Here is a 57671-nt window from a genome sequence, read left to right as displayed (position 1 = left end):
ACTACCTCCAAAACTCTGAATATGAGGCGCTTTATCTAATAAAATAGTTGGGCTATATCCTTTAATAATACTATAACCTTGATTTCCTTGTGTTTGTTCAAAACTCACTTCGGTAATGATACCTATAAAATCTCGTTCTGGTTTTTTCTTGGTATGCTTAAAATTAAACCGCACCAAAATGCGCTTGCCTAATAATTCTTGCGTATGCATCATTTGATAGGTTTCTATCTCTCCTAACGCATCGTTATTTAAAGTTAAAACAAACGTATGATGCCCTTTTATACTTTGGTTTAATTGAAAATCTTTGAAATTTTTTAATGCTGTACCTTCTACTACTATTTTCAAATCAACTAAATGATTTATTCCAAAAATAGAATGATTAGTGATTGCCTTTGCATTGCTTATAACAAGCGGATTATCCGTTTTTATTTGCTCTAAATCTTCTCTAGGCAAAAATATTTGGCCTAGTTCTTTATCTTTGAATGAAGTTTTATGTGTCATATACTAAAGGGTTTTATAAAACGCTGAAGTGTTATTGTTTTTGGTGAAGAAAATGCTTCTTTATCGATTTTGAAGAAGCTTGGGATTGATTAGTTAAGATCTCAACGTTAGGGATTGAGTTGTCTTTTATATTTTCTTTCATACTCATTTAGTTTAGTATGAATTAGAATCGTTCGATGTTGAGAATTCCTTGCTATAACTACATCGTAAATAACCTAAAGCGTATCTCGGATGTTGAATAAAAAAACCCAGAATAAATAATCGACTAGCATACTAAGCGACAATCGGAAGTAAACCTTACCGTTACGCGACAATTTGTAAAATTAGATTCATTCTTATTCTGGGTCATTAGGAAATAGCATTTTAGTGCTCTTACACTTTACTTAAGCGCTTGGCCATGTACCTTGGTAGGCTGAATTTCCATAATCAATTTGCTCAGCACTAACTACAAAAGTTATATACATTGCATTTGAATTAATAGCATCAAAATCTACATGATGCTGGATAACATAGCCATTCGTCCATTTTAAAGAAATTAACGTGCCCTCTTCATGTGATTTATTGAAGATAATCTCTCCTGTCGTTGGTTTATACTTGCCGTTGAGCAAACTTTCTAAAACATCCGATTTATCCGTTGCTTCTACTGTAACTGTGATAAGTGCATTCGAAGGATCAGATGCTACACGTCCTGAGACGTCTACTGTACGAGATACCCCATACTTAAGATTTAATACTTTTTGAGCTTCACTCCCATTGAATTTTAACACAGCTCTTGAATTGTTTTCTGCCATACTTATTATTTTAAAAAATTATTACTGACTCAAACTTAACTACAATTTTTAGTGAATTCAATTCCTTTAAATCATTTTGAAAACAATAGGGGACTTATACTGTAAAAATTAAGTTAAAATGAATATTTTCATATATTTTTACTTTAAAATGACTATATATATTGCGTTTTTCATAATTGAACTCTTGCGCTAAATAACAAGAAAAACGCCCATGGAATCTTGACCCAGCTCGTTCGTATGCTATACCTCATCCACAGAGAACTGATAAGAGGCATTAAAGACATATAGTTCTTCTGTTACACCCTTTAATTTTCTTGGTTTATCCCGTTATGAACTAGCGATTGCAACTGACAAACAAAAAAAGCCCGCAGTTTAAGTAAAAACTGCGGGCTTTAAGAAATCTAAACTATTCTTGCACATATTCTGCTTCCCACTCATTGCCATCCTCGCCTTTGTGTCCATCCAACTTAATTACGAAGCTCTTTGTTGGAAAGTAAGGGGTTAAACGAATATCCAACCACACGCGATCTTTTTGGTTTTTATCTTGTTCAAAACGAACAATTTTAAATTTTTCAATTAATTTATCTGCACCTTTAATACCATCTAAAAACACAACAATTTGCCTGCGTAAATCATCTTCATTTTTGGCATTCCAGTTTTCGAATGCTCTTCGATTTAAAAAATCCAACAATACCTTGGTAACATAATCAAATACGCGTACAACAGAATATGTTTGAAGACCTATATTCTCTCCATCAAATAGTGTTTTTGCAGAGAATGCCATAATTTTCCCATATTCATTAACCATAGGGACAAGTCCCATCTTTTCTAATTGAGAAATTTCACTTTTTTTAAGTTCAAACTTAACCGCATTCACCTCGTTAATTCCGCCGTGTTTTTTACCTGCGGCTACTTGTGACATTAGCGTTTTGTAAATCTTTCCTGTTAAAGAAGTTGAAGGGGCAATAAACACATCTTCTTCCTCTCCCACCTCTTCAGCTTTACCTCTTGCGACCAACCAGTTGCAAGTCATTATAACGTTACTTTTATGGACATCCCCACTCGTTAGATTAGCCGAATGAAATAAATCGACCACATCATCGGGCTTATCTAGATTGGCAAAGTCTGTTACCAACATTATTTTATTTTCATTACAAATTTTCGCCCATTTGTCTATAACACTATTGGATCCCAGGTATCCAGGAATAGACAACAAAGAGTAGTTATCTCTTAAATCCAAACGATCGTAATTCAATTTAAATTCTTCTGCTATATAATCAATAAATACAGGGTTATCTAAATCCGTCATTTGATCCATTGAAGCATTGATAATATTGACATTATCAACTTTATCCAATTCCGTATTTTTATAAAATTGAGCAATCGTACGATACGAAACTTCTAAATCTCTACATTGGTGTAAAACTTGCTTCAAATTGTGCTTTAAACTTAGTACAGCGTGACTTGATTTTTGCTTACATCGATCCACAAGTTCATCTGCCGATTGATTTAATGTTAGCAATTCTAACCAGAGCTTAATGTTTTTAAGTAAATCCGCCCGTTCTTCTCTTTTACTGGAATCAGTTAAGAAAATTTGTTTACGGGCTTTTCGTTCGGGGTTCATATTTGCCATTCCCTCCACCACGGTTTCTACAAATCCAAATCCTCCTAATTTTTCTAGAGCAATTCCAATATTCTCTTGACTGCCACTCGCGTATTTTTCTTGTGTTGCAATTCCTTGCACCTTTTGATCTAACTTTGCCATAGCTTTTATTTTTCCTCTTCTAATTCTTTTGCAATCCTTTGTATGGTATCAATAAAGGCCTGTTTGGCCTGTTCATCTTCTAGTAGTTTTCGAAGTACTTTATTTATTCTTAATTGTTTAACAACCTTATTAAACTGTTCTTCATCTACTTTTAAACCTTTTAGAAACGAAGAATTTTCCACTATTTTTTTTGGTGTAAAATCTCCTACATTCGCAAATCTGAATGCTTCCTTGATTGTCTGTCCTTCAAGAGTTTCGTGTTCAACCTCAACGGTAGGAGCATAATACTTGAATACATCGTCTACTGTTTTTAAGCCCGTTACAATTTCGGGAGCCATCACTTCCTCTGTAGTAAGCTTAGCTACTAATAGGCTCTTATTACCTTGAATTTCTTGAATTGCTTCGTTAGCGTCAACTTTAATTTCGTTACCGCCAACACCATAATTAAACATTGCCATAGTCTTGTTTTTATCTAAATTAGTACTTCGTTTTTCTTTTTTTTGGGTCACTTGTTTGTCAATCGCATTGACCGTTTGTTCGTTATTTTGCTTACTTTGAATTGAGTTGAATTCAGGTTGAGTTTTATCTTCTTTTACACTAACAGCTCCTCCTACTGAGAGAGCAACCTTAACTCCTTTCATAAATTGATTCAATAAACGCATCCCTCCTTATTTTAATCTAACACACTCCATCCGCGATTTGCTTTAGAAATAGGAGTTACTTCTTGTTCATTTACAATGATATTTTCCTGGCGTTGTCCGATATAATCTAATTCGCTTAGTTTTAAAAAAATCTTTTCTAAACTGCCCATCAAAACCTGAATTTCATCTAAATGTGCGCCACAAGTTGTGTGTTGATATTTTAGTTCTGCAACCGCAGACAACTGATTTAAAAACACATAAGGAGCTATTTCACTCCATTCACCAATATAATTAAGCATTTCCTCTAAATCTGCGGGAGACATAGTTTGAGTAACTAGGTATACCTGAATAGCTAATTGAGAAAAACACGCTACAAAATAGATTGGAGCTATATAGGGAATACTATTTCTAAAATGAAAATAAATAGTCCCTATATGATGAATCAAAGCTTGACACAGTAACTTTATATTGGATGCGAGTTTTGCATTTTGACTGTAATTAATATTCTTTTGAACAATTTTTATGGCATATTTTTGAAGAATATCCATCGTTTTCGCCATACTATGATAGCAATTTTGAAGCCTTGGGTGACTAAATAAACTTGTACAAGGTGGTATAAAATTTACATCCAACAGAATATTACCTCCTTGCATTTGCACCTTGCCAAGTAGGATAAAATTCCCTCCACTCGTTGACATTCCAGCGTCTAAGGACAATACGGGCATAAGCTCTATATGGTAGCTTGGTTTCGTATAAGGTTGACGAGGAGGAGTTTCTTCGAAATCAATAGCTCCATGGGGTACTTTATCAAAGGGATTGACTGAAATAATCAAATAATACGTCAGAGCTGGCTCTTCTAATTCTCCTTTTACTGGAGGAATTAAAGCTTTTAAATTCGTTGTAAAATCAGAAAGATCAATTCTAAAACCAGCTAAAGTTATCGCACTACAGTTTTTGATTGTCAATTGCACATCTCCTGTTAAGGTAGTAGATACATCAAAAATAACTTGCTCTTGATTCTTATCTCCTAGGGGCAATAAACCATAATTAAAAGGATTGATAAACAAGGAACTTACATCTCTTAACTGATCAAGCGTAAAATTGGTATACGCATCTAAATGCATCTGGGAAATTTTCATCCCATCCACCCAGTTAACGGCCTTATATTTTATTGATTTTATCATAAAAATTAGTTTAAATCTTATTTGTATTCACTGACTCGTTTGCAAATGATTATGTCATTTTCTTTAATCTTGTTTTGGGAAATATCTAAATCAAAATCAATGTATTTCTTAAAGTGAAAAAGAGATCGTTTGAGATAAAATACCCAATCATAATACTCGCCGTTGTCCCTGCTTAATTCAATCGTAGTTGTCCCATTCTTATAATTATAATCCTCTAAAACTTTGTGAAACCAGTCTCCAAAAGTTACACCTGAAGACAAGGTTTTCGCCTTAATTCTAAACTGATTTCCATCCTTAACATTTTTTGCTAATTCAACCGTAACTACCAGTAGTTTATTAAAATCTATTCCCTCAAAATCGGTCGTTTGTTTGTTTTTTTCATACCTCCAGGTTTTATAAATACTAAAAGGAATTTTTAAAAATTGAAGGTAACTGTAATAGAAAAACAAAGGAATTAAATACGATATACTACAAGTTGCCGAAATAAAGGCATAGCCTTTAAAAGGGCTTACCCAATCGAAAATATAGGTAAACAAATACATCCCAAAGAGCAAGTTTAGCGCAGTAAGAATCCCCTCAAATGACAGGGATTGCCACTCTGGTATATCTTTGCCTTGAAATCGCTTAAAAACTTGATTTACGTGTACCATACCAAATAAAAAGTAAAAACTACTTGCTATTAAATACCCATAGGGATTAAACGCATTGCCATAAAAACCCAGAAAACCAGGTAGCGCTAGGATCAATACACTAACTAAGACGTAGACAATCAATTCTTTCGTTTTAATAAATTGTATTTTCTTTTTCAAAAAACCCAGTAATATAACAAGTCCTAGCAATAGGATTGGCAGTATTAAATAGTTTAAAAAATAGGCTTTTATGAATTCTATATACATAACTATTTTATTTTAAAAATTATAAATAGGTTGAATACCCTAATACACTATTGTTCTTATTGCCTACTCGAAATGAATGTTCGTTTTTAAGCGTTACAAGCTCTTCTATTGCTGTAGTGGTGATAGGTAAACAGTACTCATAGATTGTGCTTAATAAAGTCATTAAAGGGCTCCCTTTTGCGTATAGATGAAGTTCTTCATAGGCGATAGGTCCTAATGCAAACTTCCAATTTCTTTCCCCATCAAAATGAGTTTCTGCTAAAACACAGGTTAGTCCTAGTCGCATTTCACCAACTACAAATGCAGTTGATAAATGGTCAAATTCAATTATTTTATTGGGAGTAAAGCTTATATTCACTGGTATTTTCAAAAATGCACTTAAACATTTTTCTAACCAGTGTTTCTTTCCTCTTGATGCGTGAAAATAAGGCAGTAAACAAGCAAATATTCTAGCATTTTTATCATCCAGAAGTTTTAAAAGAGGCCAGAGTTCTTCAAGCATATTTAGAAACTGATCTCGCTTATCAATTCTGTCAAAGCTATCTGCTAGGTCTAACGCTTTTAGATGACTGAAATACACTTCCAACTCAAAAGGTTGAAAAAACATTCTCCCTTTTTGTTCTACCCTCTTTTCATATCTGATTTGCTCAACAACTTCTGTAATATTCTGTCTTGCTTTTTTTAAGGAGGGTGGATGAAAAATTCCCTCTGGGAGATAATCGTAAATTCCCTCTCTATAACTCTCTACACTGACTATTTTTTCTTTAACATCAATATATTCAGGTCTGATTCTCTTTACGTCTTTATGAAAACTTCTAGGGTGACTTCCTAATCTTTTTAAAAAAACACCATTTATTCCTTTGTAGTTCTTCCAGATATTATAAGCTATTATCTCTGCTTTGTAATCTGTATTTAGGTCATTATAACCCGCTTCATATATTTGATTAAAATCGTCCATTCTTTAAGCATCTTCACTAAAAATTTCTCTTTTAAACTGTACCACATATTCAATTCCATCGATAGCTCTATGGGCAATCTGATTTTTTAAACTCTGAGCATAGTCTATCCAATATTGATTGCTGAATTCTTCCTTATTGTCAATATGTATTTCAATATTTACTGTGCGAATAAATCCTTCTTTTGGTTTATTGCTAATCTTAAGGCCTTTCGAAACGCGAATTTCCTTACATTGTTCTTGTAGAATCATTTTACAATAACTCTTAATATCTTCTTTCGAAATAATCTTATCTCTAGTCGTTAAAGCGTATTTATAAGCCTGAATCGCATCCGTACCTGTCTTTTCTCTTTCTCCTCCCTGAGTGGTATTCAGCAGCACTATATATTTATTAACATTGGTAAACGCTTTGTTTTGTTGTGTAAGCTGCACCCCTTTTCGTATATTATTTGCCAAAGCACACTGGGTAATCCAATAAGAGGCTTTTACATATTCTGTATCAGCTACGGGTTCTACAATAACATAATTTACATCACTAGGGACCGTACTAGTAACTGTTTTTACTTTTTGATCTAAAGCACGCATCTGAAAGACCATATTTCGAAGGGTTTCAATCACTTTATCTCTATCAATACTGCCGAAAGCAGAAACTTCATCCCGGGTTAATTCAATTACTTGATTAATCAAATCAAGGGCATTGCGTTCACTAAAACGCTCCATTCCGCCTTTGCGAACGGTATAGCGTCCTTGAATCACAGTACTGTTTTCTGAAAAAGGAATTTCATTGTATTCTCGGTCGTAACTATCTACTACTTTACTTGTGTACAGAAATTCTTCTCCAACCTGGGTAACAAGAGGAATCGTATTTCCCATAATATCTAAACTAGACTCATTCTCTCTCCATCCTCTGTTATAAATAGGAAAAGCATTTAAATAAAAGGTAAAACCTTCAATAATTTCCTTTGAATATTGTGGAGGAAAATCGATTTGAATCCAAAGTAATTTCTTGTTTTTAAACCTCTTTTCAGTTTCATTATTCTTAGCTAAAAATTCGATTCCCTTGGATAAATCCGCTTGCTTTAAATCCGTGGTTTTACACTTAAATCCGCTCAATTCTATAAATTTTTCGGCATAAATAGCCTTTATATGTTCTTGTATCCGACTTTCAATAGAATAACCTTCAAAAGTAGCTTCATGTCCTCGTTTACTTGTTTTATCGGGATAGGACAATCCCGCTGTTACGTTTACTTGTTTATCTTTTATATATACAGAGACAAAAGGCAATAATTGGTAGATAAATTCCTGGTTTTCACAGGTTGGATTATCACAATATAGACTAAGATGGTCGGGGGTATGTTCCATTTCATATGCACTAAAATCAACGGCCAGAAACAGTTGATTGTGCTTCATAGGTTGTGCTAGTTTTTCGATAGGGATTCTATTATAAAATGCATCATATTCCCATAACATATCTCCCATTATCTGATAGCTCAATTGTGCTTTGACTAGATCGACAGTATCAACTGATGTAAAGGGAATATTAAGCTTAAGATCAGAGGCATTTTTTACATTTGAGGTAAATACTTTTTTAGTAAAAAATTCCTGATAAGGCCATAAAACTTCTTTCGATTCTTCTGGATTACCAATCGCTATAGCATGTGCTGGCCTTGGATACGTATAAATACTTGGGGTCAACAAACGAGCTATTTTTTCTAAAATACTTCCTTTAATATGTTCTATATCATTATTTACTTTAAAAATTTCCGTACTAAACGCATCAATTAATAAGGTTATGAAAGGGTCAAGTGCATTTGGATTATTCACGCCCCAAAGTTTAGTTGCGTTTTGAAGCATTCTTGCTTTAATGACCTCTTTCGTATAGTTATTCAGTATTTGTTTCATCCCTATTATTTAAATTAATCTATAGCCATTGGACTCAAATAGATATGTGTACTAAAAGTGAAAAGCTCACCTATGTCCGTTAAAACTGCATTAATTCCAATTTTAGCTTTCTTTCTAATATCCACAAGCTCCTTTGTTCCATAAGTATGTTCTACATATTCAATGTGAACCTGAATTTGTGGATTGCTTATTCGGGGCTCGTATTTTTTAATTTGCTCCAATAAGTTCGCTTCAAAAACCCGTTCCCACTCTACAGCGGAAACTGCATTATCGAATTCTAAGTCCCATACAGCATTGCCATAATCTGGACTAGATCTATGTTCTCCTTTACGAGTCAAAACCAATAACATCAAATGTTGAGCAATACTTTCGGCTAAACTGCACGTAGGAATAGCCTCCCCTTCGGTCATTGCCTGTTCTGGATTAAAAGGAAGCTTAAAAAATGTGTTTTGCATTTTCTCTATTCAATAACCTGAAAAACAACGGATTCACTTTGCCAATCCACTCGAATTTTTTGTCCTGAAACCAATTGTTCGCTTACAATCATCTTTGAAATAGGTCTAGTAATCTCTTGACGAATTACCCCTCCTATTTGTCTTGCCCCATACTGTATATTAAATCCTAAAGTGGCCAATTTTGCCTTTGCTAAATCTGTAATTTCAAAGGCTATATTTAATCGATTACAAGCTGTTATCAAGTCCTTTAATTGAATTAAAAATATCTGTTGAGCCATTTCTTCCGTGAGGGGAGCAAAAGGTACAATCTCAGTAATTCGCGCTAAAAATTCAGGTCTAAAATTTCCTTTCATCACTTCCAATAACTCTTTGGATGTTGGTGTTTTATTATCTTCAAATGCGGTAATTATATACTCACTACCAATATTTGAAGTAAACAAAATAAGCGCATTGCTGAAGTCTCCTTCTTTTCCAAGTTTATCGTGAATTTTACCCTCATCCATCATTTGCAGAAACACATCAAAAACAGAGGGATGTGCCTTTTCTATTTCGTCAAATAAAACAACAGCATAAGGTTGATTTCTAATTTTATTGACCAACATTCCACCTTCTTCATAGCCAACATATCCTGGAGGTGCACCATATAACAAAGCCGCTGCGTGTTCCTCTTTAAACTCTGCCATGTCAAAGCGAATCATTGCTTTTTCATCGTTGAATAACAAATTTGCAATGGCTTTGGCGAGTTCTGTTTTACCCGTTCCTGTAGGGCCTAAAAAGAAAAATGACCCCATCGGTTGTCCTGCTTTTTTCAGTCCACTTCTACTTTCAACAATTGCATCTGCCACTACTTTCAACGCGTGACTTTGTCCAACGACTCGTTGCCCTAACAGCTCTTCCAGAGCTAGCAATTTTTCTTTCTCATTGACTTGTATTTTTCCCAAGGGAATTCCTGTTTTTACAGCCATTACAGCCGCAATCTCTAAACTGGAAACCACATTGACTTTGTCCTTGGAAATTGCTGCTAATTCACTGTATATCGATGTAATTATTACATGCAATTCTTCACTTGTTCTACTGGAATCCAATACGGGTTGTTCTTTTAATCGTCCCCATAAAATGGGACTTACCTTTTTCTGTAATTGTTTAAAAAGCCAAAGCATTTCACAAGCTTTAGCTTGATCATCAATACAAGCACTTCCAAAACGAAAATCGTAATATGCTTTCCATGTTTCTAGTTCTGATTCCGATCGCTCATCTAACATGCGAATCGCAGCCATAGTGCGATCCAATAAATCCAGCGCTGTATCTGGTAATTTTTTATCCTTGCCATAGCGTTTTGCTAAGGATACACAAGTAACTAAAGCCTCTGCTTCTACTTGAATATGATGGTGATTCTCATACGTTTGTAAACTATTTTCGAGCATTTTCACGCAAGTTTGTTCATCTGGCTCTACTACTTCTAGTTTTTCAAACCTTCTGCTAAAGGCCTGTTCTGGTTCAATAATCTTGCGATAATCTTCCAAAGTAGTCGTTGCAATGACGGTCAAATCTCCACTTGCTAAATCTGGTTTCAACACATTAGCAACCCCACCTAAACAGCCTCTTTGATCCAGCAATACATGAATTTCATCTATAAATAAAATCGTTCGACCTAGCTGTTTTATTTCCATTACTATTTTTTTCAACCGCTCTTCTACCTCTCCTTTATAACTGGTTCCGGCAACTAGTAAACTAAGATCGACTTGAAATAAATGACAATTCTGTAAGAGCTTAGGTACCTCGCCTTGGTTCAATTGTTTGGCAAAACCCTCTACTAAGGTCGTTTTTCCCACACCTGGCTCACCAATCAAAAGTACATTTGGCTTTGTTTTTCTCCCTAATATTTCTACAAGTGTTCGGGTTTCCATTTCGCGACCTACAATTGTATCATATGCACCCATACTCGCTTTTTCAAGTAAGTCTATACTATATTTTTCCAACGTTGTTGACTTGACAAACTCATCATCATAATTAACTAAAATAGATTGCATTGGATTGATACTCGGATAGAGATGAAAATTTTCTTTGGATTGTAACGCACTAAATAATTCAGATTCTCTTATAGGCAATGATTTAAGTTGTTCAGGTGTAAAAACAGAATTTGGTTTAATCACACTAGCCAAAAGACATGCAGGCGTTAACTTAACAAAACCTAATTTGCTCCTTATATCCTCTGCATTTTCCCACATTCGTTTTAATTGGTCTGCTTCTTTCACCTCCTCTACCCCTTGTGTGGTTTTTGGATAATCCTCAATTCGCACCTCTGCCCACTCATAAAAATAAGCTGGGTCTTTACCCATGTCAAGTAAGAAATCCGTTAAATCAATTGACTTATGCATCAAAGCTTGCAAAATATGAGCTCCTGAATAGGTTGAATTATAGTTTTTTCTAGCGATTGATTTAGCAATATGAATCACTTCTTCTAAGGATTCATTCAATAATAGTACATGCATATTTTTATATTTTTTTTATGGCATTCCTTGTTTTACGCGTTTCATATATTCCTCTGCATTGTTTCCCTTCCTCTTTTTATTCTGTTGATCAATCTTTATTTGTTCTAACTCTATAGGTAGAATATCAAATGAATTATCTTGATTTTTAATAGTATCTATTTTTAAAACAGGGATATACGCTTGATTCAGCCAATACAAATTGACATTTGCTTGTTGTAGGAGTACCTCTTTATCACCTTTAAGTTGCTTTATTTGATCTGCTATTATTTTAAAGTGTTTAAAATAATTCTCAAGGCTTTTAGTTTGTACTACTTTCTTTCGTTTCCATCGATTAAGCTTTAGGTGAGCAAGAGAATCTAACTCCGTCGAATAAAGGCCTGTACTTTGAAATAATCCTAGGTTTATTGGATTGGTACGCAAAAATTTTCTAGTGCTTTTTTGAGGAGTTAGACTCTTTTTTCTCGCAATAGCGATATACCTTCGAATCATCTTTCTATTATTTAAACTCTTACTTTTAAATACGTTAGAATAAATACTCAGATAATAATTTCGCAATTGCTCGAGTTCACTTTCATCTAAAAGCACGCCATATTCCATATCATTAGCCTCTGTTGAAACTTGCTTGTGAAGTACACCTGTATGCATAAATGGATAATCTTGCTGGCTTAATTGCTTTGCAATACCCAGAGGCACATAGGACGTTTCTTGTGGATAAATAGGTAAATAAGCGGTTTTCACTTTCGTATGAGATACACCAATATCACTCTGAAAAACGGCGGTAATTGTACTGTCAATTTTTTGATTCTCTACCGTGATATCTTGTATCATTTTCTCAATCACCTGTTGCAATAAGAAAGGATTATTTTCTTCTCCTTTGCGGGGGAAAACAACAGCCCCTTGCTGCATACTTTGTGCAGGATAATCCAATTGATAGATTCCCTGATTGCCTTTAGATAAATCAAATTCACTGCTTTCGACTACGTCCTCTTGATGAATCAATCGCTGTTTTTTATAATTGGTAATTTGTTTAGCGGAGGTTTGAACTACATCACCAGCAAACAAGACAAAATCGTTATACGTATCGTCGCTCTTCGCCTTTACTTGATAGAAGATAAATCGACTGTTTATTTGGGCTATTTTATCCCTTAATTCTTTTTGTTTTTCTTTATCATCAGGCGATAAACCATCCCCAAAAACCACCACCACATTGCTTTGATTTTCATGAGAATGAAGCAAGAGATTTAGATCTTCTATCGAGTCATACAAAGTGATTATCGATCCTGAATTTTCAGTAAAAAACAAAGGTTTCTCAAAGGAAGAAGACCAAGTACTAGCCTCTGTGTACCAGTGTGTATTTTCACTTTTATAGTGTGTATCCACGTGATAGAAAAGAGTAGAAAATGCAATTTGATTAAAATAACTTTGTTTAGAAATTTGCATTTTTAAACGCTGAACTACCGTATTTAGTGAATTCAGATACCTTTCTTTTTCTTTTGACCCCTCTAAGATAAAAACGAGATTTAGTTTTCGATTACTAGCTAAAATAGCTTTATATTCTTCATAATAGATTGGCTTACCTGTTACATTGTAAACTCTATTTTGACTATAATCTAAGACATTGTCAAAATAATGAATTTCAAAATCATCCTTACTTGGGCGATAATTCAATGGGTAAATATGCCCTAAATCATTTTGCTTTTGAACGTGGGTTGAATGTACAATGGGATTAAAAACAGTTGTAGACTTTTCCTTGTATTCAATCCCCAATTGAATCGTATCTCCAGGGGGCGTTTGTTTCATCTTAAATGCCGTACGCTCTCCCCAAAGGGATACTACATCGGTATCTACCCAACCATATACTTTACTTTCAGGATTATCTACTTCTAGTTGAGGTATTCCTCCAAGGAGGACTCGCCGTTTATCTGCCGTAAACTTGTAGAAATAAACAACCGTATTCAATGCCAATTTAACATCTGCTCTATGTACTAAATTGGGATCTTTGAATACGTATATCGAATCCTTCTCCATATACTTTTCGCTATTGGAAATAACCCATTTATCCTGTAGGGCAACGATCCCTTTCAATCGAAAGCCCGTACTTTCATTACGCAAGGATTCATTCCACAAAAGCAAGTCCTCTTCGCGAATCCAGCCCTGTTCTTTAGCTGTGGATTTATCTACCGTATAGTTATCTACACTACCGGGTTCATATTTAGCCACCTTGTATCGATCTCCTCTTTTCTTTAAAACAACAAAAGGTTCAAAAAAAGAAATCTTTTTATTAGCCTGTTCATCCTTTTGGTTTGAATACAGAGGTGCTTTGTCTGTATCAGAAAAAACAACCCAAGGTTTGGCATATTTTGGATAACCCGATAGCAAAAAGCTCTCTTGATACTGATAGACAATACTCGAATGTGGCGTTTGCTGAACTGAAATTTTTTTTACACGACAACTAACCATTGTCATAGCGACTAAGAGGAACAATCCCCCTAGTCTATAGTTAATCTTATAGTTCATTTTTAATTACTTGCTTGGGTGATATTTATTTTTGTTACACAGTTTGCCTCTTCATCAAAACCTACCTTCACTAATTGAATACTCGCTTTTCGATCAAACCTCAAACCCATGCAGTAGTAATAAAATGAATTTCCTTTCGTTGTGTTTACACGGACAACTGCATTTTCATTTTCACATAAATATTTGTTTACCAAATAATTATAATGTTGATTAAAGGATGCTCCGTTAGCTATTTGCTGTAGATGATCTCTAAAATCAGCGTCTATTGCCTTATATCCCTCTTCTACATCTAATTCCTTATTTAAATTTTTAAAAGAAGGAAAAATGGTTATTTTATGTAAAACAGGGTAAGCCGTTTCATCTGTATATAACAAAACTTCATATTCGCCTGCTTCTTGATATGCATAAATAACAAAGGGGTCTTTGGCATCGACATTTCCTGTTTCTCCAAACTTCCAACTAAACAGACTTGCTTTTTCTGTAACTGCCTTAAAGATTACATTTTCGAATTGCTGGGCTTCGGAAGGCGCATCGATCTGAGTAAAGTAATCGCCATAGTCTTTTTTTGCATCTTGTTTTACTTCAATCGAAAAAGTCTTGGTATGTTGACCCATAAATGTATAAGTAACTTGGTAGAAACCAGGTCGTTTATATAGGTGATACCCTTTCTCTATTAAAGATAGATTTCCATCGCCAAATTCCCATTTTTGGACAGTCTTACGCTGTGTATTAGCAACAAAATGCAAGGTATCTCCAACCTGTAATATGGCAGGATAAACAGATACCTCTAAATCCGAAATACGGTACTGAAAATTCTTTTTAAAAAGATAACCACCTAACGTGCAAAGAAGTAAAATACCTCCTACAAAAAGCATAGCTTTCTCTTTATTTTTTTTTATATAGTTCATACTTAATTTCCTAATCAATAGTTATTTTTCGTTGATCTAATTGTTGTTTTTTGTCCTTAAATCCAATTGAACACTCTTCAAATTGCTTGTGAAACAATTGAATATTTTCTGTTTTCTTGGCTACAATTTTTTTATCATTTAGATACATTTTATAGAAATACCCTATTTGGGTGTACGCCTCTTTTCGTGGGTCATAAATAGAAGTATTGGCAAAAGAATTAGCAATCTTCGCAATACAACTTGTAATATCATTTTCTACAAAGGGCTGAGGGCGTTCATATTTTAGCACATTAATCTTAAGAAAGGTGGACGTTACTAGAGGTTCAATCAGCTTTTGCCGTTCCTTAAACTTATATTTTTGTTCTAGCAGTTGCACATCTAGGAGTACATTCTTTGAAAAAGGAGAACTATAACCACTTAAGCAAAGGAAACCTAGTAAAACTTCAGCTGTGATTACGAGTATTACTAAATATAAAAACTGATAGAACTGCTCTATTTGAGAAAGGGATTGATATTTACTTTGTGTCATTGCCTACTATTTTTTATTGGATTTACGACTTGGATCATCTGTTAATTCAGTATAGACGCTTTTGAATCGTCCCATACATTCATTTAAATCCCGTGCTGCTAGATTTTCTTGGTTATTGACCTCAATGATTTTATTTTTTAGAATTAATAAACTATCTAATTCACTAAAAAGTAATGAATAGCACTTGAAATTACCTTCCTTATCCTCTCCAATCAGCGTTTTTAACTCTAAAATGTCTTCGGTTATATACTGCTGCAAGACTAAATCATTCTCTACTTTACCTGTACTTAACAAACTCATATGATAATAAACTGTATCTACTTTACTTTTTAAGATATATTGCTTATTTACAGTCGTTTGATAGGCTAGAACATCCTTTTCCATGCTTTGATTCTGCCGAACAGAACTTTCAAAAAAACAATAAATTCCAGTAAAAATTATTAAAATCAATATTAAAAATTTAATAACAAAACGGACTGAAAACAAATAAATTTGTTTATTATTTATACTTTTCAAATACATAAAAGCAAAGAATTGGTTTATTTTTTATGAATAACATAATTTAGTCAAAAATAGTATTATTTTTACATTTTCCAAGCTAAAAAATGTTTAAATGACAATTCATCTTTCTATCTGTGAATCCGATCAACATTTCAAAAATTTACTAACGGAATACATTCACAGAGCCCTTACCTACGAACTAATAGACACTTACTCTAATGGGTATGAATTAGTTAACAAAATCCATTATAGGCAGAATAATTTTCTGTTAATAGACATTTTCACGCCTATTATGACGGGTCTTGAAGCCATAAAAATTTTAAGAAAAAAAAACAATCAAACGCCAATTATTACCTATTCGAAAGTGTATCAAGAAGATATACACACATTATTAAGTGCATATAAGCAGGTTTATTATTGCCAAAAGAATAGCAATCTAATTTTTAAGCTTATGCCCGCCTTGCTCCATAATAATTTAGATTATTATTATCAAAATTTACACCAATGGAAGGAACACCTTCTGAATGAACAAGGAATTATCAGTGAATCAAAAGCGCCTGCTTATGCGCTTTCATCTATAGAATTACAAATAATAAATCACGCTTGTCAAGGTTTGACAAACAAAGAAATTGGAGAACGCGTGTTTCTAAGTGGACGAACAATAGAAGCGTATATCAAGAAATTGACAGAAAAATTTAAGGTGAAAAACAAGTTTCAATTAATTACCTATTGTGTAGAAAAGAATTTACACAATTACAGATGAAGGAGTGGAATACACAACTATCCCCCTTCGTTTGATCGAAAAAGGGTAAAAACAGACTTTATATTGCTCGTTAAATCCCTTTTTACACCCCCTTTTAGTCAATTTAAAGAACGATTGATTTGAAAATCCAGATTTACACACAAAGACTTAATAAGCTACTTAAAAAGCTTTAAATAAAAAAGGGTGATTAACGTCTATGTTAATCACCCTTTTTACTTATAACGAATAAAATATATTAAATATCAAATCCCATAGATACGCCCAATTTTGAAGCAATTACTTTCGCAACTTTACTTTTTAATTCTGGGATTTTTACAGATTCCATTACTTCATCTGTAAAAGCGTACATCAACAAAGCTTTCGCTTCCTTTTCAGGGATACCTCTTTGACGCATATAAAACATGGCCTCTTCATTTAACTGACCAATTGTACAACCATGAGAACAACGCACATCGTCAGCAAAAATTTCCAACTGTGGTTTGGTGTAAACTTGCGCCTTATCACTCAACAAAATATTGTTATTTTGCTGAAAACCATCTGTTTTTTGTGCTATTTTATCTACGTAAATCTTTCCATTGAAAACACCAATAGACTGATCGTCATATAATCCTTTGTAATTCTGGTGACTCTCGCAATTTGGACTATCATGAGAAACTAACGTATAGTGATCCACGTGTTGCTTTCCACCAATTAGTGTAATTCCTTTCATTGTACTATCAATACGTTCTCCATCTTGATAGAAATTCAGATTATTACGCGTTAATTTTCCTCCAAAAGAAAAAGTATGAACTGAAACTCTACTCTCCTGTTTTTGCTTGATGAATGTATTATCAATCAACGTGCCTGTATCTAAATCATTTTGCAATTTATAGAAATCAACAATTGCGCGTTTGTGACTAAAAATCTCCGTAACTGAATTGGTAAATACACTACATTCATCTAAACTTTGATGGCGTTCTAGAATTTGCACATGTGCATTTTCACCCACAATAATTAGGTTACGAGGCTGAACCAATAAAGCTTGATCCCCACCCGTAGACAAATAAACAATTTCTATCGGTTTAGAAACCACTTTACTTTTTGGGATATTAATAAACGCTCCTTCTACTGCATAGGCTGTATTTAGAGCAGCTAAGCTATCTTGCTTATCTGTTAATACATTGTAATACGTGTCAATCAGCATCTTGTATTTCGGCTTTGTCAAAGCGGAAGACATTAAACATACATCCAATCCATCATGTGTGGTAGAGGATAAATGCGAGCTAAACACGCCATTGATAAAAACCAATTTATATGTATCTGAATCACTTAAAAAGTAATTCTTCACCTCTTTATATTCAATTGCCGTTTCTTTTTTAGAAACCACACTAAAATCATACTTTAAAATTGAATTTAGAGACGTGTATTTCCAAGCTTCCTCTTTTTTTGTAGGGAATCCTTTATCTTCAAATGTCTTTAGTCCTTCTACGCGCATAGCGTGAAGCGTATCATGCTCACCACTCAATTGCTGTTCAAAAGCAACAAAAGACGTAATTAATTTATCTTTAAGTTCCATATTCCTTATTACCTAATTAGATTAAAATGATTGGGTGCTCTGATTAAAGGGATTCTTTAATCCAGTCGTATCCTTTTTCTTCTAATTCTAAGGCCAATTCTTTTCCTCCTGTTTTCACAATTTTACCATCGTATAAAACGTGTACAAAATCAGGAACGATATATTCTAATAAACGTTGGTAGTGCGTAATTAAAATCACGGCATTATCTTCGCTTTTTAATTTGTTTACTCCATTTGCAACAATGCGCAACGCATCGATATCTAATCCTGAATCTGTTTCATCCAAGATAGCCAATTTTGGCTCTAACATAGCCATTTGAAAAATTTCATTACGTTTTTTCTCTCCACCAGAAAATCCTTCGTTTAAAGAACGAGATAAGAATTTTCTATCGATTTCTAATAATTCCGCTTTTTCTTTAATTTTTTTCAACATTTCATTGGCTGGCATCTCCTCTTCGCCCTTCGCTTTTCTAGCTTCATTAATTGCTGTTTTAATGAAGTTTGTAACCGATACGCCGGGAATTTCAACTGGATATTGAAAAGATAAAAACACCCCTTTATGTGCTCTTTCTTCAGGAGCTAATTCTCCTAACTCTTCTCCATGCAATAACATTTCACCTTCAGTTACTTCAAAGGCCTCATTTCCAGCAATTACAGAAGAAAGCGTACTTTTACCAGCACCATTTGGTCCCATAATTGCGTGAACTTCACCTGCTTTTACTTCTAAATTAATTCCTTTTAATATTTCTTTATTTTCAACACTTGCGTGTAGGTTTTTTATCTGTAACATAAATTGTTCGTTATTTTAAATTTGTAGTGATAAGAATGTTTTTATTAAAAAGGGAGGGGTTAACCCACACTTCCTTCTAATGAAATTTCCAATAATTTCTGTGCTTCCACAGCAAATTCCATCGGTAATTTGTTCAAAACTTCTTTTGAGAAACCATTAACAATCAAGGCAATTGCCTTTTCTGCGGGAATCCCACGTTGATTGCAATAGAAAATTTGATCTTCACCAATTTTACTTGTCGTCGCTTCATGCTCGATTTGAGCGGTTGAATTTCTAGCTTCAATATAAGGGAAGGTATGTGCACCACATTCATTTCCCATTAGCAATGAATCACATTGCGTAAAGTTTCTCGCATTTTCAGCACGTGGTCCAATTTGCACCAATCCACGGTAACTATTTTGCGATTTTCCTGCTGAAATACCTTTTGAAATAATGGTCGATTTCGTATTCTTACCTAAGTGAATCATTTTTGTTCCTGTATCCGCTTGTTGATAATTATTGGTAACAGCAACCGAATAAAATTCGCCTACAGAATTATCTCCTTTTAGAATACACGAAGGGTATTTCCATGTTACAGCAGATCCTGTTTCTACTTGGGTCCAAGAAATCTTAGCATTGGTTTCACACAAACCTCGTTTTGTCACGAAATTGTAAACTCCACCTTTACCTTCACTATTTCCAGGATACCAGTTTTGTACCGTAGAATATTTAATTTCTGCATTGTCTAAGGAAATTAGCTCTACGACAGCTGCGTGTAATTGATTTTCATCACGAGAAGGTGCAGTACATCCTTCTAAATAAGAGACATAACTTCCTTCATCAGCAACAACTAAAGTACGTTCAAATTGGCCTGTTCCTGCTTGATTAATTCTGAAATACGTAGATAATTCCATAGGACAACGAACTCCTTTGGGAATATAACAAAACGATCCATCCGAAAAAACAGCTGAATTTAGTGCGGCATAGAAATTATCCGTTTGCGGCACCACAGATCCCAAATATTTTTTGACTAATTCAGGGTATTCTCTAATTGCTTCAGAAATAGAACAGAATATAATTCCTTTCTCCGCTAATGTCGATTTAAATGTAGTAGCGACAGAAACAGAATCCATTACAATATCAATGGCAACCCCTGACAACATCTTTTGTTCGTCAATTGAAATTCCCAATTTATTAAAGGTTTCCAATAATTCTGGATCAACTTCATCCAAGCTCTTGTACTTATCTTTGCTTTTGGGCGCTGAATAATAGGAGATCGCTTGAAAATCGGGTTTCACATAATGCACATTCGCCCATTCTGGTTCAACCATGTTTTTCCAAATGCGAAAGGCTTCCAATCTCCACTCAGTCATCCATTCAGGCTCTTCTTTTTTAGCAGAAATAGCTCTGACAATTTCTTCATTTAACCCAACAGGAAATGTTTCGGACTCTATATCAGTATAAAATCCATATTCATATTCCTTACTTTCTAATTCTTTTTTTAAATCTTCTTCTGTATACTTGCTCATATATTGGTACTTAAAAGCAATTATTACCTGCTTCTACATTAGACTTTACTTTGTTAAAAGGGAAGATTTGCATCTTCCCTTTTATGTACTATAAAGAAAAACTTTCTCCACACCCGCAAGTTCTACTTGCATTCGGGTTATTAAAGTAGAAACCTTTTCCATTCAGTCCTCCTGAATATTCAAGGGTTGTTCCTACTAAATACAAAAAGCTCTTTTTATCAACAGCAATTTTCACCCCATTATCTTCGAAAATTTTATCTTCTTCTGTGATACCGTGGTCAAATTTCAATTGGTATGATAAACCGGAACATCCTCCGCTCATCACTCCTACGCGAACATAATCTGTTGTAGAATCAAAACCTTCATCCTCCATCAAAAGAGCTACGCGCTTACTTGCTATATCTGAAACTTTTATCATACGTTTTACTTAAAATAGATTAATTCTATACGATTGACAAAGGTATTATAAAAAAATGGTTTCCAATACTAACTAACATATTTATAACGATTAGAAGTTTTAATACTAAAATCGATAAAATCTATTGTAGTAACCGCATTTATAATTAGTTATAACGCATTATATTGGCCAAATTAATACCAATTTGAAAACCCTTTAATACTCCGGATACATTCTTTTTCTATTTAAAAAACATTCTTTACAAATTTCTCATCTATTTTTTAGATGGCTACGATACAAAAAAGAGAAAGAATTGAACAAATCCAAGAAAAGTTGTTTTTCTTCATTTTTGTCGAAAATCCAACCCTTTTTTTTCTGATAAAGAGGTCCCTTTTGACAAGCAAAGAAGTACAAAAAAATAGGTGAAAAAGAAAAAACACTTGTCATTTTGTATAAATTTCTTACTTTGCCACTCTGACAATCAAAACGAATTCAGTATGAAATTATACAGTATAGCAAGTGGGAATTTTAAATTAGATGGAGGAGCCATGTTTGGTGTAGTTCCAAAAGCCATTTGGAATAAGACAAATCCAGCAGATTCAAATAATCAAATTGATCTAGGAGCGCGTTTATTGCTTATTGAAGACGGCAATCGCTTAATTTTGATTGACACGGGAATGGGAAATAAACAATCGGATAAGTTTTTTGGTTATTATTCGATTTGGGGAGATGATACGCTTGAGAAATCCCTAAACTACAATGGTTTTCATCCTGATGATATTACGGATGTTTTTTTGACGCATCTACATTTTGATCACGTGGGGGGGGGTGTAAATTGGAATACTTCCCGCACAGGTTATGTCACTGCGTTTAAAAATGCGCGTTATTGGTCTAATGAACAACATTGGAACTGGGCTATTGAGCCAAATGCAAGAGAAAAAGCCTCTTTTTTACCAGAAAATATTCTTCCTATCCAAGCAAGTGGTGCCCTTCACTTTATCCAAAAAAGTGATTCCGACTTACTCTTGAATTGCGAATTGGGTTTTTCTATTTTCTTTGCTGATGGGCATACAGACAAACAAATGATTCCCATTTTGAATTACAAAGGAAATAAATTAGCGTTTACAGCTGATTTGCTCCCTACAGCAGGCCATATTCCCTTGCCTTATGTTATGGGTTATGACACGCGACCGTTGCTAACCTTAGGTGAAAAAGAAAAATTTTTAAATTTGGCTGCTGACGAAAATTGGCTCTTATTCTTAGAACATGATGCTCATAACGAAATAATTACAGTACAACATACAGAAAAAGGGGTGCGATTAAATGAAATATATCGAGCTTCGGATATCTTAATTTAATGTTAAGCCTAACGTTTTCAACTAATTAAATACTATTTTTATAGGTCTTAAACGAAATTAAAAACAAAAAACAATGCGTTTGATTAAACCCATTTATCTTTCAGCAGCTTTGGCTTTTGCTTTAACTAGCTGTGGAGGCTCAAAAGCTATCATACAACAACCTATTTCAAATGTAGACCAATTACCTACAAGAACCTCTTCACTATCCGAAGAACAATTGAAGAGATGGAGCCATTTGGACATCCTAAAAGATACTGTTCCTGGGATGTCAGTTGACCGAGCTTATGCAGAACTATTAAAAGGTAAACCCCTACCTAAAAAAATAGTTGTAGGTGTAATTGATTCAGGAATTGAAATTGATCACGATGACTTGAAAACTCAAGTTTGGACGAATCCAAAAGAAATTGCAAACAATACGATTGACGATGATGCCAACGGGTATATTGACGATATTCATGGATGGAATTTTTTAGGAAAATCCGTACATGAAAATGTTGAGATGGCACGCGTTGTCCGAAGAGGAGATGATGGATCAGCCCAATACAAAAGAGCAGTAAAAGAACTTGCTAAAGAAATTCAAGAAGCCAAAGAAATCCAAGTTAGAGCAGATATGTTACTGCGTGCTAATGAAAGATTAGCTACTTTTTTAGGCAAGAAAGACTATACTATTGAGGATTTAAATGCAATAGGTTCTGATGTATCAGAAGAAATTTCTCATTCAAAAAAGGTTATTGCTAATATACTAAACAACGGCCGTGAGCTATCTTGGTTAGAAACCTACAAAAACTACGGAAATAGCAAATTGAACTATCATTTAAATGTAGATTTCAATGGGCGTGAACTAGTAGGTGATGACCATACAAATATCAATGATCGCGTATATGGAGATAACAATGTTATTGGTCCAGATCGCGATGAAGCAAAACACGGAACACACGTTTCTGGAATTATTGCTCAAACTAGACACAATAATTTAGGAGGAGATGGTGTAGCTTCTGAAGTTGCAGAAATCATGGCATTAAGAGCCGTTCCTGATGGAGATGAATACGATAAAGACATCGCTTTAGCTATTCGTTATGCAGCAGATAATGGTGCAAAAGTAATCAATGGTAGTTTCGGAAAATATTTTGAAGAAAACAGCCAATGGGTACGCGATGCTATTCAATATGCGGAATCAAAAGACGTTTTAATTGTTGTTGCCGCAGGAAATGATGCGATGGATTTAAACATCGAAGGCGGTGTAGAACGCTATCCGAATGACAATGTAAAGATGGGTCCTGAAATAGCGAGCAACTTCTTAGTTGTTGGTGCTTTAAACCCCGAATTTGGAAAAAACATGGTTGCTAGATTCTCTAACTATGGACATTACGATGTAGACGTATTTGCTCCAGGAGTAAAAATTTACGCAACAACACCACACAATACTTACGAATACTTACAAGGAACCTCTATGGCGTCGCCAAACGTTGCTGGAGTTGCTGCTTTAATTAGAGCCTATTATCCGCAATTTACTGCTGCAGAAGTGAAAAAAATCATCATGGATTCAGGAGTTGCTGTAAACCTAGAAGTTGTTGTTGGCGAAAAAAGAGAAGTTAGAAATTTCAACTCTATATCAACTTCAGGGAAATTTGTAAATGCTTACAATGCCTTACTTTTAGCTGAAAAATTAGCTAAAGCAAAAAAATAATCTTTTCAACTTTTAAAGATTCTAATTTCACACTCCACAACTTAGCTTTTCTTTGTTGTGGAGTTTTAATTTAAACTGAAACATGAAAAAATTTCGCATCGCCATTCTCCTTTGTTTACCCTTTATCTCTCAGGTAAACGCACAAAACAACCCAAATCCAGGGTATTGGCAACAACATGCAGATTACAGCATGGATGTCAAAATGGACGTAAAGAAATTTGCGTATTCAGGGACACAATCTGTGGCTTATACCAATCATTCTCCAGATACTTTACGTCAGGTTTTTTATCATTTATATTTCAATGCATTTCAACCTAATAGCGATATGGATGCTTTACTAATGAGTATCCCAGATCCTGATTCTAGAATGGTTGAAACGAAAGAAATAAGAGGTCGAAAAATTTCTGAAAGCCGAATAAATAAGCTAAAAGAAAATGAAATTGGCTTTGTAAAAGTTAAAAAAATAGCGCAAGATGGAACGCCTATTGAAAGTAAAGTAGTAGGTACTGTATTAGAGGTAACCCTACAAACTCCTTTGGCTCCGCATCAAACCACAATACTAGATTTGAATTTTGAAGGCCAAGTTCCTTTAATGATTCGAAGAGCAGGACGCAACAACAAAGAAGGAGTTGCTTTGTCCATGGCTCAATGGTTTCCCAAATTAGCAGAATACGATTTTGAAGGCTGGCATACAGAACAGTATTTAGGAAGAGAATTTCACAGTATTTGGAGTAGTTATGATGTAAAAATAACCTTAGATAAAGACTATATTGTAGGTGGTACTGGGGTTTTACAAAACAACAACCAAATTGGTTATGGGTACGAAGATCCAGGTGTAACGGTAGCTCCTCACAAAGGCAAAACCTTAACGTGGCATTTTAAGGCAGAAAATGTATTAGATTTTACTTGGGCTGCTGATCCCGATTACATTCATGATATATATGATGGTCCTAATGGGGTTAAACTTCATTTCTTATACAAGAATAACCCTGCTATTATTGAGAATTGGAAAAAACTACAACCTGTAACGGCTCAATTGATGGATTTTTTCAATCAAAATGTTGGTGATTATCCCTATTCACAATACGCTGTTATACAAGGAGGTGATGGTGGAATGGAATATTCGATGTGTACCCTAATTACGGGAGAGAGAAACTTTCCAAGTTTAGTAGGGGTAACTGCCCATGAACTAGCTCACAGTTGGTTTCAACATACTTTAGCAACAAATGAAACCAAACACGAATGGATGGATGAAGGTTTTACTACTTTTATTTCAGATTTAGCGATGTTGCAAATCTTACCTAAAGAAAATTTAGAAGATGAAAACCCATTCGCTTCGACCTATAAAAGTTATTACAACATGGTTGCTCGAAATATTCAAGAGCCTTTAACAACGCATTCCGATCATTATTTAACCAATAGAGCGTATTCTATTTCTGCCTATAGTCGCGGGTCAATATTCTTGACTCAATTGGCCTATATCATTGGATGGGATAACATGATGAAAACGCTAAAGGAATTTTATCGTCAATATCAATTCTCACATCCAACACCCAATGATTTTAAACGGGTAGCCGAACGTTTGACAGGTGCTAATTTAGATTGGTATATGACGGACTGGACTCAAACCAATAATACTATTGATTACGCGGTTTTATTTGTAGAAGAAATCCAAAAAAATAAATCTTTAGTAACGTTAAAACGCCTAGGTCGTGCCGGAATGCCTTTAGATATATTAGTCACTTATCAAGATGGAACAATGGAAACTTTCTATGTGCCCTATACCTCAATGCACTGGAACAAACCTAATCCATACATTGAATATGAACGCACTATTTTAGAAGGATGGGGTTGGGCTCAACCGGAGTATAAATTCATCATTAATAAACCTAAAAGTACCATTAAAACGATTCTTATTGACCCTAGTCAGTTTATGGCGGATGTAAATCAAGAAAATAACGTATACAACAAGTAAAAGAGAGCTAAAACGAAGCTATATCCTTTGTTTTTAAAAATAATAAAGTCCTAGAATATTCTAGGACTTTTATTTTATAGATATCGTTTTCGTTTTCTACCTTTGCATTACCTATGACAAAACAAAAAGAAACCTATCCAAGGGAGGAAAAATTAAAAGCGAGAAAGCTTATAGATGAATTATTTATAACTGGTAAGTCCGTTAGTAAATATCCGCTTCGCATGGTTTATATTGAACTAAACGACGAACAAGCTGTACCCCTACAAACTGGTGTTTCGGTATCTAAACGCAATTTTAAAAAAGCGGTAGATCGCAATTATTACAAGCGCTTATTACGAGAAACTTATCGCAAAAATAAGCATCTTATCCTAGATCAAATGGATCAAAAATTTGCTGTTATGTTGTTTTATCAAACCAAAGATCGCTTATCCTATCAAGAGGTAGAGCACAAAATGAAAGGTTTATTAGAAAAGTTTGTCATCCAACACACTAAATCTCAATCAGAAAACGATCCTAAGGTAATTTAAAAGCTTTTCTAGATAAAAACAGTCCTATGTTGTTTTGTTCTTTTTTATAGCTTAAAACGCCTTTTATTATAGTTTATCCATGTAAAAAAAGCCAAGTAAAAAATTTTACTTGGCTTTTTACTATTTATATACTTTCAAGGTTCGCATAATCGCTTCTAATTCGAGCATTACATTGCGTTTACTCATCGAAGGATTATATGTGAAACCTTCGATTATAAGATAATACTCTTTTTCTTCATTTTTTACAATGTAAGACAAATAAGGACCACCCATAAAGCTATTTTCCATATCCCAAGTTCCTTTCATTTCTGTTATTTCTTGGCCTTTGAGGGAAATTGTTTTATTGAATGGGACAAAATCAACACTCATATTCATAAACGTATCTGGTTCTGAAGAATGGATATATTTACCAACAACAGAATCTTTCAAATAGTCCATATCCTGAATAAACTCTAACTGCGTAGAAAAAGGTTTTAGCAACCTAAAAGGCAAACTATAAACCAATATATTACAATTTCCCGATGCGATTTCCTTTTTGTACCAAACAAAATTATCATCTACTAAAACGCGTTTATAGGAGGCAGGTAAATCCAAATCAATATTGTACTTGTCGTGTAAATAAACCGTTTCATATAGAGGCCCCTCTTTTATACGCTGTTGAATATCTCTAATCTCTTGGTGATGAAACCGATTAATAATGGAGTCTTTATATTGCAAGAAATTTGAAATAACACTCTGATTATCTGCGCCTTCAATTAAAAAATAATTCTGAGGTTGAGCATATTGATCCACTAACAATTCAAAATTACTTCTATTGTCTTGGTTAGAGATATAGACAATATTTTTTCTACGTTTAGTAGAATTGGCAAAAACACGAGGAGATTGTTGATCAATATCAAATCGAGGTTCAGCAGGAATAATTCCATCAATACCTCTGGCTAAATAATTGCGTATGGTATCCCCAACATTGGTGAGCCACAAATCATCATCAATAACCACTAATACTTGATTTATCGGCCCCTGTGATGAGGTAAGTGCATCATCTTTTCGCATAGCGTCTTTACAACTCATGCAAAACACCAAACAAACGATATAAATTAAACCGTATTTCAAATGATTCCTTAGTTAATTTTCAACTTCATTCCAGGCAATAGCATAGCATCTTCACCCATATTATTTAACGCTTTTAATTTAGAAATAGTTACTCCTGGCAAGTTCTTGCTAATTGAATAAAGAGAGTCTCCTTTTTTCACCACATAATACCCATTGGTAGAGGCTTGTGCTACCGTTGATTTACCAATAACCAATTTTTTACCTGGATAAATAACATTCGTTTTCATATTGTTCATTCGCTTCAATTCAACAACTGAAATACCATACTTCTTTGCGATAACACCTACGCTCTCTCCTTTTTTAATTGTATGATATTTATTGCGAACTCCAGAAGTCTGTGCGATGGCAATATCGTAATTTGGTTTCTCTTTTTGATTTGCCTCAAAATCGACATACGCATAAATTTTTTGTTCGTTTGACACCAATAATCCTGCTTTATCTAAAGGTAAACGCACAAAATTTAATTCAGTAGAAGAATAAGGAATTACTTTTAATTTATAGGTTGGGTTCAAAAATTCTAATTCTTCTTGACTTACATCTAATAATTTAGAAATTTGATCAAAAGACAGCATTCGCTTTACGGCAATTGTATCAGTTTGAACCAATTTAAATGAACTATTTACATTCGCTTTTATGCCATGTTCTTTGGCATATTCAAAGATATACATGGTGGCATAAAAAGCAGGCAAATAGTTTTGCGTTTCGCGGGGTAAATTAGGGCGGATATTCCAATAATTGGTCAAACCATTTGATCGTCTAATCGCTTTTGAAACATTACCAGGTCCAGCATTATAAGACGCTAAAACCAAATCCCAATCACCAAAAATCTTATATAAATCTCCTAAAAATTTAGCCGCCGCTTCCGATGATTTTAGCGGGTCAACGCGATCATCCTTAAATGAAGAAACTTCTAAATTATACTGTTTTCCCGTTCCATACATAAATTGCCACAATCCAGTAGCTCCCATATGTGAAATGGCCTTGGGATTTAGAGCGGATTCGACAATTGCTAAATACTTCACTTCCAACGGAATATTATTCTTAGCTAATTGTTCTTCAAACATTGGAAAATAGTATTCTGACAGGCCTAATAAGCGCTCAAAAGACTTTTTTCTCTTCTTCAAAAACGATTTGATCAATCGCTCTAAAGATTCGTTGTATTCCACGTTAAATGGCGTTTTTTCATTTAACAAGGCTAATCTTTGTTTTAGCACTTCTGTGGTGAGACCATTCCATTCAAGATCATCTTCGGTAAACAATTCATCTCCCGTCAAATCTTCATTCATCTCTTCGAACAAATCTTGATTAATCAATTCATCTAGCCAAAGTTTTTCGATACGTTCGCTAGTAGAGTGATTGATAAAACTTGCTTTAATAGAATCCAAATAAACTTGTGGATCTAATTCTTTGCTACTTAATTCAATTCCTTCTGATTGTACTTGTGCACTTAAGGTTAAAGATAATAGGCTAAAGAGGGATAACGCTACTCCTTTGTACTTCATAATTATTTAATTTGAAATAGGGTATAGTTACGTGCTGTAGCTATACCCTAACTTGTATTATTCTTGTATTGCTTTGATACCAGGCAATATTTGTCCTTCTAACATTTCTAACATAGCACCACCTCCGGTAGATACATAACTCATCTTTGAAGCTAAACCAAATTGTTTTACAGCTGCGACAGAATCTCCTCCTCCAACTAAAGAGAAGGCTCCTTTTTGAGTTGCTTCTGCAATAAAATTGCCTAATTCAATTGTTCCATTTGCAAACTTATCCATCTCAAAAACACCTAAAGGTCCATTCCAAAGGATAATTTTTGAATCCAAGATGACATTTTTCAAACTAGCTAAAGTTTCAGGTCCGACATCAAGTCCTTGCCATCCAGCAGGAATTTCTTTTACATCTACTATTTTTGTATTGGCATCAGGCGCAAAAGCATCTGCGGCAACTACATCAATAGGCAAGTGAATTTGAACATTTTTGCTCTTTGCTTGCTCCAAAATACGCAAAGCCAACTCTATTTTATCATCTTCACAGATTGAATTTCCAATCGTTCCTCCCAGTGCTTTCACAAAAGTAAAGGCCATTCCACCACCAATAATAAGGTGATCGACTTTATCCAAAATATGTTCAATAATAGTTATTTTAGATGAAACTTTGGATCCTCCTAGGATAGCTGTGACTGGTTTATCAGAACTATTTAAAACTTTATCTATACTTTCAATTTCTTTCGCTAATAAATAACCAAAGCATTTGTCATTAGGGAAAAATTTAGCCACAATTGTTGTAGACGCATGTGCGCGGTGCGCGGTTCCAAAAGCATCATTGATATAAAAATCAGCCATAGAAGCTAATTCAGCGGCAAATTGTTCGTCTCCCTTTTCTTCTTCCGCATAAAAGCGCAAGTTTTCTAATAAGATAATTGTACCTGGCTGGCTATTTGCTACCACTTCATTTACTTTTTCACCAATACAATCTTCAACAAATGTAATTTTAGCTCCTAAAACTTCTTCTGTTTTTGCTACTAGGTGACGCAAAGAATAGGTATCGTTTTTTTCTCCTTTTGGACGCCCCAGATGAGACATTAAAATTGCTACACCACCGTCTTTAATTACTTTGTCAATCGTTGGTTTAGCGGCTTCAATCCGATTGGTATCGGTTACCTCAAAAGCCTCGTTTAAAGGCACATTAAAATCAACGCGAATTAATACTTTTTTATTTTTAAAATTCACATTATCAATCGTTTTCATAATTGTATTTTTCTAAAATAAGTTCTGATTAACGCAAATATAAATCTTTTTAAAATTTCAAAGAGGTTTATTGTTGATTATTATATTAAATAACTTGGATACCTTTTCACTTCAAATACCAATTAAATTCTTCATTCAGATAAGTTAAGTTTTCTTTTTCAAGACTTCTTCATACCCAAAGAAATCCTTTATATTTGCATTATGTTATTTTCAGAAATTGTTGGTCAAAACCATATTAAGAATCACTTAATACAAAGTGCAACCTCAGGTAGAATTCCTCATGCTCAATTGTTTATTGGACAAGAAGGAACAGGAACATTAGCTATGGCTATTGCCTATGCACAATATCTTCTTTGTAAAAATACAGGGGGTGAAAACACAGGTGGAAATGGAAGCTGTAATATCAAATTTAATGCTTTAATGCACCCTGATTTACATTTTGTTTACCCCGTAGCCACTACAAACGAAGTAACAAAACATCCCACCAGTGATAAATTTGCAGAATCCTGGCGAGCTTTTATCAAACACAATTCCTATGGGAGTCTTTTTGATTGGTACACCCATATTGACATTCAAAATAAACAAGGTCAAATTGGTGTAGATGAAGCGGGGGAGATTTTAAAAAAATTAGCCCTAAAATCGTATGAAGGGGGGTATAAGATTATGATTATTTGGATGGCTGATAAACTCAATACGGAAGCCTCCAATAAAATTTTAAAAATTTTAGAAGAACCGCCTGCTAAAACGATATTCATTTTAATTGCTGAAAATGAAAAGGCTCTGCTACAAACTATTTTATCCCGTTGTCAATTGCTTCGTTTTAATGCTTTAAACAGCATTGAGATTGAACAGGCTTTACTAGCTACTCAAAGTTGTGATAAACAACAGGCGATTTTAATTGCTCGTCAAGCACAGGGTAATTACAACAAAGCCATGCAATTGGTTTCTCATGCAGCCGATTCCTCTGACTTTGAATCCAAATTTGTCACTTGGGTACGCGCAGCCTTTCGAGCAAAAGGCAATGCTGCTGTCATTAAAGATTTAATTGAATGGAGTGAAGATTTAGCTACTTTGGGAAGAGAGCAACAAAAACAGTTTTTAGAATTTTGCATTGAATTATTTCGTCAAGCCTTATTATACAACTATCAATCGCCTAATTTAGTTTACTACCAAACTTCGGTAGATAAATTCAAATTAGAAAATTTTGCACCCTTTGTCAACGGGGCAAATATTGAAGAAATTTACCAAGAATTATCAGATGCCATTTATCACATTGAGCGCAATGGAAACAGCAAAATGATATTTACGGATTTATCTATAAAATTAACCCGTTTAATTCATAAAAAATAGCGAAACTAATCGGTTTCGCTATTTGGTATTGTTCGTTGATATAACTTCAATTCTTCCCAGGTAAATTCGCTTGTAGAAGCGGCTTTTATTTCAGAAAGAGATTTTCCTTCATTTTCATTAAAAACTTGCGCTAAGCGGTCTATTTTGCTTTGATCTAATACTTCGTGTAATTCTATTTTGTTGTCGGCAATCAATTTGGCTAAATGCGAAAAAATGGTCGTAGGCGTTAATTTTCGCTCTTCTGCAATAGCGTCAATTCGCATCCCTTCCATCCAAAGGTCATGGGTAATTGTAAACGTATTTTTCTTTTTCTCTTTTTTGTCTTTTGTTTTGAGGTCCTCAATTAAATCATAATCCTCTTCTAAATCTAATCGACTTGTGCGCAAGAGTGAAGCAATATGCGTCAAGTGATTAATTCGATACTCTCCTACTTCCAAACTGCGCAAATTCTCCTTGGTAATGCGTTGGTTTTGAAGAACTAAATTTACCACTTGTTTTGCTTTTTTTAAATTCAACACTGTTTTAATAGTTTGATCTTCTAACTCTTCCAATTCTGTAAAAAAAGCTTTCATCTGTCTTTTTCCACGTACTTGAGCCATGGTAAATAACAACTCGAAAACAACGTGATCTAACGTCGGGAAAAAATAGGAATACGCTTTATCTACTCGTTCTTTTATAAAATCTAAATTGACGGGGTCTTGTTGAAAAATATGTCTCAATTGACTCGTAAATTTGTCTGAAAACACTACTAATTCTTCTAGGGTCTGCACAATTTTTAAAGTCCAACTTTTATACTCCCCTTTTTTACTGCGTTCAGATTCTTGACCATAAGACAACAGGTGATTGCGCCAATTGAAACTCAATCCTTTCCACGAAAAAGCCTCAATTAACTGTTCTTCTAAAAACAACAAAGTTTGCTTGAGAATTTCCTCTTCTAAAGTATCCTTATCCGCCTTGTGTTTTGCGTACTGCATCACATCATAGTCATTGCGCAAGCCATTCATCTGAATGGGTGATAATAAGACTAGCCCTTTCAATGATTTCAATCGAGATAGAGCAACATAAGCCTGACCTGGCAAAAACACCTTAGAAACGTCTAAAATCGCTTTTTCAAAAGTTAATCCTTGGCTTTTGTGAACCGTTATCGCCCAAGCCAATTTTAAAGGAAAGTGGGTAAAGGTTCCCAACAGTTCTTCTTCAATTTCTTTGGTGTTGGGATTTACTTTATATCGAATGTTTTGCCATTCGTAGCGTTCAACTTCAATAATTTTATTTTCCTCTGGAAATTTAACAAAAATCTCACTTGGACTTAACTTGTGAATAAGTCCCATTTTTCCATTGTAGTACTTCTTTTCAAACGACAAGTCATTTTTTATAAAAATAACCTGTGCACCAACTTTTAAATGCAATTGATTTTCAATGGGATAAATGGATGAGGGAAAATCACCAACCACTTCCGCTTGAAAACGATACGATTTGGCTTGCAAAGATTCTAAAGAATCAGAATTAATGCTATCTGCCTTGGCATTGTGTGTAGTCAGGGTAATAAAACCTTCCGCTTTAGTTTGATCAAATGTAGGATTCACATACTGGTTAAGTACTTGCAAATCCAAAGGTGTAATCGTATTATTTCTCAAATTATTTAAAATCTGAATAAACGCATCATCGGATTGGCGATAAACCTTATCTAACTCAATATACAACGGTGGATTTGCTTGAATGACCGTAGAATGAAAGAAATAAGAACCCTTGTAATATCGCTTTAAAACGTCCCATTCCTCGTTTTTTACAACGGGAGGCAACTGCAATAAATCACCTATAAACAACAGCTGAACACCACCAAAGGGTTTGTTATTTCGACGGATAGTTTGCAACATAAAATCAATTGCATCTAATACATCCGCACGCAACATACTAACTTCATCGACAACCAACAATTCTAAATTTCGAAATAACGAGCGTCTCATATTGCTCATTCGAAAATGCTTTTTAATTGATACGCGGTTCTCAAACTTAACGTATTCGCTAAATATAGGTGGATTTACAGCATCAGGAATAAAAGCAGCTAATGGAAAATGAAAAAAAGAGTGTATCGTTACGCCACCTGCATTTAAAGCTGCAATTCCAGTAGGAGCAACAATAACTGTATTTTTGTGTGTACTATTTACAATCTCTTTCAGCAACGTTGTCTTACCTGTTCCGGCCTTTCCCGTTAAAAAAATCGACTGATTGGTCTCATTTATAAACTGTAAAACATACTTTGCTTCTCTAGAAAAATTCTCCATTTTTTGTGGTAAGATAAAAACTTAAATTGGTTAAAAATAAAAATAGCCCTAAGAAAACTTAGGACTATTTGAATAATATATGTAATTAAATATTCTTATTTTTCTTCTTTTACTGCAGGTGTAGTTGCTGTTTTACCATCTACGGTTTTAGCAGCTGAAGAACCTTGATATTTTGCATTTAATTCTTTAATAATATCCTCAGTAATATTATACTGCTCTTTACTGTAAATTACAGTTGATGCTTCTTCTGTATTAAATACATAATCTAAATTCTTTTTCTTTGCATAGTCAGAAATGTGAGATTTTACTTTTTTCACGATAGAATCCATCTCTTTAGAGCTTTCAGCTTGCAGTTCTTGAAAAATAGTTTGCTGTTTGGCTTGAAGTTGTTGTTCTCTACGTTGTAACTCTCCACTTCTTTGTTGTGCCCAAGCTTGCCCTTTTTGAGCAGCATTCGTTTGAAAGCTTTGAACTTCTCTTTGAAATTGTGCAATTTCTCCTTCGAATTCTTTTCCTTTCTCTTCAGATTTAATTTTATACTTTGATTCAATATCTTTTACCTCTTGATATTCTGTCATTAATTTAGAAGAATCAATATACGCAGTTTTAAATTCTGTTGAAGCAGTGGTTGGAGTATTGTTACAAGAAAATAACAACCCAGCTAATCCTAATACGAAAATACATTTTTTCATTTTTGATTTTTTTAAAAACATGTAAAATTAATAAAAGTTTTAATGTTTACTACATTATTTCAATATATATCTATCAATAAATATTATTTATAATAAAGTTAAATATAATAAATAAAATCTATTTTAAAGGGCCTTTATAAACCTATTTTAAGCAAACATCTATTTTTATTTATATCTAAATATGCAACGAAAGATAAAACTAGCTTAAAAAGCTTTAAAATTGAATTTTACTTCATTTTTCTTTCGTTTTAACTGCCTATAGCCTCTTTGATAAACAATAAATTAACGAAGAGTACTCCATCGAATTTCTTGCCTCTACATTAGAACGCAAACCTATAAAAAAAGCTTTGATCCAATTTTTCTTTCCTGTTTTATATTGTTCTGATAAAAGTGACACATAAAAACTATCAAACAACATGGGTTGAAGTTCATCCACTTTAAAATCAAATGGAGTAAAAATACGATCTATCGCCTTTTGAGAAAAATGCCAAATATGTCGAGGTACATCAAAAGCCGCCCAATACTCTTTGTAATAAAGTGCATCATACGATTTATAATTTGGAACTGCTAGGATCAATTTCCCATCTGGTTTCAATAATCTATTTAATTCTATAATTTGTTCTTGAAGGTTTGGAATATGTTCCAAAACATGCCAAAGTGTAATAACATCAAAACTGTGATCCGGTAGTTCCTTTAAATAATCTACCACATCCAACTTTTTTTCTTTAGCTAAATCCCTCGCTTTTTCATTTGGTTCATATCCATTAACCGTCCATCCTCTATTTTTTGCTTCAACTAAAAAATCACCCGTTCCACATCCTATGTCTAAAAGAGCCCCTACAGTTTTGGTTTGCTTAAACAATAAATCTACTTTTTTTCGCAACGCTACTTTTTTTACTCCTTGATAGATTCGCTCAAACAAATTTCGCTTGCCATCTGTATGTGAAATATAATTTTCGCTTTGATAATAGTTTCCTAAAACTTCCTTGGTAGGAATTGGATCTGTCATTAACAAATCATAGGTTCGATTATAGTATAAAGAAAACACTTCTTGAGAAACAGTAAAATCCTTTACATCTAAAAATTTTTCATCTTTATTAAAATCCATGTTTTTCATTTGATACAAAGTAGTAACTATTTTTTATTTTATCTCCTTTTTTAATCAATAAAAAGAAAGAATCAATTCATCAAATTTAAAATTTATTCCAACAAAAGCCGCTCCTTTTTTTTTAATTTATAGAAGAATTTATACTTTTTTTTTACTCTTTAGCCCCCTTAATTTTTAATTTATACGATGAATTTCTTTTCAAGTATTTTTATTTTTTTGAGAATATCTTTTTGAGGTTTCTAATTTAAAAGAAGTTTATTTTTATTTTATTTCTTTCCTCTTTTTCTAAAAGAAAAATTACTTGTTCAAAATTTCATCTCAAAAATAAATGCCTAATTTTTTCATTTTTTAAACTAAAAATCCAATTTAGATGGCTCTTTTTATTTTAATTTTTGCTTCCTTTATTTTTACAAAAAAAAGTAAAGCATAACTTTTTTTGCAAACAAAATCTAAAAATAGCAGAGAAATAAATGGCATATAAATTTAATTTAATTTTCAAAAATAGAAGGCTATTTTCTTTCCTTCAATTCCTATTTTATTTTCATTTTATTTTTAAATTCTTTTTCCTATTTCTACAAAAAAAAAGTAGAAATCCAATTTTGAATTCTACTTTTCTGCTTTCTCTTTTTACATTCAAATAAACTTTTTATCCGTTTCATTTTCACCTAGAGCATCCTCAAAAAAACACTTTCCTTCTTCATCTACAAATTAAAGTCATTCCCTTAAAAAGATCATAATGGATTTTCTAGTGTTTCCTTCTAATGTTCAAAACAATTGCGTATTCGCTTAGTAGAAGGTGCTTCCTAGTATCTCTGTATTGGTACCTATTTCTAGAGTTGAAGTGTTTTTTCACTTCATCTATTACTTTAACTAACCCTGTAAAGCATTGAAAAGATGCTTTTTAATTTCGAAGCTCTAAACAAAAAAATAAGGATTGTTCCACGTGGAACAATCCTTATTTACTTTTATGCTTTAGTTCTATCGACCCATATGAATCAATAGAATCGATATATCTGTAGGGGTAACACCACTGATTCTTGACGCTTGAGAGATTGTAATCGGGCGAATCTTTTTGAACTTCTCGCGGGACTCATACGACAGTGAAACAATCTTATCATAGTCAAAATTCTCAGGAATTTTCACATCTTCTAACCGAGTTAATTTATCTGCATTGTTCCTCTCCTTCTCAATATAACCCGAATACTTTACTTGAATTTCTGCTTGCTCAATTACCTCCTGATCGATATTTTTTTCAGCGATATACTCCTTTACTTTTTCAAATTTAAGGATGTCTTCTAATTCAATTTGAGGACGAGAAAATACCTTAAACATCTTATCAGGTTGATTCATTAAAGAAGAATTCTTTGCTTCTAATATTGGATTTGCTTCCTCCATTTTGACGCTGGTCTCTTTAAAAAATTGAACGAAATTTTCTGATTCAATACGTTTGTGTTCCATTCTTCGCATACGTGCTTCCGAAGCTAATCCAATTTTATATGACAGAGGTGTAAGACGAAAATCGGCATTATCCTGACGCAATAAAGTACGATATTCAGCACGAGAAGTAAACATACGATAAGGCTCATCCGTTCCTTTTGTAATCAAATCGTCAATCAAAACTCCAATATAAGCTTCGTCTCTACGAAGGATTAAAGGCTCCTTTTCATGCACTTTTAAATGTGCATTTATACCAGCCATTAGTCCTTGTGCCGCTGCTTCTTCATAGCCCGTTGTTCCATTAATTTGACCTGCAAAATACAAACCATCTACTAACTTAGTTTCTAAAGTATGTCTTAATTGTGTAGGTGGAAAGTAATCATACTCGATGGCATAACCTGGTCTAAAAATCTTTGCATTTTCAAAACCAGCCACAGCGCGTAAAGCTTTAAATTGAATATCCTCTGGCAAAGAAGTAGAGAAACCATTGACATAAATTTCGCAAGTATTCCATCCTTCAGGTTCAACGAAAATCTGATGTCTTTCTTTATCTGCAAATCGATTAATTTTATCTTCAATCGAAGGACAATAACGAGGTCCAAGACTCTTAATACGTCCTGTAAACATCGGAGAACGATCAAAGCCTTCACGCAATAAATCGTGTACCTCCAAAGAAGTATAGGTCATAAAACAGTCTCTTTGTTGCTTCAAAGGCGACGTAACATCCATATATGAAAACTTACTCGGGTTGATATCACCGCCTTGTACTTCCATTTTAGAATAATCTAAAGAGCGACCATCTACACGTGGAGGTGTACCCGTTTTCATACGTCCTGAGGTAAAACCAAGCTTAACTAAATCTTCCGTTATACCATAGGCAGCACCCTCTCCTGCTCTACCACCACCAAACTGTTTTTCACCAATGTGAATCAATCCATTTAAGAAAGTTCCATTAGTTAAAATAACGGTTTTCGCTTTTATAGTAAGCCCCAAGCTAGTAACTACACCATCAATTTTATTATCTGTCACCAAAATAGACTTTACCATATCTTGGTAAAAATCTAAATTAGGCGTTCCTTCTAGCATTAAACGCCAGGTTTCGGAAAATCGCATCCGATCAGACTGCACCCTTGGGGACCACATCGCAGGCCCTTTGGACTTATTCAACATTTTAAATTGAATAGCCGTTTGATCCGAGACAATACCCGAATATCCACCTAAAGCGTCAATTTCACGAACAATTTGTCCTTTTGCAATTCCACCCATAGCAGGATTACATGACATTTGCGCAATATTTTGTAAGCTCATGGTAACCAAAAGTGTTTTTGATCCCATATTGGCAGCAGCAGCAGCAGCCTCTGAACCGGCATGACCACCCCCAACAACAATTACATCATATCTATCTTGAAAAATACTCATTTTTATAAAAATCTATCATTTATTGTTCCACGTGGAACATTTTTATCTTTTCTTCTTCTTTTTTTCGCATCAAAGCTTCCTCTTGCTCCCCTTTATCCTTATAACCACAATAATGCAATAAGCCATGAGCCATAACACGCAAAATTTCCGTTTCAAAAGGAACAGAAAACTCAGTCGCATTTTCTTGTACACGTTCGATACTAATAAAAATATCTCCACTAACTAATTGATTATCAGTATAATCGAAACTTATAACATCTGTTAAAGTATCATGATCCAAATACTTAACATTGATTTCATGCAAGTATTCATCTGTACAAAATATATAATTGATATCACCAACCAAAAAATTCTCAGAAGTAATAATGGCTTCAATCCATTGTTCATACTTCTCTTCATTTGTCAATGAAAAATCCAATTCGTAATTAAAACTTACCATATAAAATAAAAATATTTTGCAAAGGTACGATGAAAATTAAAACAGTAATACACTGAAATCTAAAAACATTGCCAAATGAAGAATCTGATTTTAAAAAATCAGTAAGCAATAATTGAAAATTTACAACCCAAATTTGATCCTTGTAAAAGAAGTAAAGCAATAATCAACTAAAAAAAACTACCCGTTATAATTTGCTCAAATCAAATTAAACTATAAATAAAATCAAATACACAAAATACAGACACCTAAAATAAGCTCCTGGTAATTTAGATCGCTTAATTTTTTTAAAAATACTATTCTCCATTATTTCTAAAGTCATAGTCCTACAACCCAATTTCAACCGTCTGTAGATCGAATAAAACACTTCTGTTGGGAAAAATTAATTTTTAATACAAATACAAGCCGTACAAAAAAAAGTCTACAATTATTTCCCCTTGAGCTTTGTGTAAAACCAACTGAAAATAAATAAACTTAAATAAAGACACACACGAGACATTGAAAAACAAAATAACCAAAAAATTAGGGTGTCCTCTATTTTGATTAAAACCAATTCAAAGATAAAAAAATTACTTCAAGCAAAATGTAGGTCTTCAAAAAAAAAAAAACAGAAAAAAACAAGCCTCTACATTTGGCCTAAAATAAGCCAAAGGAAAATAAAATCGCTGTAAGCAAAATATAAGGCTTTGCAAAAAGTATGCGTTAAAAAAATTAACTCGCAATTTAAACCGTCTCAAAAAATTTATTCTGTAATTTCAAAAAAAAATCTTTTACAATTTACTTACAAAGACCAGACAAGAAGAAAAACTATTTTAAAGAAAATACAGGCCTTCAAAAAAAAATACTTCAGCTAAAATTAAAAAAATCATCTTGTAGTTTGAATAAACCAAATCAAACGTACCTCAAATAAGTTTACACGAAATACAGTGTCCTGTAAAAATAGAATCAAAAAAATTTCAGTCCCTACATTTGCAATATAAAAGATCAGAAGTCAATTCTTTTTTTTTACGCAAAATATAGGACACTACAAAAAATAAATGCTCTAAAATTATCCCTCTAAAATTGGCTTAAACAACCTTAGATCCAAGTCAAAATAATACACACAAATTACAGCCCTCAATTTGCTATTTACTAGCTCTTCTCTTTTCAGTAAAACGCACGAATGTGCAATGAAAAAAATATACGCAAACTACAGCGCTTCGAAAAAAAATTAGCCATCAAAAAAAGTCACTTTTTATCTCAATGAACAAAGAAATTGAAATTCACACTTATCAACGTTATCAACAATATATATAATAGTAATAAAATCATTTTTAAAATTAAAAAAAAACTTCTCTATTATATTGTTTGTTAATATGTACAATAACTTTTAAACGATAATTTGCTTTTTTGACTTATAAAAACTTATTAACACAATATCATTTCTTAAACAGCTTTAAAATAAGCAAATAACCTACTTATTAACACGGTTAATAACCTTTATCAACAGCTTGTTTATTATAACTTAGATGTGAATTTCTGTTGATAAGTGGTTCATAGGGTATGAATATCTAACTCATAGATTTTTAAAAATAAATTTGCACAGGGATGATTTTATTCTGTATTGTAATTTATTTCAACTAAACAAAAAATAGTTATTCTATTCTTTCCTTACTTATCAACAAAAACGGTTCATTTAGTTTTCCTTCATAATCAACGCTTTAACCTCTTTTCGATTTCACGATGTTGATAACTCTTAGTTCCTTGTAATTCAGCTGATTAATGTAATTTTTGTATTTTTTTCCTAGACGATTTATTTTGCTAATACAAGTAAAAAAGAAGAGTTTATACGAATGGTTTTAAGTGAAAAAAGTATATAATTTGATCTTTTTTACTGCCCGAATTAGCTTGTTAATTTTTTATTTTTCAGTTTAATTGAGGTAAATTTTAGAGGAAATAAAGACGATAAATTGAACAAAAAAGACAGGAAACTCGCATTCTTTTTAGCTAAAAAAAGAGTTTGAAATTTGATTTTTCTAGGTCTTAAATCTTTTTTTTTTGCGCTACAAAGAAGTCAAAAAATAATTTAATAAAGGTAAAAAAAAAGCAAATTTAGGCTTGCTTATATTGCCTTCTTTACTCCTTTGAATCACATAAAACCAAGAATTGTTGTTTGAAAAAAGGAATAGAATAAGCTATTTTTTTAGTTGTACAAATACAATCTACTGTTGCTATATTAAACCTCACACTGTGGTTATTTTGACTTAAAGGAATAAAAAAAAGCCTTATACAATGGGTATAAGACTTTATATATATATGAATAAAAGATACTAAATAGCTCCTTTTTCCATTTGGATTAGATGTGCCATGTTGCGAATTACACTGTTGTGTTTTAATACAAATGGGTTTGATTTATCCCAAACATAACCTGCTAAAACCGAACAAATTTTTCGCTTTACATCTGGATTTTCTGGTTGATGAAAGAATAATTCTTGTAAATTTCCTGTGTACCATTCTTGGATATAAGTAGTAAATACATCTATACCTTCATTCATATAATCCGCATATTCTACTTGCCAATCTACGAGTTCTCCTTGTAGTGTTTTAAGGGCTAGTTTTGCGGCTAACATACCTGATTCTGTTGCAAAACATACCCCAGAGGAGAAAACGGGATCTAAAAATTCAGTGCTGTTTCCAGTTAATACGTAGCCCTCACCAAACATTTTAGATACACTTATTGAGTAATTACTTAGTTTTTTTGGTTCAAAATCAAAAGGCAATGCACCAAATCGTTGAATATAGAAGCTTGAAAGGTTAATCGCGTTTTGTAAAGCTTCAGTAGAATTAACACCTAACTTTTCAATATAATCCGTAGGACCAACAATTCCTACACTTGTTTTTCCATTTGAAAAAGGAATAACCCAAAGCCAAACTTTTGTTTCTAAAATATCAAATGAAATTTGGGTACCTTCTATTCCTTCGGGTCTTCTTTCATCAATAATATGACTGAAAATAGCCGAATGTGGGCTTAATTTTGAAGCGGCATCTAAGTTGAGCATACGCGGCAAAACGCGCCCATATCCACTAGCATCAATTAAAAATTTAGCATGAATTTTCGATTCTGTTCCATCCGTATTTTTAATGGTTGTTGTGGAATTTGTTCCTTCAAATTGAACATCAATTACCTCTGTTTCAAACTGAATATCTATGCCTTTACGCTGCATCTCATCAGTAATTGCTTTGTCAAAATCAGCACGAGGAATTTGCCAAGTCCAATTCCAACCTTCAGAAAATTTATTACTAAAATCAAAAATGCAAATTTCTTTTCCTCTAATAAAACGCGCCCCTGGTTTGGGTTGGAAATTATAAGTATTCAAAGCAGGAAGTAAATCTGCTTCTTCAAAATGATCCATAACACGCGGAATTAAACTTTCTCCTACAACAATTCTAGGAAACTTTGTTTTTTCTACAATTTTAACATTTATACCTTTTTTGTGTAAGTAACTACCTGCAACACTTCCAGATGGACCTGCTCCAATTATTAAGACATCTACATTTTCAATTGACATTGTTTGCTATTTATTATGTTAATAGTATTAAATTTGCCTGTGTTTTATGCCTAAAAAGTTTGGGTATAAAATACTCATACAAATATAACTATATATACCAAGTTAATGAACACGCTGAATGATTTCTTATCCCTAGAAAATTTTATTAAATATCTAGCGATAGATCAAGAATTAATATTAGCTCCTACTTTGAAAGAACGAGTGAATGAAAGTTTTAATTTTTTAAAGGATTATGCTACTAATAAAGTAATTTATGGTGTTAATACAGGCTTTGGACCTATGGCTCAATACCGTATTAAGGATGAAGAATGCGTGGCCTTGCAATATAATTTAATTCGCAGTCACTCCTCAGGTATCGGAAATCCGTTAAGTGTAGAACAAGTTCGTGCAGCAATCTTAGCGCGATTGAATTCTCTATCTCTAGGTTATTCGGGTATTAATATAGAGGTTATTGAATTGATGAAGGAGTTATTGAATAAAGGAATTACACCTTTAATTTTTGCTCATGGTGGAGTTGGTGCAAGTGGTGATTTAGTTCAATTGGCTCATTTAGCATTGGTTTTAATTGGTGAAGGAGAAGTTTTCTACAAAAATGAAAGAAGAAATACAAAAGACGTTTTTGAAATAGAAAATTTAAAACCAATTAATATAAGTATAAGAGAGGGAATTTCGTTGATGAATGGTACTTCTGTTATGACTGGAATAGGTATTTTAAACTGGAACAATGCTACAAAGTTATTAGATTGGTCAGTAAAAATAGCTTGTGCAATTAATGAATTAGTGGCTGCTTATGATGATCATTTTTCTGCGGAACTAAATGAAGCAAAACTGCATAAAGGACAACAATACATTGCCAAGCAAATGCGTCAAAACTTACAAGATAGTCAATTGATTAAAAAAAGAGAAGACCATTTATATTCTGGTACAAATCAAGAAGAAATATTCAAGGATAAAGTACAAGAGTACTACTCTATTCGTTGTATTCCTCAAATTCTTGGGCCTATTTTTGATACCATTCAAGAGGTTGGAAAAGTATTAGAAAATGAAATAAATTCTGCCAATGATAACCCTGTAATTGATGTAAAAAGTCAACAAGTTTATCACGGAGGAAATTTCCATGGGGATTATATTTCTTTAGAGATGGACAAGTTGAAATTGGTTATCACACGCTTGACGATGTTAGCAGAACGTCAGTTGAATTACCTGTTAAATGCTAAGATTAATGAATTACTTCCTCCTTTTGTCAATCTAGGAAAATTAGGATTCAATTTTGGTATGCAAGGGGCGCAGTTTACAGCTACTTCTACTACAGCTGAGTGCCAAGCATTAGCAACCTCTATGTATATTCACAGCATACCCAATAATAATGACAATCAGGATATTGTGAGTATGGGAACCAATGCAGCAGTACTTTGTGATAAGTTAATTGAAAATAGTTTTGAAGTATTTTCAATTGAAATTTTAACTTTAGTACAGGCAATAGATGCTTTAGCATATAAGGATAAAATATCAGAAACAACGAAAACGTGGTATGCAGAAATCCGTCAAATTATACCTGAATTTTCTAATGATCAACCTTTATATCCCTATTTACAACAGATAAAAGAATATTTAAAAGCATAGTTTATGAAATGCAATTTTATTTTTATATTTTTTGTCTTATTTGTTTGTACTCTACAAGCACAAGAGTTAGCACTCGTAAGAGAAAATAATTTATTTGGCTATCTAAATAGAGCGGGTGAATATGCGATTACACCTACTTTTAAAAATGCTCGATCTTTTTCGGATGATTTAGCTTGTGTCTATGACGGGAAGTTATGGGGGTATGTGGATCGCCAAGGACAATGGGTTATTCTACCTAAATATGAGAAAGTTAAGGATTTTAACGATGGAATTGCTTTAGTAAAAGAGGATAAAGCGTGGTTTTATATTGATAAAAAAGGTACAATTTTAAGTGCTCAAAAGGAGAGAGGTCCTAGATACAAGGGGACAAGTATTTTTAAAGTAGAGGAAAAAATTGGATTAATTGATCAGGAGGGTAAGCATATAGTAGAACCTAAATATGATGTAATTCAAAAGTTTGAAAGCGATTATACCGCAGTTAGCCTCAATGAAAAATGGGGAATTATCGACTATCTCGGAAATGAAATACTAGCACCTTTATACCAAAAAGTAGGACCTTATAAAAATGGATTGACTTGGGTAGTCCAAGAAGACCAATTATATTTATGGAATGAGGGAGAACGCATTGATATTTCTTATATAGACAAAGTAGTCAACTTGGATAATCCCAATTATATACTAGTTCAACAAGCGAAGAACTACGGTATAATCAATGCGAAAGGCGAAATTGTTATTCCAATCAAATACGAGGATATTCATATTTATAGTGAGGGATTAATACCGGTTAAAAAAGAGGGCTATTGGGGATATGTCGATGCAAAAGGAGAGCAAATAATTGATTTTATATACGAAAACGCTATACCTTTTAGTGAAGCCGGAATAGCAGCTGTAAGGCTCAATCAATGGGGATTTATCACTAAAAGTAAAAAAGTTGTTATTCCTTATAGGTACGATATATCAATTTTTAATTCCAAAGCATCAAAAAGAAATAATGTATATAGCAACGGATTATTTCGTGTAAAAAATAAAAAGAAATGGGGATTCATCGACGCGGATGGAAACCTATTTACAGATAGATGGTATCAAAATGTTGAAATATTTAATTAAAAATTACGAATGAAAACCGCAATTGTAACTGGAGGATCAAGAGGAATTGGTAAGGCGATTTGTTTGAGATTAGCACAAGAAAAAAAATATCATATAGTAATAAATTATCAAGTTAACGAAGAAAAAGCGTTAGAGACTTTACGCGAAGTAGAGCAATTAGGCGCAACAGCAGAAATTCTTAGATTTGATGTAAGCAAGAATGAAGAGGTACAAGAAGTTCTATCAAAATGGGTTGAAGATAACCCAAAAGCAGTTGTAGAAGTGATTGTAAATAATGCGGGAGTTACAAGGGATGGTTTATTTATGTGGATGTCTTATGAGGATTGGAATACCGTTATTCAAACCAGTCTTATGGGCTTTTTTAATGTGACTCAATTCTTTATCCAAAAAATGTTGAGAAATCGATATGGGCGTATTGTCAATATGGTTTCTGTATCTGGTATGAAGGGAACACCAGGGCAAACGAATTATTCCGCTGCTAAAGCGGCGATTGTTGGAGCAACTAAGGCCTTGGCACAAGAAGTGGCTAAGCGAAATATTACCGTAAATGCGGTAGCACCTGGTTTTATCGAAACGGATATGACAGCCAATTTAGATGCAACTGAATTAGTGAAATTAATTCCTGTTAATCGATTTGGTAAGGCTGAAGAAGTCGCAGATTTAGTTGGTTTCTTAGCGTCAGATAAAGCAAGTTATATTACCGGAGAGGTAATCAATATTAATGGTGGAATTTATTCATAAGAAGGATTGATGGAAAGAAGAGTTGTTATAACAGGTATGGGAATTTATTCTTGTTTGGGATTAAACTTAGACGAGGTTAAAGCTTCTTTGTATGAGGGGAAATCTGGAATTATATACGACGAACAGAGACATGAAATGGGATTTCGTTCAGCTTTTACAGGCATGGTTCCACGTCCAGATTTAAAGGCGGATTTAAATAGAAGACAGAGACTTTCCGTTGGTGAAGAAACAGAATACGCGTATGTAGCTACGATGGAGGCCTTGAAAAATGCACAAATTAGCATGGACTATTTAGAGCAAAAAGAAGTCGGAATTCTCTATGGAAATGACAGTGTTTCTAAGGCCGTTATTGAAGCAACAGATATATTTCGCGATAAAAAGGATACCGCTTTAATTGGATCGGGTGCTATTTTCAAATCGATGAATTCAACCATAACCATGAATTTGTCTACGATTTTTAAATTAAGAGGAATAAATATGACAATTAGTGCCGCCTGTGCTAGTGGATCTCATGCACTTGGTTTGGGATTTGCTATGATTAAAGCAGGTATGCAGGATATTATTATTTGCGGAGGTGCACAGGAAATTAATCCATTTGCTATGGCTAGTTTTGATGGATTAGGTGTTTTTGCAGAAGAAGGAGTAGATCCCTCTCAAGCTTCACGTCCTTTTGATAAAAATAGAAATGGTTTAGTTCCTAGTGGAGGTGGTGCAACGTTGATTTTAGAAAGTTATGAATCAGCCTTAAGAAGAGGTGCACCTATTGTTGCAGAGATAATTGGCTATGGTTTTTCTTCCAATGGAGGACATATTTCAACTCCCAATGTGGATGGACCTGCAACTGCAATGCGCAGAGCGATTCAAAATGCAGGAATTGCAATTGATGAAGTAGGTTATATCAATGCACATGCTACTTCAACTCCTTTAGGTGATGCGAATGAAGCTAAAGCAATTTACGAGGTCTTTAAGGCGAATATGCCACATGTTACCTCAACAAAATCACTTACAGGACATGAATGTTGGATGGCTGGTGCTAGTGAAATTGTTTATTCTACTTTAATGATGAATAATGATTTTATTGGTCTGAACAAAAACTTTGATGAAGGGGATGAAGACTCTAACCGACTTAATATTGTTAAAAAAACACTAAATAAAAAAATTGACCTATATTTGTCCAATTCTTTTGGATTTGGAGGTACAAATTCTGCACTTATAGTAAAAAAATATAGTTGATAAATGGATAATAAAGAGATTTTTGAAAAAATTAATCAGATTTTAGTTGAAGAATTTGAAGTAGATCAAGAGGTAATTGAAGCAGAAAATAATCTAAAAGAAAGTTTGAATTTAGATAGCTTAGATTATGTTGATTTAGTTGTTTTAATCGAATCAAATTTCGGTGTTAAACTAGTTGAAGCTGATTTTACAGCTATTGTAACTTTTCAAGATTTTTATGATCTAATCGAACGCAAGATTACACAAAAGTAAGATTATTAATGGCTCAATGGCAAGGAAAATCTAAAGGTAATTTACTCGGGTATAAAATTTTCGTTTTATGTATAAAAAAGCTCGGTATCAGAATAGCATATAGCGTTCTGATATTTGTAGCTTTTTACTTTTTTATTACCGCATGGAAATCTAATAAAGCACTTTATTATTACCTCAACAAAAGACACCAGTTTAACGCGCTGAAGACGGTGTTTTTTATGTATGGGAGTTACTTTAGATTTGGTCAAGTTTTAATAGATAAAATAGCAATTTCTACAGGATTGAGAAATCGATTTACCTATGATTTTGATGGGATTGACATTTTAAAAGAGCTCTTAGCTGAAAAAAAAGGCGCCATATTAATCAGTGCACATGTGGGCAATTTTGAAGTAGCAGAATACTTCTTTGCTGATATTGACTTTGACTGTCAAATTAATCTGGTAACTACGGATAGAGAGCATACATTTATCAAAGCGTATTTTGATTCTATATCCATTAAAACCAATTTAAATTTTATTATTGTTAGTGAGGATATGTCCCATATTTTTGAGATTAATACATGCTTATCCAATAATGAAATTATTTGTTTTACGGGTGATCGATTTTTCCCTGGAAGTAAAACCTTACAAGAAGAATTTCTCGGTGAATCGGCTTTGTTTCCCGCTGGACCCTTTAGCATAGCTTCTCGCCTAAAAGTTCCCGTTGCTTATGTTTATGTAATGAAAGAAAATAATTTACACTATCATTTATACACTCGACGAGCTGAAGTAAAGCATCGCGATGCCCAACATTTACTCCAATCTTATTGTGCTAGTGTAGAAAAAATAGTAAAGAAATATCCCTTACAATGGTTTAATTATTACGATTTTTGGGAAGTACCTACCATTGAAAAGAAGAAGCGATGAAGCGTATATTGGTAATTTATTATAGTCAATCTGGGCAATTAGAACGCGTATTAGATCAATTGATTAGTCCTTTAGAAAAGGATGAAAATATTGAAGTAACTCGTTACAAAATTGAAGTAGAAAAAGCATATCCTTTTCCTTGGAAAAAAGAGGATTTCTTTAATGTATTCCCTGAATCTTTCAAGCAAATTGAACAACCTATTCTGCCCCCTTCTGAGGCTATCCTAACTCAAAAATACGATTTGGTTATACTTGGATACCAAGTGTGGTATTTAACCCCTTCTATACCCGTTAATTCATTTTTAAAAAGTGAATATGCGAAAAAATTACTAGCCCATACGCCCGTAGTAACGGTTAGTGGAAGTAGAAATATGTGGGTCATGGCCCAAGAAAAAATAAAACGTCAATTAAAAGAAGTAACAAGTGAACTGGTTGGAAATATCGCACTTGTTGATAGAAATATTAATTTAGTAAGTGTAATTACCATTGTCGATTGGATGTTTACTGGTAAGCAGCGAAAGGTATATGGTATATTACCCAAACCAGGTATTGCACCTGAAGAGATACAAGCGAGTAGTCGGTTTGGAGAAACCATAAGAACGTTTTTGTATCAGTCAAATTATCAAGGATTACAAGAAGAGTTAATACAACAGAATGCAGTAGAAGTTAGGCATTTTTTAGTTTCAATGGATCGCAAAGCCAATCGCCTTTTTGGTATTTGGTCAACTTTGATTCTCAAAGCTAAATCAAGTAAAAGACCTTTTTTATTAAAGTGTTTTAATGTCTATTTATTTATTGCTATTTGGTTGATTTCTCCTCTTGTCCATTTAATTCATATCATTTTGTATCCTTTAAAACACAAAAAAATACAACGCGATAAAACGTATTTTCAAGGAGTAAAGTAAAAGTTATGGGAAGAGTTTTTATAACAAGAGCAGCAAAATTTTTACCTAATGCGCCTATTTCAAATGATGAAATGGAAGATGTACTGGGAAAAATTGATCAACAAACGTCGAAAGCACGTAGAATAGTGTTGAGAAATAACGGAATTCAAACGAGATATTATGCGCTTACCAAACAAGGGAAGATTACACATACGAATGCTCAATTAACTTTTGAAGCTATTGAGGCTTTATGTGATAAAGATTTTACTTTATCTCAGATTGAAGTACTTTCTTGTGGAACATCAACACCTGATAGTTTGCTACCTTCTCATGCAGCAATGGTACATGGTTTAATGCAAAATCAATCCTTAGAATTAAATTCTTCTTCTGGTGTATGTTGTTCGGGCATGAATGCATTAAAATTTGGTTTTTTATCTATCAAATCAGCAAATTCAACCAATGCGGTTTGTACCGGATCAGAACGTGTATCTACGTGGATGAAATCAGAAAAATTCGAAGTTGAAGTAGCCAATTTAAAAGTTTTAGAGCAAACGCCCATTATTGCTTTTAAAAAGGATTTTTTACGCTGGATGCTATCAGATGGATGTGGAGCTTTCTTATTAGAAAATAAACCAAGAGGAGAAAATTCACTTGAAATTCTATGGATGGATTATTACTCCTATGCTTTTGAATTGGAAGCTTGTATGTATGCAGGTGGAGATAAATTAGAAGATGGCAGTATCAAACCTTGGAGTGATTATGCCTCACAAGAATGGTTGACAGAATCCGTGTTTTCTCTGAAACAAGATGTGAAAATATTGAACGAAAATGTTTTAGATAAAGGCGTTCAAAGTATGAAGGCTGCTTTGGAAAAAAATAATATAACGGTTGACGAAATAGATTATTTTTTACCCCATGTTTCGTCTCATTATTTTGTAGAAGGTTTATATACCAAATTTGCGGAAGCAGGAATGGAAATAACCAAAGATAAATGGTTTATGAATCTAAAACACGTAGGTAATGTTGGATCTGCATCCATCTATCTGATGTTAGAAGAATTAATGAATTCAGGAAAACTAAAATCAGGGGATCGCCTTTTGCTTTCAGTTCCTGAAAGTGGACGATTTTCATATGCGTATGCCTATTTAAAAGTAGTTTAACTATGGAAAAGGTTGTATTGATAACAAAAGAAATCGTTGGAAATTTAATACCCCAAAGAGCGCCAATTGTTATGGTGGATACCCTATATCAATTTGGAGAAGATTTTATTGAAGCAGGTTTGTCTATAAAAAGCGATAATATTTGCGTCGAGGATGGTTATATGCAAGAAGCTGGTATTATAGAACACATGGCACAAGCAGTAGCTCTACATACAGGATATGCGTATTATTTGCAAAATAAACAAGCCCCAACAGGCTATATTGGAGCTATCAAGAAAATTGACATTAACCAGTTGCCAGAAGTCGGAGAAAAATTAATTACTAAAGCCCAAATATTACATGAATTTATGGGGGTAACTTTAGTTGAATTGACAACAACTTGCAATGAAATACTAATAGCAACTGGACAAATGAAAACAGTCCTCGCACAATCTTAATTTCCTATGGTCAATACTAAAGTAATTGAAATACAAAATTATTTACCACATCGAGCTCCTATGCTGATGGTAGATATTATTACAGCAATCAATGCTGAGAGTGTTGCTACCCTATTTGAAATAAAAGAAGACAATATTTTTGTTGAGAACAACGTATTTTCTGAAGTAGGATTAATGGAGAATGCAGCACAAACGTGTTCTGCAATTGTGGGACAAACGTTTTTTTTTGATGAAAATCAAAAGGAACGAAAAGAGGTCCATGTCTTGGGATTTATTAGTGCAATGAAAAAAGTGACCATTTTAGGTTTACCTGCTGTACACGATAAAATACATACAGAAGGGAAATTGATTTCCCGCATGGATGGAGATGATTTTTCAATCTGTTTGATAGAGGTGACGAGTAGGACAAATACACAATCCCTATTAAAGGCAGAAGTGAATCTTTTTTTACAAAAACAATAAGCATATGAAAGAGTCTGATGTACCCCAAGATAAAAGCAGTTTACTGGATAATGACATCCAAGAATTGTGTTATGCGGTGAATGATAAAGGTGAATACGTAACAGCGCTCAGTTCGGGTTGGGAAACGAAAACTATTGTTCAGGAAGCTACATTAGAGGGTATTAATGCACGTGTAAAAGAAGCCCAAGAACAAGTTGCCAATGGATTAGTGAGTCCAATCGTTTATTTCATGGAGTTAAATCGAATGGATTTACCGACGTTAAGTGCGTATGCCTCTTTGTGGAGATGGCGAGTGAAAAGACATTTTAACCCCCGCGTTTTTAAAAAATTAAGTACACGTATACTGCAAAAATATGCGAATGCTTTTGATATTTCTATTGAAGAATTAAAAGCATTTAATGGCAAATAAGATGAAGATAAATTTTGTACATAAACAGGCAGCCCATTGTGAAAATGGCGTAGCTTCAAATTTATTGAGTAACCAAGGTATTCAAATCAGCGAACCGATGGCTTTTGGCATTGGATCTGGATTGTTTTATGTTTACCTGCCTTTTATAAAAGTAAATCACGCACCAGCAATTAGCTATAGACCTTTACCAGGCCTTATTTTTAATCGTTTAGCCAAGCGACTAGGACTAAAAGTAAAGCGTGTTAAATTTAGCGATAAACAGAAAGCACTACGTGAATTAGAAACTAAACTTGCCGAAGGTATACCTTGTGGATTACAAGTAGGTGTTTATCACCTACCCTATTTTCCAGAAGAATATCGCTTTCATTTCAATGCTCACAATTTAGTAGTTTATGGAAAGCAAGAAGCTAATTTTTTAGTGAGCGATCCCGTGATGCCAACTTCCACACAATTGACCCCTGCGGAATTAGAAAAAGTTAGATTTGCTCAAGGCGCTTTTGCACCTAAAGGTCAAATCTATTACCCTATAGCTATTCCTCAGCAAATTGACTGGGAAAAGGCAATCGTAAAAGCCATTAAAAAAACGTGTAATGATATGTTAGCTCCTGTTCCTATTGTGGGAGTAAGAGGAATGCGAATGGTAGCAAAGTCCATTCTAAAGTGGCCTAAAAAACACGGCATACCCAAAGCTAACCATTTTTTAGCACAAATGGTGCGTATGCAAGAGGAAATAGGAACTGGCGGTGGAGGTTTTCGATTTATTTATGCCGCATTTCTACAAGAAGCTGCTAAAAAGATAAATAAACCTGTTTTAAACGATTTAGCAAGTGAAATGACTGCTATAGGGGATTCATGGAGAGATTTTGCTGTAAATGCAGCCAGAGTGTATAAAAAAAGAAAAAATGGAGAGGATGTATACCTCAACTTGTCGAATGAATTAAAAGCGCTCGCAGACCGAGAAGAAATATTCTTTAAAAAGCTTAAAAAAGCCCTTTAATGAAAGCAGTTGTCATTGATATACAGAAATTGTACAAGCAATATGAAGGAGCTGATTTCTTTTCTATTGAAGACGTTTCTTTGCAAATTCACAAAGGAGACTTTTTAGGCTTATTAGGACCCAATGGTGCAGGTAAAACAACTCTTTTATCGATGCTATATGGCTTGTTAAAACCCTCTTCTGGAAGCTTGCAAATAGAAGGAAATACGTATCAGCAGCAAGAAAAAGAAATAAAGAAAATAATAGGTGTTGTTCCACAAGAATATGCCCTTTACCCCACACTTTCTGCCTATGAAAATTTGCTTTTTTTAGCGAGTATGTACGGATTAAAAGGAAAAGACCTCAAACAAAAAATTCAACAATACTTAGCCTATTTAGGCTTAGAAGCATTTGCCCATAAAAGAATTGAAACATTTTCTGGAGGAATGAAAAGACGCGTTAACTTAATCGCTGGGATTCTTCATCAACCGACTATCCTTTTCTTAGATGAACCAACAGTAGGTGTAGATTTGCAATCCCGTTTGTTGATTGTTTCTTTTTTGAAAGAACTAAATGCAAAGGGAACAACGATTATTTATACGTCCCACCATTTACACGAAGTACAAGAATTGTGTAAATCGATTGCTATTATCGATCAAGGAAAAATATTTGCCTTAGGAACAAGTGAAGCACTGATGACACAAACAAATACCGCGAACTTGGAAGAGGCTTTTTTGAAATTAACGGGTATAAATCTGAAAGACAATGTATAAGTTATTCATGACCATCCGAAAAGAAGCCCTTTTACTAGTCAGAGATTTAGGTGGCTTAGCCGTGCTATTTGTTATGCCTGTATTTTTGGTGATTGTTGTAACGTTAATTCAGAATAACACCTATGAGAATATAACGAATCAGAAATTGAAGGTATTGGTTATTGATCAAGATAAAGAAGAAGTTTCAAAAGCCATCTTTGACGAAGTTAGAGCCTTAGGGAGCTTTGAAATAATAACTGAACTAAAGGGTGTAGAACTCACAGAAGAAAGTGCTGCAAATGCAGTTGTAAAAGGAGAATATCAATTGGCTATAGTCATTCCTAAACGTTTAACGAATGATATTCAAAACTATATTAAAGCGAATGTAAAAGAAGTATTAAATCTTGCAGATACCTCGGCACACCAACAAAAAGAAAGAGTTGTATTGCCGTCAAAAGAAGTAATCTTGTATTTTGATCCCGCCTTGCAGATTGCTTATAAGGAGGGAATTAAAGCCGCAATTGATCGCATTGTAACGCAAACAGAAAATAAATTTATTTACGGTGCATTTGCAGAGCAATTAGATATACCTAGTGATAGCGCCATTTTAAAACAAGAAGCCCTATTTTCTTTTAAAGAAATATCTCCCCTTGATTTACAAAATGAAATAAAACCCAATGCGGTACAGCACAATGTACCTGCTTGGTCTTTATTTGCTATTTTCTTTATTATCGTGCCTTTTGCCATGAATTTGGTCAAAGAAAAAAACCAAGGAACTAAAGTAAGATTATATACTGTACCTACTTCAATGACACTTATTTGGGCAGGGAAAATTATAACCTATTTAGTTATTTGTTTGTTGCAATTTTACTTGATCTTACTGGTGGGGAGATTTATTTTCCCTCTACTTGGACTCGTTTCTTTTGTGGTTGGAAATCAGTTGTTTAATTTGAGTATTTTGACTTTGTGTATTGGTTTATCTGCGATATCTTTAGGTGTAGTTTTTGGAACAATAGCCAAAACACAAGAACAATCTTCTCCTTTTGGAGCAACTTTTGTTGTAATCCTAGCCGCTGTTAGTGGTGTATGGGTTCCGGCTTTTGCAATGCCTGTGTTTATGCAGTACATCGCAAAATTATCTCCTATGAACTGGGGATTAGAAGGATACTATACCCTATTGCTTAGGCAAGGGGGACTATGGGAAATAAGAAATGAGATTATTTTGTTACTTTTGTTTGCTTTAGTAATGATCTCAATAGCGTTGTTTTATGATAAGAAAAAAAGATCTTTATAAAGAAGTTTCCGAACTTACAGTTGAAGTAGAAACAAGAGTTCGATTCAACGAAACAGACGCCCTTGGCATTGTCTGGCACGGGAACTATTTGGTGTATTTTGAAGATGCAAGAGAAGCATTTGGAAGAAAATATGGAATAGCTTATTTAGATATGCTAAAAGCAGGCTATGTTACGCCAATCGTCGCTTCTTCATTAGCCCATAAATTGACCTTGAAATATGGCGATATAATTCGAATTCAAGCCACTTATGTGACAAGTCCTGCGGCGAAAATTATATTTAAATTTAGAATTTTAAATGCGAAAGATCAAGTGGTTTGTACTGGTGAAACAACTCAAGTTTTTCTAGATCAAGCAAACAATTTATCATTGGCAATACCTCCTTTCTATGAAGAGTGGAAACGAAAATTAGGATTGATACAAACATGAAAAAGGTTTATATAAATAAAACAGAGTGTTTCAGTTCTATAGGATTTGGCAAAGAGCACAATTGGAACGCGATTCAACAGCAACAGACGGGAATAAAAAAAATCGATGAATTTGGTTTTATCTCTAGCTTTTATGGAGGACAGATTTCAAGTGAGCAATTACAAGAACAAACGATAACGAGTGAGGAGAATTCGTTTACTCGTTTTGAGCGCATGCTAATCGTTACGCTAAAGCCCATTTTAGATCAACAAACTCTTTCTGATAAAACAGCTTTAGTTATATCTACAACCAAAGGGAATATCGCCGCTTTAGCGGAAGGAAACCTTGCAGAGGCAGACCTTAATCGTTCGGCAAAGCGCATTGCTGCTTTTTTTGGGTTTAAAAATAAACCTATTCTTGTTTGCAATGCTTGTGTATCTGGAATACTTGCCCTTGCTGTCGCGAAGCGATTAATTCAAATGCAACAGTGCGAAGATGCTTATGTGATTGCAGCAGATGAGTTAACTCCATTTGTGGTTTCGGGGTTCCATAGTTTTCAAGCGATGAGTGACGAACCTTGTAAACCTTTTGATGTAAATCGCAAAGGAGTTAATTTAGGGGAAGCTGCCGCTGCCGCTTATTTAAGTACAACGTGTATTGAAGGTCAATCGTTTGAAATTTTAGGCGAAGCATCTATTGCAGATGCCAATCATATATCGGGGCCTTCTCGTACAGGCGAAGGTTTGTTTTTAAGCATTCAACAAGCACTGAAACAAGCGAATATCTCCGCAGATCAAATAGATGCTATCTGTGCTCATGGAACAGCAACCGCTTACAACGATGAAATGGAAGCTATTGCCTTTGACCGCCTGGGGTTGGCCTCAAAACCAATTCACAGTCAAAAAGGTTATTTTGGACATACCTTAGGTGCAGCAGGCTTACTAGAATTGGTGCTATTATTACAAAGTATGAGACATGATGAGTTGATTGTTTCGAAAGGATTTGAGCAACTAGGAGTCTCCAAAGAGGTAAACATCACTAGGCAAGTAGAAGCCCTACCCTTGCATACGGCGTTGAAAACCGCTTCAGGTTTTGGAGGATCAAATACAGCATTAATTATAAGTAAAAAGTAAGAACAATGAGTGAACCCACTTTTTATATCACTGATTATTGCCAGATTGAATCAGGTCAAGTCAATGTAAATGGAGAAGTATTATTTCGTATTTCTGCAGATGAAAAAGAAGATTTAGCTCTTTTTTTGAAACGAGTATACAAAGAAAAAGCCTTGGATTATCCCAAGTTTTTTAAAATGGATAGGTTGAGTAAATTGGCTTTCATAGGAGCGGAATTGCTGTTAAATCACAATACGGAGACGCTTCCGAATCCGGATATTGCACTAATTTTGAGTAATGCAACATCTAGTTTGGATACCGATTTAAAACACAGCGAATCCATTAGTGATAAAGACGCTTTTTATCCAAGCCCTGCTATATTTGTCTATACCTTAGCAAATATTTGCTTGGCCGAAATTAGCATCCGACACAAATTACAAGGAGAAAATGCTTTTTTTATAGCGCCAACTTATGATATAGCGATGATGCATAGCTATGCGGAGTATTTGTTGCAAACACATCGAGCTGAAAAAGTTTTAACGGGTTGGGTGGATTATTTAAACGGAGAATATAAATTGGTATTTTACACAATAGAAAAACAAGGAAAAGTACCACACACAATAGAAAGTATTAAGCATTTATTTGAATAGAAATGGAAAATTTAAAAACAGAATTAAAAACAAAAATTATTGACGTTTTAAACCTTGAAGATATTGAAATCAACGATATCCAAGACACGGATTCTCTTTTCGGAGATGGATTAGGTTTAGACTCTATTGATGCTTTAGAATTAATTGTATTGATGGATAAAGAGTATGGAATCAAATTAAGCGACCCAAAAGAAGGGAAAGCTATTTTCCAGTCTATTGAGACCATGGCACAGTATATTTCAGAACATAGAACAAAATAAAAGATGCAAGATCGTATAGTCGTTACTGGAATGGGAATAATTTCTGCAATCGGACATTCCGTTGAAGAAAATTACCAAGCGTTACTATCGAATCAAGTAGGTATAGGTTCATTAACCTTGTTTGATTCCATTCATAAAAACAACATCAAAGTAGGTGAAGTTAAGATGACTACAGATGAATTAGGAAAGCAATTGAACCTACCTGAAGAGAATAACTATACGAGAACTGCTTTGTTGGGCGTTTACGCCGCAAAACAAGCTATTAAGGCCGCA

The 57671-nt window shown here is 33.8% G+C and carries 52 protein-coding genes (2 of these 52 cut by a window edge); 25 read left to right on the top strand and 27 right to left on the bottom strand.

Going from position 1 to position 57671, the window contains the following annotated elements; all coding sequences use genetic code 11:
- The 14 genes from ACMHJ2_RS00530 to tssO (ACMHJ2_RS00465) form a co-directional block, all read right to left on the bottom strand.
- A protein-coding gene (locus ACMHJ2_RS00530) for a type VI secretion system Vgr family protein (RefSeq protein WP_413511008.1) crosses the window boundary here: on the bottom strand, positions 1 to 501 show its 5' portion. The gene continues 1467 nt to the left of window position 1, outside the view; only the first 501 of its 1968 coding nucleotides appear in the window; the start codon lies at positions 499 to 501; its stop codon lies beyond the left edge, outside the window.
- Between the two features lie 383 nt (positions 502 to 884).
- Entirely contained in the window at positions 885 to 1292 is a 408-nt protein-coding gene (gene tssD, locus ACMHJ2_RS00525) for a type VI secretion system tube protein TssD (RefSeq protein ID WP_413511007.1), read from the bottom strand.
- Between the two features lie 406 nt (positions 1293 to 1698).
- Complete coding sequence (locus tag ACMHJ2_RS00520) at positions 1699 to 3057, bottom strand: DUF5458 family protein (RefSeq protein WP_413511006.1); 1359 nt, start codon at positions 3055 to 3057, stop codon at positions 1699 to 1701.
- A gap of 5 nt (positions 3058 to 3062) precedes the next feature.
- The gene (locus ACMHJ2_RS00515) at positions 3063 to 3719 is read right to left on the bottom strand and encodes a hypothetical protein (protein ID WP_413511005.1); all 657 of its coding nucleotides are present in this window, start codon (positions 3717 to 3719) and stop codon (positions 3063 to 3065) included.
- 11 nt (positions 3720 to 3730) lie between these two features.
- Positions 3731 to 4882 carry a hypothetical protein gene (locus tag ACMHJ2_RS00510; RefSeq protein ID WP_413511004.1) on the bottom strand — a complete coding sequence of 384 codons (1152 nt, stop codon included), beginning with the start codon at positions 4880 to 4882 and terminating at the stop codon, positions 3731 to 3733.
- A gap of 17 nt (positions 4883 to 4899) precedes the next feature.
- Positions 4900 to 5778 (bottom strand): TssN family type VI secretion system protein, encoded by an 879-nt coding sequence (locus ACMHJ2_RS00505; RefSeq protein ID WP_413511003.1) that lies wholly within the window; start codon positions 5776 to 5778, stop codon positions 4900 to 4902.
- 19 nt (positions 5779 to 5797) lie between these two features.
- On the bottom strand, positions 5798 to 6736 hold the full coding sequence (locus ACMHJ2_RS00500; protein WP_413511002.1) for a hypothetical protein: 939 nt from the start codon (positions 6734 to 6736) through the stop codon (positions 5798 to 5800).
- Between the two features lie 3 nt (positions 6737 to 6739).
- Positions 6740 to 8635: a type VI secretion system baseplate subunit TssF gene (locus ACMHJ2_RS00495; RefSeq protein WP_413511001.1), complete on the bottom strand. Its 1896-nt coding sequence runs from the start codon at positions 8633 to 8635 to the stop codon at positions 6740 to 6742.
- A 14-nt stretch (positions 8636 to 8649) separates the two neighbouring features.
- On the bottom strand, positions 8650 to 9090 hold the full coding sequence (locus tag ACMHJ2_RS00490; protein WP_413511000.1) for a GPW/gp25 family protein: 441 nt from the start codon (positions 9088 to 9090) through the stop codon (positions 8650 to 8652).
- A 5-nt stretch (positions 9091 to 9095) separates the two neighbouring features.
- Positions 9096 to 11582: an AAA family ATPase gene (locus ACMHJ2_RS00485; protein ID WP_413510999.1), complete on the bottom strand. Its 2487-nt coding sequence runs from the start codon at positions 11580 to 11582 to the stop codon at positions 9096 to 9098.
- A 15-nt stretch (positions 11583 to 11597) separates the two neighbouring features.
- On the bottom strand, positions 11598 to 14099 hold the full coding sequence (tssR, locus tag ACMHJ2_RS00480) for a type VI secretion system protein TssR domain-containing protein (RefSeq protein WP_413510998.1): 2502 nt from the start codon (positions 14097 to 14099) through the stop codon (positions 11598 to 11600).
- A gap of 2 nt (positions 14100 to 14101) precedes the next feature.
- On the bottom strand, positions 14102 to 15007 hold the full coding sequence (locus ACMHJ2_RS00475; RefSeq protein ID WP_413510997.1) for a PKD domain-containing protein: 906 nt from the start codon (positions 15005 to 15007) through the stop codon (positions 14102 to 14104).
- Positions 15008 to 15017: 10 nt separating this feature from the next.
- Positions 15018 to 15536, bottom strand: a complete 519-nt coding sequence (tssO, locus tag ACMHJ2_RS00470) for a type VI secretion system TssO (protein ID WP_413510996.1) — start codon at positions 15534 to 15536, stop codon at positions 15018 to 15020.
- Between the two features lie 6 nt (positions 15537 to 15542).
- The gene (tssO, locus tag ACMHJ2_RS00465; RefSeq protein ID WP_413510995.1) at positions 15543 to 16058 is read right to left on the bottom strand and encodes a type VI secretion system TssO; all 516 of its coding nucleotides are present in this window, start codon (positions 16056 to 16058) and stop codon (positions 15543 to 15545) included.
- 91 nt (positions 16059 to 16149) lie between these two features.
- On the opposite strand from tssO (ACMHJ2_RS00465), the gene ACMHJ2_RS00460 reads away from it, so the two are divergent.
- Positions 16150 to 16800 (top strand): response regulator transcription factor, encoded by a 651-nt coding sequence (locus ACMHJ2_RS00460; RefSeq protein WP_413510994.1) that lies wholly within the window; start codon positions 16150 to 16152, stop codon positions 16798 to 16800.
- A 235-nt stretch (positions 16801 to 17035) separates the two neighbouring features.
- Here ACMHJ2_RS00460 and sufD read toward each other — a convergent pair whose 3' ends face one another.
- The 4 genes from sufD to ACMHJ2_RS00440 form a co-directional block, all read right to left on the bottom strand.
- The gene (gene sufD / locus ACMHJ2_RS00455) at positions 17036 to 18355 is read right to left on the bottom strand and encodes a Fe-S cluster assembly protein SufD (RefSeq protein WP_413510993.1); all 1320 of its coding nucleotides are present in this window, start codon (positions 18353 to 18355) and stop codon (positions 17036 to 17038) included.
- 43 nt (positions 18356 to 18398) lie between these two features.
- Positions 18399 to 19145, bottom strand: a complete 747-nt coding sequence (gene sufC / locus ACMHJ2_RS00450) for a Fe-S cluster assembly ATPase SufC (protein WP_413510992.1) — start codon at positions 19143 to 19145, stop codon at positions 18399 to 18401.
- Positions 19146 to 19204: 59 nt separating this feature from the next.
- Complete coding sequence (sufB, locus tag ACMHJ2_RS00445; RefSeq protein WP_413510991.1) at positions 19205 to 20653, bottom strand: Fe-S cluster assembly protein SufB; 1449 nt, start codon at positions 20651 to 20653, stop codon at positions 19205 to 19207.
- 88 nt (positions 20654 to 20741) lie between these two features.
- Complete coding sequence (locus ACMHJ2_RS00440) at positions 20742 to 21071, bottom strand: HesB/IscA family protein (protein ID WP_413510990.1); 330 nt, start codon at positions 21069 to 21071, stop codon at positions 20742 to 20744.
- A 476-nt stretch (positions 21072 to 21547) separates the two neighbouring features.
- On the opposite strand from ACMHJ2_RS00440, the gene ACMHJ2_RS00435 reads away from it, so the two are divergent.
- The 4 genes from ACMHJ2_RS00435 to rnpA all read left to right on the top strand — a co-directional run bounded on the left by ACMHJ2_RS00435 (position 21548) and on the right by rnpA (position 26597).
- Positions 21548 to 22408: an MBL fold metallo-hydrolase gene (locus ACMHJ2_RS00435; protein WP_413510989.1), complete on the top strand. Its 861-nt coding sequence runs from the start codon at positions 21548 to 21550 to the stop codon at positions 22406 to 22408.
- A gap of 73 nt (positions 22409 to 22481) precedes the next feature.
- Positions 22482 to 24095, top strand: coding sequence for a S8 family peptidase (locus ACMHJ2_RS00430; protein WP_413510988.1), 1614 nt, complete (start codon positions 22482 to 22484; stop codon positions 24093 to 24095).
- Between the two features lie 82 nt (positions 24096 to 24177).
- Positions 24178 to 26070, top strand: a complete 1893-nt coding sequence (locus ACMHJ2_RS00425; RefSeq protein WP_413510987.1) for a M1 family metallopeptidase — start codon at positions 24178 to 24180, stop codon at positions 26068 to 26070.
- 113 nt (positions 26071 to 26183) lie between these two features.
- Positions 26184 to 26597 (top strand): ribonuclease P protein component, encoded by a 414-nt coding sequence (gene rnpA / locus ACMHJ2_RS00420; protein ID WP_413510986.1) that lies wholly within the window; start codon positions 26184 to 26186, stop codon positions 26595 to 26597.
- 120 nt (positions 26598 to 26717) lie between these two features.
- Here the strand turns inward: rnpA and ACMHJ2_RS00415 are convergent, their stop codons facing one another.
- The 3 genes from ACMHJ2_RS00415 to ACMHJ2_RS00405 are packed head-to-tail and all read right to left on the bottom strand — an operon-like array spanning position 26718 to position 30460.
- Positions 26718 to 27668, bottom strand: coding sequence for a DUF4837 family protein (locus tag ACMHJ2_RS00415; protein WP_413510985.1), 951 nt, complete (start codon positions 27666 to 27668; stop codon positions 26718 to 26720).
- Between the two features lie 50 nt (positions 27669 to 27718).
- Positions 27719 to 29212 (bottom strand): transglycosylase SLT domain-containing protein, encoded by a 1494-nt coding sequence (locus ACMHJ2_RS00410; protein WP_413510984.1) that lies wholly within the window; start codon positions 29210 to 29212, stop codon positions 27719 to 27721.
- A gap of 57 nt (positions 29213 to 29269) precedes the next feature.
- Positions 29270 to 30460, bottom strand: coding sequence for a phosphoglycerate kinase (locus ACMHJ2_RS00405; protein WP_413510983.1), 1191 nt, complete (start codon positions 30458 to 30460; stop codon positions 29270 to 29272).
- A gap of 201 nt (positions 30461 to 30661) precedes the next feature.
- On the opposite strand from ACMHJ2_RS00405, the gene ACMHJ2_RS00400 reads away from it, so the two are divergent.
- On the top strand, positions 30662 to 31810 hold the full coding sequence (locus ACMHJ2_RS00400) for an ATP-binding protein (protein WP_413510982.1): 1149 nt from the start codon (positions 30662 to 30664) through the stop codon (positions 31808 to 31810).
- A 5-nt stretch (positions 31811 to 31815) separates the two neighbouring features.
- Here ACMHJ2_RS00400 and ACMHJ2_RS00395 read toward each other — a convergent pair whose 3' ends face one another.
- The 6 genes from ACMHJ2_RS00395 to ACMHJ2_RS00370 all read right to left on the bottom strand — a co-directional run bounded on the left by ACMHJ2_RS00395 (position 31816) and on the right by ACMHJ2_RS00370 (position 42735).
- A complete protein-coding gene (locus ACMHJ2_RS00395; RefSeq protein WP_413510981.1) occupies positions 31816 to 34095 on the bottom strand; it encodes a helix-turn-helix domain-containing protein in 2280 nt (759 codons plus the stop codon).
- Positions 34096 to 34190: 95 nt separating this feature from the next.
- Complete coding sequence (locus tag ACMHJ2_RS00390; RefSeq protein ID WP_413510980.1) at positions 34191 to 34787, bottom strand: OmpH family outer membrane protein; 597 nt, start codon at positions 34785 to 34787, stop codon at positions 34191 to 34193.
- Positions 34788 to 35043: 256 nt separating this feature from the next.
- Complete coding sequence (locus tag ACMHJ2_RS00385) at positions 35044 to 35895, bottom strand: class I SAM-dependent methyltransferase (RefSeq protein WP_413510979.1); 852 nt, start codon at positions 35893 to 35895, stop codon at positions 35044 to 35046.
- A 978-nt stretch (positions 35896 to 36873) separates the two neighbouring features.
- Positions 36874 to 38751 carry a tRNA uridine-5-carboxymethylaminomethyl(34) synthesis enzyme MnmG gene (mnmG, locus tag ACMHJ2_RS00380; RefSeq protein WP_413510978.1) on the bottom strand — a complete coding sequence of 626 codons (1878 nt, stop codon included), beginning with the start codon at positions 38749 to 38751 and terminating at the stop codon, positions 36874 to 36876.
- Between the two features lie 19 nt (positions 38752 to 38770).
- A complete protein-coding gene (gene ybeY, locus ACMHJ2_RS00375) occupies positions 38771 to 39190 on the bottom strand; it encodes an rRNA maturation RNase YbeY (RefSeq protein WP_413510977.1) in 420 nt (139 codons plus the stop codon).
- Positions 39191 to 41496: 2306 nt separating this feature from the next.
- The gene (locus tag ACMHJ2_RS00370; protein ID WP_413510976.1) at positions 41497 to 42735 is read right to left on the bottom strand and encodes an NAD(P)/FAD-dependent oxidoreductase; all 1239 of its coding nucleotides are present in this window, start codon (positions 42733 to 42735) and stop codon (positions 41497 to 41499) included.
- 105 nt (positions 42736 to 42840) lie between these two features.
- On the opposite strand from ACMHJ2_RS00370, the gene ACMHJ2_RS00365 reads away from it, so the two are divergent.
- The 19 genes in view from ACMHJ2_RS00365 to ACMHJ2_RS00275 are tightly spaced (at most 9 nt apart) and all read left to right on the top strand, a layout consistent with a single transcriptional unit that may run on beyond the window.
- Positions 42841 to 44358, top strand: coding sequence for an HAL/PAL/TAL family ammonia-lyase (locus ACMHJ2_RS00365; RefSeq protein ID WP_413510975.1), 1518 nt, complete (start codon positions 42841 to 42843; stop codon positions 44356 to 44358).
- A 3-nt stretch (positions 44359 to 44361) separates the two neighbouring features.
- On the top strand, positions 44362 to 45465 hold the full coding sequence (locus tag ACMHJ2_RS00360) for a WG repeat-containing protein (RefSeq protein ID WP_413510974.1): 1104 nt from the start codon (positions 44362 to 44364) through the stop codon (positions 45463 to 45465).
- Positions 45466 to 45474: 9 nt separating this feature from the next.
- The gene (fabG, locus tag ACMHJ2_RS00355; protein ID WP_413510973.1) at positions 45475 to 46206 is read left to right on the top strand and encodes a 3-oxoacyl-ACP reductase FabG; all 732 of its coding nucleotides are present in this window, start codon (positions 45475 to 45477) and stop codon (positions 46204 to 46206) included.
- A gap of 9 nt (positions 46207 to 46215) precedes the next feature.
- The gene (locus ACMHJ2_RS00350; RefSeq protein ID WP_413510972.1) at positions 46216 to 47439 is read left to right on the top strand and encodes a beta-ketoacyl-[acyl-carrier-protein] synthase family protein; all 1224 of its coding nucleotides are present in this window, start codon (positions 46216 to 46218) and stop codon (positions 47437 to 47439) included.
- Positions 47440 to 47442: 3 nt separating this feature from the next.
- Positions 47443 to 47691, top strand: coding sequence for an acyl carrier protein (locus ACMHJ2_RS00345; protein ID WP_413510971.1), 249 nt, complete (start codon positions 47443 to 47445; stop codon positions 47689 to 47691).
- 8 nt (positions 47692 to 47699) lie between these two features.
- Positions 47700 to 48596: a lipid A biosynthesis acyltransferase gene (locus ACMHJ2_RS00340; RefSeq protein ID WP_413510970.1), complete on the top strand. Its 897-nt coding sequence runs from the start codon at positions 47700 to 47702 to the stop codon at positions 48594 to 48596.
- Positions 48593 to 49501 carry a dialkylrecorsinol condensing enzyme DarA gene (locus ACMHJ2_RS00335; protein ID WP_413510969.1) on the top strand — a complete coding sequence of 303 codons (909 nt, stop codon included), beginning with the start codon at positions 48593 to 48595 and terminating at the stop codon, positions 49499 to 49501. Before ACMHJ2_RS00340 ends, ACMHJ2_RS00335 begins: the two co-directional genes overlap by 4 nt.
- Before the next feature lie 5 nt (positions 49502 to 49506).
- The gene (locus ACMHJ2_RS00330) at positions 49507 to 50640 is read left to right on the top strand and encodes a beta-ketoacyl-ACP synthase III (RefSeq protein WP_413510968.1); all 1134 of its coding nucleotides are present in this window, start codon (positions 49507 to 49509) and stop codon (positions 50638 to 50640) included.
- Between the two features lie 2 nt (positions 50641 to 50642).
- Positions 50643 to 51077 (top strand): hypothetical protein, encoded by a 435-nt coding sequence (locus ACMHJ2_RS00325; RefSeq protein ID WP_413510967.1) that lies wholly within the window; start codon positions 50643 to 50645, stop codon positions 51075 to 51077.
- A 6-nt stretch (positions 51078 to 51083) separates the two neighbouring features.
- A complete protein-coding gene (locus ACMHJ2_RS00320; RefSeq protein ID WP_413510966.1) occupies positions 51084 to 51539 on the top strand; it encodes an ABC transporter permease in 456 nt (151 codons plus the stop codon).
- 4 nt (positions 51540 to 51543) lie between these two features.
- Positions 51544 to 51948 (top strand): hypothetical protein, encoded by a 405-nt coding sequence (locus ACMHJ2_RS00315; RefSeq protein WP_413510965.1) that lies wholly within the window; start codon positions 51544 to 51546, stop codon positions 51946 to 51948.
- A 1-nt stretch (position 51949) separates the two neighbouring features.
- Positions 51950 to 52945, top strand: coding sequence for a BtrH N-terminal domain-containing protein (locus ACMHJ2_RS00310; protein ID WP_413510964.1), 996 nt, complete (start codon positions 51950 to 51952; stop codon positions 52943 to 52945).
- Positions 52945 to 53697: an ABC transporter ATP-binding protein gene (locus ACMHJ2_RS00305; protein WP_413510963.1), complete on the top strand. Its 753-nt coding sequence runs from the start codon at positions 52945 to 52947 to the stop codon at positions 53695 to 53697. The genes ACMHJ2_RS00310 and ACMHJ2_RS00305 overlap by 1 nt, the downstream gene beginning before the upstream one ends.
- Complete coding sequence (locus ACMHJ2_RS00300) at positions 53690 to 54970, top strand: ABC transporter permease (protein ID WP_413510962.1); 1281 nt, start codon at positions 53690 to 53692, stop codon at positions 54968 to 54970. The genes ACMHJ2_RS00305 and ACMHJ2_RS00300 overlap by 8 nt, the downstream gene beginning before the upstream one ends.
- Entirely contained in the window at positions 54945 to 55397 is a 453-nt protein-coding gene (locus ACMHJ2_RS00295) for an acyl-CoA thioesterase (RefSeq protein WP_413510961.1), read from the top strand. The genes ACMHJ2_RS00300 and ACMHJ2_RS00295 overlap by 26 nt, the downstream gene beginning before the upstream one ends.
- Complete coding sequence (locus ACMHJ2_RS00290) at positions 55394 to 56509, top strand: beta-ketoacyl synthase N-terminal-like domain-containing protein (protein ID WP_413510960.1); 1116 nt, start codon at positions 55394 to 55396, stop codon at positions 56507 to 56509. The genes ACMHJ2_RS00295 and ACMHJ2_RS00290 overlap by 4 nt, the downstream gene beginning before the upstream one ends.
- Positions 56510 to 56514: 5 nt before the next feature.
- On the top strand, positions 56515 to 57138 hold the full coding sequence (locus tag ACMHJ2_RS00285) for a 3-oxoacyl-ACP synthase (RefSeq protein WP_413510959.1): 624 nt from the start codon (positions 56515 to 56517) through the stop codon (positions 57136 to 57138).
- Positions 57139 to 57140: 2 nt separating this feature from the next.
- A complete protein-coding gene (locus ACMHJ2_RS00280; protein WP_413510958.1) occupies positions 57141 to 57398 on the top strand; it encodes a phosphopantetheine-binding protein in 258 nt (85 codons plus the stop codon).
- 3 nt (positions 57399 to 57401) lie between these two features.
- Positions 57402 to 57671 carry the start of a beta-ketoacyl-[acyl-carrier-protein] synthase family protein gene (locus ACMHJ2_RS00275; protein ID WP_413510957.1) on the top strand. The gene runs 927 nt beyond the window's last position, so the window shows 270 of its 1197 coding nt (coding positions 1–270); the start codon lies at positions 57402 to 57404; its stop codon lies beyond the right edge, outside the window.

Source organism: Myroides odoratus (genome assembly GCF_965118575.1).
Lineage (GTDB): Bacteria > Bacteroidota > Bacteroidia > Flavobacteriales > Flavobacteriaceae > Flavobacterium > Flavobacterium odoratum_B.
The sequence above is the reverse complement of the archived record's forward strand: the minus strand, read 5'-3'. Positions and strand labels throughout refer to the sequence as shown.

Excerpts from the sequence above, each read along its gene's own strand:
- ACMHJ2_RS00330 (WP_413510968.1), top strand. The coding sequence starts at position 49,507 with ATGGGAAGAGTTTTTATAACAAGAGCAGCAAAATTTTTACCTAATGCG.
- ACMHJ2_RS00290 (WP_413510960.1), top strand. The coding sequence starts at position 55,394 with ATGAAAAAGGTTTATATAAATAAAACAGAGTGTTTCAGTTCTATAGGA.
- ACMHJ2_RS00305 (WP_413510963.1), top strand. The coding sequence starts at position 52,945 with ATGAAAGCAGTTGTCATTGATATACAGAAATTGTACAAGCAATATGAA.
- ACMHJ2_RS00370 (WP_413510976.1), bottom strand. The coding sequence starts at position 42,735 with ATGTCAATTGAAAATGTAGATGTCTTAATAATTGGAGCAGGTCCATCT.
- ACMHJ2_RS00425 (WP_413510987.1), top strand. The coding sequence starts at position 24,178 with ATGAAAAAATTTCGCATCGCCATTCTCCTTTGTTTACCCTTTATCTCT.
- ACMHJ2_RS00460 (WP_413510994.1), top strand. The coding sequence starts at position 16,150 with ATGACAATTCATCTTTCTATCTGTGAATCCGATCAACATTTCAAAAAT.
- ACMHJ2_RS00495 (WP_413511001.1), bottom strand. The coding sequence starts at position 8,635 with ATGAAACAAATACTGAATAACTATACGAAAGAGGTCATTAAAGCAAGA.
- ACMHJ2_RS00430 (WP_413510988.1), top strand. The coding sequence starts at position 22,482 with ATGCGTTTGATTAAACCCATTTATCTTTCAGCAGCTTTGGCTTTTGCT.
- ACMHJ2_RS00385 (WP_413510979.1), bottom strand. The coding sequence starts at position 35,895 with ATGGATTTTAATAAAGATGAAAAATTTTTAGATGTAAAGGATTTTACT.
- fabG (WP_413510973.1), top strand. The coding sequence starts at position 45,475 with ATGAAAACCGCAATTGTAACTGGAGGATCAAGAGGAATTGGTAAGGCG.
- ACMHJ2_RS00280 (WP_413510958.1), top strand. The coding sequence starts at position 57,141 with ATGGAAAATTTAAAAACAGAATTAAAAACAAAAATTATTGACGTTTTA.
- sufB (WP_413510991.1), bottom strand. The coding sequence starts at position 20,653 with ATGAGCAAGTATACAGAAGAAGATTTAAAAAAAGAATTAGAAAGTAAG.
- ACMHJ2_RS00310 (WP_413510964.1), top strand. The coding sequence starts at position 51,950 with ATGAAGATAAATTTTGTACATAAACAGGCAGCCCATTGTGAAAATGGC.
- mnmG (WP_413510978.1), bottom strand. The coding sequence starts at position 38,751 with ATGAGTATTTTTCAAGATAGATATGATGTAATTGTTGTTGGGGGTGGT.
- tssO (WP_413510996.1), bottom strand. The coding sequence starts at position 15,536 with ATGACACAAAGTAAATATCAATCCCTTTCTCAAATAGAGCAGTTCTAT.
- sufC (WP_413510992.1), bottom strand. The coding sequence starts at position 19,145 with ATGTTACAGATAAAAAACCTACACGCAAGTGTTGAAAATAAAGAAATA.
- ACMHJ2_RS00395 (WP_413510981.1), bottom strand. The coding sequence starts at position 34,095 with ATGGAGAATTTTTCTAGAGAAGCAAAGTATGTTTTACAGTTTATAAAT.
- ACMHJ2_RS00295 (WP_413510961.1), top strand. The coding sequence starts at position 54,945 with ATGATAAGAAAAAAAGATCTTTATAAAGAAGTTTCCGAACTTACAGTT.
- ACMHJ2_RS00410 (WP_413510984.1), bottom strand. The coding sequence starts at position 29,212 with ATGAAGTACAAAGGAGTAGCGTTATCCCTCTTTAGCCTATTATCTTTA.
- ACMHJ2_RS00510 (WP_413511004.1), bottom strand. The coding sequence starts at position 4,882 with ATGATAAAATCAATAAAATATAAGGCCGTTAACTGGGTGGATGGGATG.
- ACMHJ2_RS00475 (WP_413510997.1), bottom strand. The coding sequence starts at position 15,007 with ATGAACTATATAAAAAAAAATAAAGAGAAAGCTATGCTTTTTGTAGGA.
- ACMHJ2_RS00320 (WP_413510966.1), top strand. The coding sequence starts at position 51,084 with ATGGTCAATACTAAAGTAATTGAAATACAAAATTATTTACCACATCGA.
- sufD (WP_413510993.1), bottom strand. The coding sequence starts at position 18,355 with ATGGAACTTAAAGATAAATTAATTACGTCTTTTGTTGCTTTTGAACAG.
- ACMHJ2_RS00520 (WP_413511006.1), bottom strand. The coding sequence starts at position 3,057 with ATGGCAAAGTTAGATCAAAAGGTGCAAGGAATTGCAACACAAGAAAAA.
- tssR (WP_413510998.1), bottom strand. The coding sequence starts at position 14,099 with ATGAACTATAAGATTAACTATAGACTAGGGGGATTGTTCCTCTTAGTC.
- ACMHJ2_RS00435 (WP_413510989.1), top strand. The coding sequence starts at position 21,548 with ATGAAATTATACAGTATAGCAAGTGGGAATTTTAAATTAGATGGAGGA.
- tssD (WP_413511007.1), bottom strand. The coding sequence starts at position 1,292 with ATGGCAGAAAACAATTCAAGAGCTGTGTTAAAATTCAATGGGAGTGAA.
- ACMHJ2_RS00400 (WP_413510982.1), top strand. The coding sequence starts at position 30,662 with ATGTTATTTTCAGAAATTGTTGGTCAAAACCATATTAAGAATCACTTA.
- ACMHJ2_RS00405 (WP_413510983.1), bottom strand. The coding sequence starts at position 30,460 with ATGAAAACGATTGATAATGTGAATTTTAAAAATAAAAAAGTATTAATT.
- ACMHJ2_RS00315 (WP_413510965.1), top strand. The coding sequence starts at position 51,544 with ATGAAAGAGTCTGATGTACCCCAAGATAAAAGCAGTTTACTGGATAAT.
- ACMHJ2_RS00500 (WP_413511002.1), bottom strand. The coding sequence starts at position 6,736 with ATGGACGATTTTAATCAAATATATGAAGCGGGTTATAATGACCTAAAT.
- ACMHJ2_RS00505 (WP_413511003.1), bottom strand. The coding sequence starts at position 5,778 with ATGTATATAGAATTCATAAAAGCCTATTTTTTAAACTATTTAATACTG.
- ACMHJ2_RS00350 (WP_413510972.1), top strand. The coding sequence starts at position 46,216 with ATGGAAAGAAGAGTTGTTATAACAGGTATGGGAATTTATTCTTGTTTG.
- tssO (WP_413510995.1), bottom strand. The coding sequence starts at position 16,058 with ATGTATTTGAAAAGTATAAATAATAAACAAATTTATTTGTTTTCAGTC.
- rnpA (WP_413510986.1), top strand. The coding sequence starts at position 26,184 with ATGACAAAACAAAAAGAAACCTATCCAAGGGAGGAAAAATTAAAAGCG.
- ACMHJ2_RS00415 (WP_413510985.1), bottom strand. The coding sequence starts at position 27,668 with ATGAGTTGTAAAGACGCTATGCGAAAAGATGATGCACTTACCTCATCA.
- ACMHJ2_RS00325 (WP_413510967.1), top strand. The coding sequence starts at position 50,643 with ATGGAAAAGGTTGTATTGATAACAAAAGAAATCGTTGGAAATTTAATA.
- ACMHJ2_RS00490 (WP_413511000.1), bottom strand. The coding sequence starts at position 9,090 with ATGCAAAACACATTTTTTAAGCTTCCTTTTAATCCAGAACAGGCAATG.
- ACMHJ2_RS00365 (WP_413510975.1), top strand. The coding sequence starts at position 42,841 with ATGAACACGCTGAATGATTTCTTATCCCTAGAAAATTTTATTAAATAT.
- ACMHJ2_RS00390 (WP_413510980.1), bottom strand. The coding sequence starts at position 34,787 with ATGAAAAAATGTATTTTCGTATTAGGATTAGCTGGGTTGTTATTTTCT.
- ACMHJ2_RS00485 (WP_413510999.1), bottom strand. The coding sequence starts at position 11,582 with ATGCATGTACTATTATTGAATGAATCCTTAGAAGAAGTGATTCATATT.
- ACMHJ2_RS00345 (WP_413510971.1), top strand. The coding sequence starts at position 47,443 with ATGGATAATAAAGAGATTTTTGAAAAAATTAATCAGATTTTAGTTGAA.
- ACMHJ2_RS00360 (WP_413510974.1), top strand. The coding sequence starts at position 44,362 with ATGAAATGCAATTTTATTTTTATATTTTTTGTCTTATTTGTTTGTACT.
- ACMHJ2_RS00300 (WP_413510962.1), top strand. The coding sequence starts at position 53,690 with ATGTATAAGTTATTCATGACCATCCGAAAAGAAGCCCTTTTACTAGTC.
- ACMHJ2_RS00440 (WP_413510990.1), bottom strand. The coding sequence starts at position 21,071 with ATGATAAAAGTTTCAGATATAGCAAGTAAGCGCGTAGCTCTTTTGATG.
- ACMHJ2_RS00285 (WP_413510959.1), top strand. The coding sequence starts at position 56,515 with ATGAGTGAACCCACTTTTTATATCACTGATTATTGCCAGATTGAATCA.
- ACMHJ2_RS00340 (WP_413510970.1), top strand. The coding sequence starts at position 47,700 with ATGGCTCAATGGCAAGGAAAATCTAAAGGTAATTTACTCGGGTATAAA.
- ACMHJ2_RS00515 (WP_413511005.1), bottom strand. The coding sequence starts at position 3,719 with ATGCGTTTATTGAATCAATTTATGAAAGGAGTTAAGGTTGCTCTCTCA.
- ACMHJ2_RS00335 (WP_413510969.1), top strand. The coding sequence starts at position 48,593 with ATGAAGCGTATATTGGTAATTTATTATAGTCAATCTGGGCAATTAGAA.
- ybeY (WP_413510977.1), bottom strand. The coding sequence starts at position 39,190 with ATGGTAAGTTTTAATTACGAATTGGATTTTTCATTGACAAATGAAGAG.